Annotated in this window: 30 protein-coding genes (1 of these 30 cut by a window edge); 24 read left to right on the forward strand and 6 right to left on the reverse strand. The window is 48.5% G+C overall.

The genetic code is table 11. The features are described from left to right. The 8 genes from BUA34_RS05440 to BUA34_RS05470 form a co-directional block, all read left to right on the forward strand. Window positions 1–404, forward strand: the 3' end of a protein-coding gene (locus tag BUA34_RS05440; protein WP_072827725.1) for a carbohydrate-binding protein. Its footprint begins 1,825 nt before the window's first position; only the last 404 of its 2,229 coding nucleotides appear in the window; the start codon falls outside the window, past its left edge; it ends in the stop codon at window positions 402–404. A 187-nt stretch (window positions 405–591) separates the two neighbouring features. Beyond that, the gene (locus BUA34_RS05445; protein WP_072827726.1) at window positions 592–2,814 is read left to right on the forward strand and encodes a carbohydrate-binding protein; all 2,223 of its coding nucleotides are present in this window, start codon (window positions 592–594) and stop codon (window positions 2,812–2,814) included. Between the two features lie 398 nt (window positions 2,815–3,212). Continuing rightward, window positions 3,213–5,405 (forward strand): carbohydrate-binding protein, encoded by a 2,193-nt coding sequence (locus tag BUA34_RS05450; RefSeq protein ID WP_072827727.1) that lies wholly within the window; start codon window positions 3,213–3,215, stop codon window positions 5,403–5,405. 437 nt (window positions 5,406–5,842) lie between these two features. Then, on the forward strand, window positions 5,843–7,654 hold the full coding sequence (locus BUA34_RS05455; RefSeq protein ID WP_072827728.1) for a hypothetical protein: 1,812 nt from the start codon (window positions 5,843–5,845) through the stop codon (window positions 7,652–7,654). Window positions 7,655–7,681: 27 nt separating this feature from the next. Next, window positions 7,682–7,813 carry a hypothetical protein gene (locus tag BUA34_RS16165; RefSeq protein WP_256375015.1) on the forward strand — a complete coding sequence of 44 codons (132 nt, stop codon included), beginning with the start codon at window positions 7,682–7,684 and terminating at the stop codon, window positions 7,811–7,813. A gap of 198 nt (window positions 7,814–8,011) precedes the next feature. Beyond that, window positions 8,012–10,087 (forward strand): carbohydrate-binding protein, encoded by a 2,076-nt coding sequence (locus BUA34_RS05460; RefSeq protein ID WP_072827729.1) that lies wholly within the window; start codon window positions 8,012–8,014, stop codon window positions 10,085–10,087. An 88-nt stretch (window positions 10,088–10,175) separates the two neighbouring features. Then, window positions 10,176–11,783 carry a sialate O-acetylesterase gene (locus BUA34_RS05465; protein WP_254794340.1) on the forward strand — a complete coding sequence of 536 codons (1,608 nt, stop codon included), beginning with the start codon at window positions 10,176–10,178 and terminating at the stop codon, window positions 11,781–11,783. A 264-nt stretch (window positions 11,784–12,047) separates the two neighbouring features. Beyond that, window positions 12,048–13,706, forward strand: a complete 1,659-nt coding sequence (locus BUA34_RS05470; protein WP_072827731.1) for a sialate O-acetylesterase — start codon at window positions 12,048–12,050, stop codon at window positions 13,704–13,706. Between the two features lie 204 nt (window positions 13,707–13,910). On the opposite strand, the gene BUA34_RS05475 is transcribed toward BUA34_RS05470, so the two are convergent. From BUA34_RS05475 to BUA34_RS05485, 3 genes are all read right to left on the reverse strand, one after another. Continuing rightward, window positions 13,911–14,129: a hypothetical protein gene (locus BUA34_RS05475; protein ID WP_072827732.1), complete on the reverse strand. Its 219-nt coding sequence runs from the start codon at window positions 14,127–14,129 to the stop codon at window positions 13,911–13,913. Then, a complete protein-coding gene (locus BUA34_RS05480; protein ID WP_217650180.1) occupies window positions 14,130–14,330 on the reverse strand; it encodes a DUF3791 domain-containing protein in 201 nt (66 codons plus the stop codon). A 125-nt stretch (window positions 14,331–14,455) separates the two neighbouring features. Next, entirely contained in the window at window positions 14,456–15,955 is a 1,500-nt protein-coding gene (locus BUA34_RS05485) for a prolyl oligopeptidase family serine peptidase (protein WP_072827734.1), read from the reverse strand. 330 nt (window positions 15,956–16,285) lie between these two features. Between BUA34_RS05485 and BUA34_RS05490 the strand changes: the two genes are divergently transcribed. The 13 genes from BUA34_RS05490 (at window position 16,286) to BUA34_RS05555 (ending at window position 47,811) form a co-directional block, all read left to right on the forward strand. Then, on the forward strand, window positions 16,286–18,613 hold the full coding sequence (locus BUA34_RS05490) for a beta-xylosidase family glycoside hydrolase (protein WP_072827735.1): 2,328 nt from the start codon (window positions 16,286–16,288) through the stop codon (window positions 18,611–18,613). 247 nt (window positions 18,614–18,860) lie between these two features. Then, on the forward strand, window positions 18,861–20,357 hold the full coding sequence (locus BUA34_RS05495; RefSeq protein ID WP_072827736.1) for a carbohydrate binding domain-containing protein: 1,497 nt from the start codon (window positions 18,861–18,863) through the stop codon (window positions 20,355–20,357). A 703-nt stretch (window positions 20,358–21,060) separates the two neighbouring features. Continuing rightward, window positions 21,061–22,953, forward strand: a complete 1,893-nt coding sequence (locus BUA34_RS05505; RefSeq protein ID WP_072827738.1) for a carbohydrate-binding protein — start codon at window positions 21,061–21,063, stop codon at window positions 22,951–22,953. A 439-nt stretch (window positions 22,954–23,392) separates the two neighbouring features. Next, a complete protein-coding gene (locus tag BUA34_RS05510) occupies window positions 23,393–25,993 on the forward strand; it encodes a carbohydrate-binding protein (protein WP_072827739.1) in 2,601 nt (866 codons plus the stop codon). Window positions 25,994–26,015: 22 nt separating this feature from the next. Then, on the forward strand, window positions 26,016–28,079 hold the full coding sequence (locus BUA34_RS05515; protein ID WP_254794341.1) for a family 43 glycosylhydrolase: 2,064 nt from the start codon (window positions 26,016–26,018) through the stop codon (window positions 28,077–28,079). A gap of 270 nt (window positions 28,080–28,349) precedes the next feature. Beyond that, entirely contained in the window at window positions 28,350–31,817 is a 3,468-nt protein-coding gene (locus BUA34_RS05520; protein ID WP_072827741.1) for a beta-galactosidase, LacZ type, read from the forward strand. A gap of 237 nt (window positions 31,818–32,054) precedes the next feature. Next, complete coding sequence (locus BUA34_RS05525) at window positions 32,055–35,057, forward strand: glycosyl hydrolase family 95 catalytic domain-containing protein (RefSeq protein ID WP_072827742.1); 3,003 nt, start codon at window positions 32,055–32,057, stop codon at window positions 35,055–35,057. 346 nt (window positions 35,058–35,403) lie between these two features. Then, complete coding sequence (locus BUA34_RS05530; RefSeq protein ID WP_072827743.1) at window positions 35,404–35,934, forward strand: hypothetical protein; 531 nt, start codon at window positions 35,404–35,406, stop codon at window positions 35,932–35,934. Window positions 35,935–36,096: 162 nt separating this feature from the next. Then, the gene (locus BUA34_RS05535) at window positions 36,097–37,755 is read left to right on the forward strand and encodes a carbohydrate-binding protein (protein WP_072827744.1); all 1,659 of its coding nucleotides are present in this window, start codon (window positions 36,097–36,099) and stop codon (window positions 37,753–37,755) included. A 338-nt stretch (window positions 37,756–38,093) separates the two neighbouring features. Beyond that, the gene (locus BUA34_RS05540; protein WP_072827745.1) at window positions 38,094–39,923 is read left to right on the forward strand and encodes an endo-1,4-beta-xylanase; all 1,830 of its coding nucleotides are present in this window, start codon (window positions 38,094–38,096) and stop codon (window positions 39,921–39,923) included. A 196-nt stretch (window positions 39,924–40,119) separates the two neighbouring features. Then, window positions 40,120–41,967, forward strand: a complete 1,848-nt coding sequence (locus BUA34_RS05545; RefSeq protein WP_072827746.1) for an endo-1,4-beta-xylanase — start codon at window positions 40,120–40,122, stop codon at window positions 41,965–41,967. Between the two features lie 306 nt (window positions 41,968–42,273). Then, window positions 42,274–44,037, forward strand: coding sequence for an endo-1,4-beta-xylanase (locus BUA34_RS05550; protein WP_072828000.1), 1,764 nt, complete (start codon window positions 42,274–42,276; stop codon window positions 44,035–44,037). 138 nt (window positions 44,038–44,175) lie between these two features. Then, window positions 44,176–47,811 (forward strand): response regulator, encoded by a 3,636-nt coding sequence (locus BUA34_RS05555; protein WP_072827747.1) that lies wholly within the window; start codon window positions 44,176–44,178, stop codon window positions 47,809–47,811. Between the two features lie 56 nt (window positions 47,812–47,867). Here the strand turns inward: BUA34_RS05555 and BUA34_RS05560 are convergent, their stop codons facing one another. Beyond that, window positions 47,868–49,388: an HD-GYP domain-containing protein gene (locus tag BUA34_RS05560; RefSeq protein WP_072827748.1), complete on the reverse strand. Its 1,521-nt coding sequence runs from the start codon at window positions 49,386–49,388 to the stop codon at window positions 47,868–47,870. A 145-nt stretch (window positions 49,389–49,533) separates the two neighbouring features. On the opposite strand from BUA34_RS05560, the gene BUA34_RS05565 reads away from it, so the two are divergent. Further along, the gene (locus BUA34_RS05565) at window positions 49,534–50,682 is read left to right on the forward strand and encodes an acyltransferase family protein (protein ID WP_072827749.1); all 1,149 of its coding nucleotides are present in this window, start codon (window positions 49,534–49,536) and stop codon (window positions 50,680–50,682) included. Window positions 50,683–50,871: 189 nt separating this feature from the next. Next, on the forward strand, window positions 50,872–53,256 hold the full coding sequence (locus BUA34_RS05570) for an ATP-binding response regulator (protein WP_072827750.1): 2,385 nt from the start codon (window positions 50,872–50,874) through the stop codon (window positions 53,254–53,256). A gap of 3 nt (window positions 53,257–53,259) precedes the next feature. Here the strand turns inward: BUA34_RS05570 and BUA34_RS05575 are convergent, their stop codons facing one another. Both BUA34_RS05575 and BUA34_RS05580 read right to left on the reverse strand, forming a co-directional pair. After that, complete coding sequence (locus BUA34_RS05575) at window positions 53,260–53,613, reverse strand: Hpt domain-containing protein (protein WP_072828001.1); 354 nt, start codon at window positions 53,611–53,613, stop codon at window positions 53,260–53,262. Window positions 53,614–53,628: 15 nt separating this feature from the next. Continuing rightward, complete coding sequence (locus BUA34_RS05580; RefSeq protein WP_072827751.1) at window positions 53,629–55,170, reverse strand: HD-GYP domain-containing protein; 1,542 nt, start codon at window positions 55,168–55,170, stop codon at window positions 53,629–53,631. Window positions 55,171–55,377: 207 nt separating this feature from the next. Between BUA34_RS05580 and BUA34_RS05585 the strand changes: the two genes are divergently transcribed. Beyond that, window positions 55,378–57,645: a response regulator gene (locus tag BUA34_RS05585; RefSeq protein WP_072827752.1), complete on the forward strand. Its 2,268-nt coding sequence runs from the start codon at window positions 55,378–55,380 to the stop codon at window positions 57,643–57,645. The last annotated feature ends 26 nt before the right edge of the window (window positions 57,646–57,671 follow it).

Below are 57,671 nucleotides of genomic sequence, written 5' to 3' on the forward strand. Positions count from 1 at the left end.
CGGAATCGATTACGGTTCCGAAGAACGATGGCGAAGAAAACTATGACGACTACAGCAAGGTGAAGGCTAACGTGAAGCTCCCGGCTGGTAAGCACATTCTCCGCTTTACGGTGACTGGCGACTGGATGGACATTGACTATATCCAGTTTGCAAAGGGCAAGGACGCCAAGGATCCGGATGAAGGTGAAGAAGTGGCTATCCGCCAGAAGATTCGCATGAATGCGATGACTACCGCAACCTTCGACGTGTTCGATTTGACCGGCAAGAAGGTGGCCTCCTTTGTGGCTCACAACTTGGCCGATGCTAAGAAGATTTGGCGCGAAGGCGCCCATGGTGTGCAGGGCTTCAGCCTCATTCGCAACCGTAGCACTGGTGCTACTGCCAAGGTTCGCACCACTCGCTAATTTCTTAATACATACATCCATCCAATAAAGGCTTCTCGCAAGAGGAGCCTTTTTTGCATCCAAATCTTTACGGTCTCGTTGACGTTTTGTCCATGATGCTTGCGGACCGCCGCGTTCTTTTTTGTGATTTTGGACATACTTTTAGATTGGATGGATTGACGGTGTATGGTCGATCCTAAGGAGTGTTATGAAACTACTTAAGAAAGCAACGATGTTTGGATTGATGGCGGGCTTTGGAGTAAGCGCTCTCGCTGACAACCCGATTTCTACTTACCATTACTTGGCTGACCCGGGTGCAGCCGCTGACGATGATTACTTCTATATCATCACGGACTCCGATGACCCGGCGCCTGCCAATTCCAATGGTTACAAGATTTACGCCCTTTATGCATTCCGCAGTAGGGATATGCAAAACTGGACTGACTACGGTATTATTTACGATGCCCGCAAGGTAAGTGGCATTAACGACATTTGGGCTTCTGGCATTGCTGTTCATAACGGTACGTTCTATATCGTGTTCCCGGATGGCGGTGGCGGCGGCATTGGCTACATCAAGGCGCCTGCTATTGAAGGTCCTTGGACAAATGCTGTGGGCCAGGGCAAGGATAAGCTTGTTGGTGGCCGTGGCATTATCGGTTGCGATGGCGTTTCCTGGTGCTTTGACCCGGGTATCTTTATCGATGACGACGGAACCACCTACGTGACATGGGGCGGCGGCGAAAGCACTAGCCGTCCAAACACTGATAACTTCGACATTGTCAAGTTGAACGATGCCAAGAACGCCCCGGTGGGCAACGGTTCCCATGTGAAGGTGAACAACTTGCCGACCCGCAAAATGCTCGAAGCTTCTTACATCCACAAGCACAAGGGTACTTACTACTTCTCTTACAGTACCGGTTGGCAGCAGGGCGCTCCGACGATTGACTATGGCACATCTAACAACGTAATGGGTCCTTACACCTGGAAGGGTACGATTCTCGGTGATCCGAGCATGAACGGTCGTAGCATCAACGGCAACAATAACCACCATGGTATTGCCGAATTCAAGGGCCACTCTTATGTTGTCTATCATGACCGCCGTATTGCCAAGGGCCATAACGGCCTGGAAATTATTCCGGCCGATGACGGTCAGCCGAAACCGAACGAAGGCTATCACCGTAGCGTTTCCGTAGACGAAATGTTCTACAATGCTGACGGCACCATTCAGACGGTGAAGGTGACGGATGAAGGTCCGGCACAGATTGAAAACTTTGACCCGTACGATTGGTATCCGGCACTCACGAGCTCCAAGCAGAAGGGCATCCGCAGCCGCTCTAACTTTGTGCAGGGCAAGGCTGCCGAACACGTGTTGCTCCCGCTTTCCTCTAAGGAATCCTGGCTCCGCGTTTCGGGTGTTGATTTTGGTACGGCTGCAACGGGCTTCACAGTCGAAGCTGCAAGCGCTGCCGATAACAACAAGATTGAAATCCGCACTGGTTCTGCAACGGGTACGCTCGCTGGTACTTGCACGCTCAAGAATACTGGCAACAAGAATACCTATGCCGAAAACAAGTGCGAAGTTGAAGGCCTCAAGGGCATTGTAAAGCAGTTGTTCCTCGTGTTCAAGGGCGACAGGGACTCTACCATGGCTATCAAGGCCTGGGGCTTCGAAGGCAGTGGCACGACTCCTCCGGAACCGCAGAAGCCGTTTAGCGGCAAGGCTTGGGATATTCCGGGCAAGATTGAAATGGAAGACTTTGACATTCCGGGCTCTGGCCGCGGTAGCGAAATCAAGTCCTACAGCGAAAATGATTCCGAAGACCATGGCGTTGAAAACGGTGGCAAGAGCTACCGCGAAGACACTGGCGTGGACATCTACAAGAAGGCTACGGGTTATGTCGTGGGTTACAACCAGGCGGGCGAATGGCTCGAATACACCGTGAACGTGAAGGAGGCTGGCGACTACACGATGTTTGCTTCTGTGGCAACGGACAATTCCACGGCTAGCTTTACGCTTTCCATTGACGACAAGTCCATCGCTGAAGTCCCGGTTTCCGGCGACAGCTGGGATGACTTTGTGAAGGTCAAGGCCAACGTGACGCTCCCGGCCGGCGAACATATCCTCCGCTTTGCCGTTACGGGCGACTGGTTCGATATCGACTACATGACGTTCGCTAAGGGCAAGGATGCCAAGGACCCGGACGACGAAACGATTGGTATCAAGGGCTTCAGGGTGCTTGGTGCTGATGCTGTCGCTAACTTCGACGTGTTCGATTTGACCGGCAAGAAGGTTTCTAGCTTCACGGCCCGCAATATCCACGAAGCTAAGAAACTCTGGCGCGACAATCCGCAGTCCAGGAACGTGCAGGGCGTTTGCATCATCCGTAACCGTCAAAATGGCGCGGTCGCAAAAGTCCGCGGAAACCGCTAATTTTCCATAAATCACACACCTCTAGAAAGGACTCCTCGCTCAGGAGTCCTTTTTTTGCTTTTTAAGCAGCGCCTATTATTGACTTTTTGTAAAAAATGCCTATAAGCGAGAAATCTATTTGTTTAAAGAGATGTTTATTTTACGTTCTGAAAAATAAAGCGTCGGCCAAGGATGGGGAGGGTGCAGGGAGGGGCCCGTGCGGCCTTCGCAACTCCGAGCTGGGGCCCCGCCCGCATGAAGTACTTCTTGAATTGAAAAAAACGGTTTTTAGGCTGCGCCTTTTATTGACTTTTTGTCCATAATAGATATGGCGAAAGTGGCTCTTTGGGGCGTTTTTTGAGATAGTTTTATAAAAAAAGATGGATTGACGGTGTGTGATCGATCCTAAGGAGTGAACAATGAGACTACTTAAGAGCGTAACAGTATTTGGGATGCTTGCGGGCTTTGGTGTGAGCGCGCTTGCCGATAACCCGATTTCGGCTTACCATTACTTGGCCGACCCGGGTGCCGCTGCCGATGATACTTATTTCTATGTCATAACCGACTCGGATGACCCTGCTGCATCGAATGCCAATGGCTATAATATCAAGGCCCTTTACGGTTTCCGCACGAAGGATATGAAAAACTGGACCGACTTCGGTATCATTTACGATGCCCGCAAGGTCGACGGTATTGGCGATATTTGGGCTTCCGGTATTGCGGTGAACCCGAACGATGGTAGACTCTACATTGTATTCCCGGATGGCGGTGGTGGCGGCGTTGGCCTCATCGGTGCCGACAGCATTGCTGGCCCGTGGACGAACCCGGTTTCGGGCAACAAGAAGCTCATCAACAACTGGGGTGGCGGTCTTGCGGACTGCGACGGTATTGGTTGGTGCTTCGACCCGGCAATTTTCTTCGATGACGATGGCCAAGGCTACTTCACGTTTGGCGGTGGCGAAAGCAATAGCCGCCCGGCAGCCAATAACAACAATAATATCTTCAATATTTACAAGTTCAACAAGGATATGAAGGGCTTCGATGTGAGCTCCAAGACCCAGCTGAAAATCGGCGGTCCGAAGGCGATGGAAGCATCTTACATCCATAAGTACAAAGACAACTATTACCTCTCTTACAGTACGGCGGATTTGCGCATTGCCTATGGTATGTCCAAGAACCCGATGGGTCCTTACGAATATAAGGGTATCTTCATGGGGAACCCGAACATTGGCGGCCAGAACATCAATGCGAACAACAACAACCATCATGGCATTGCCGAATTCAAGGGGCACTGGTATGTGGCTTATCATGACCGTCGCATTGCAAACGGCTATGACGGTTTGGAAAAGATTCCTGCTGACGACGGCCGCCCGAATCCGGTGCCGGCATTCCACCGCAGCGTGAGCGTCGATGAATTTACTTACAATGCCGACGGGACGATGAAGGAACTGACCTTCACGAAGGAAGGCCCGAAGCAGATTGAAAACTTTGATCCGTATGACTGGTACCCGGCTTTGACGAGTTCTAAGCAGAAGGGCATCCGTAGCCGTTCGAACTGGGCTCCGGGCAAGGTCGCAGAACACCTCTTGCTCCCGCTTTCTACCAAGGAATCCTGGATTCGCGTTTCGGGTGTTGACTTTGGCACGGCTGCAACGAGCTTGACCGTTCAGGCCGCAAGCACGGATGATGGCAACAAGATTGAAATCCGCATGGGCTCTGCAACGGGTACGCTCGCTGGCACTTGCACGCTCAAGAATACCGGCAGCAAGAACTCTTTTGCCGATAACTCCTGCGAAGTCGAAGGCCTCAAGGGTATTGTCGAACAGTTGTTCTTCGTGTTCAAGGGTTCCAAGGACTCCACGATGGCTATCAAGGCTTGGGGCTTCGAAGGTAGTGGCACGACTCCTCCGGAACCGCAGAAACCGTATGGCGAAAAGGCTGTGACGCTCCCGGCAAAGATTGAAGCTGAACATTATGACATCCCGGGCGTTGGCCGCGGTGGCGATGTAGATTCCTACAGCGATAACGATTCCGAAAACCAGGGCGATGCCAAGTTCCGCGAAGATTTGGGCGTTGACATTGTCGAAGGCGGCTCGGGCAAGGCTATTGGCTACACGGCTTCTGGCGAATGGCTCGAATACACGGTCGAAGTTCCGGAAGATGGCGATTATGCCATCAAGGCATCGGCTTCTACAGGCATGGAAAGCGCAAGCTTCTGTTTCTTGGCCGACGGCAAGGCAATTGGCGATACCATTACGGTTCCGCAGACTGGCGAGGACTGGAGCGTTTATAAGGAATTCGAAGGTGGTAAGGCCAAGCTTACTAAGGGCACTCATGTAATCCGTCTCGTGATTACGGGCGACAACGTGAACGTGGACTGGTTCTCTCTTGGCGATGTGGAAAAGGTGGGTATCGGGAACGCTGTGCGGTTCCAGACGAACGGCTCCCGCGAATTCCGCGTGTATAGCGTGAGCGGAAAGCTCATGGGCACGGTGGATCTCAGGGGTAAAAAAGCTGAAGTCGCGCTCTCCGAGGCGGGCTTTACCAAGGGCGTTTACATGCTCAAGAGCATCGACGGCCGCAAGACCTTCATGACGTCTGTTGCTAGATAAAATTCATACAATTCCGAAACCAAATAACGAAAAACACCCCGAAGGCAAAAGCTCTGGGGTGTTTTTTATCGCTGCCCCATTACCAAAATGTCAATGATAAAAAATGGCAGAAATAGGGAATTTGGCAAAAGAAAATCTAAATTTCAAAGTGGAAAAATCTTGCAATCATGCAAGGGAAGTTATGGGATGATGATTATGAGTTTAAAGCAGAATGCTTTAGCAACTGTTTTTGGCTATGGAGCCGTTGCCCTAGCCGTATTCATCTAAAAGATCCTCCTAAACCACACACCCTAATGATGCCGCAAGGCATTGTTACGCCTCGGAGCGAGTGCTCCGAGGTGTTTTTGTATTATAAACAAACTTGACGAAGTCGTGTTAAAAATGTATGATTTATGTAGTTTTTGAGGGATGCTTGAAACATAACAAAGGAATTTTATATGAAAAATATATATCGTGTGGTTTCTGCACTATTAATTGTTGCTTCAACATCGTTTGCAGGAAAGGCATACAATATCTCAGTAGTCCCTGAAGTTGGTGAAGAACTTTTGCTAAAGGATGGCGATGTCATATCTGGTACCATTGATGGGACTAAAAGGAAGGTCAGAATTTTAGTCGCCAACAATGCTAAAATCACGCTTTCAAACGCTGAAGTTCTTGGTGTGAATGAAGGTCAGTTTGAGTCGGCTGGTATTAGGTGTCTGGGGAACTGTACCCTCGATCTTAGTGGGAAAAATATCATGAAGGGGTATTATGGTAATTTCCCGGGCGTCCAGGTGCCAGATGATATAGATGGCCAAAAATATACGATGACAATTGAGGGTGATGGTTCCCTTGAAGCAAGTAGCAATGGTTATGGAGCTGGTATCGGCTGTAACCGTTATACAAATTGTGGCCATATAGTTATCAAAAGTGGTGTAATTAAAGCAACGGGTGGTTTCACTGCGGCCGGCATTGGCTCTAGCAAGGATGCTTATGGAGGCAATATCTCTATCGAAGGTGGTGAAATTACCGCCGCTGGTGGTCTATATGCAGCTGGCATTGGCGGTGGCGGTTATGAAGAATCGGGGTGTGGCGATATAACTATCAGTGGCGGTAAAATTATAGCAATGGGAGGTGATGAGATGCCGGGAATGGGAGGTAAAGGTGCTGCCGGCATTGGCTGTGGAAACAGTGGGTCCTGTGGAAAAGTTACAATTACAAAAGATGTTGCTAAAGTTATAGCAATAAAGGGAAAGAAAGCTCCTTATAGCATTGGAGGATCTGATGGACTTGTCGGTACTGTTACCGTCGATGATGTAGAAGGAAGTATTGAAGAAAATCCTTTCATGCGCCCAGCAAAAGCTGTCGAAATTGTAACTCCTGGTAGCAAGACTATTGGTATTATTGACGGCGATTATAGCGGCAATGAAGCTGTGAACTTTGCGAAGGATACGGTTGTTGACACGATTATTTTTAAACGTACGTTCCCTGTTGTCGTAGGGGGAAATAATTATTCCACTATTATGTTCCCGTTCGAAATCAAGGCTGAAGAAATCGAGAATTTAGATCTGGTCTTCAAGTTCCTCGGCATAGGCGTTGATAAAAGTAATAATAAGTATGTGGCTGTGGAACTTGTTTGGCGCAGTATTTGGTTAAGTGTATCATATACGATGGAAGCGTACAAGCCGTATTTAATCAAGCTCAAATCCCAAGCAACGAACATTGTAATCAATAAAACGACTGACCTTGTTCTTAAGGCGACTCCGACAGAGGATGGTGATTTTGATGTAATGCAGTCTGATGATTACAATAAGTATGGTAATTATGTATTCCGTGGCGTTGTCCAAGGCAAAACCTGGGATGCCAACAGTCCAGAAGTGTTGGGTACGAACAAGGCTGCAGCCTATGGCTTTGCGGGTACCGCCACGTCTGACATCTCGGTTGGCCAGTTTGTCAAGGTGGGCGAAGGCGCCTTCATCAAGCCACTCCGCGCCTATATCTACAAGAGTCCGGTACCGCAATCGGTTAACTCGAACGGTGCCTATGTCTTGCGCCAGACTGCTTCTATCGACAACGACATTCCGGAAACGATGAACGTTGTTGTGGTTGACCGCAAAAAGGATGGCGAGGAACAGACGACCGTCATCGGCCAGTTCAATAGCCGCACCGGAGAAATCCGCTTGAACCGCACGGAACGTACTTACGACCTGAAGGGCCGTTCTGTCCGCGATGCAAGCCACATGGCCAAGGGCGTTTATTTGAAAAAGTAAAACATTCAATAATACGAATGGGTAAATATGAAAAACGAAACCGAACAGAAAAAAGAATACTCAACCCCTACAGTGAAAGTGGTTGAACTCAAGCATCAGGGCCATCTGTTGGAAGCTTCGCCGTCGGATCCTCCATCATTTGGCGATGTCTTGGGATAGACTCTAGTCTAATAAAAATGGCCTCCAAACCTAACGGTTTGGGGGCTTTTTTTTGTTTACTCTTTTATAGAGTTTTTCATTCATTACCAAAGTGTCAATGGAAAATTTTCTCGATTCTGCGAGAATTTCGCGGGGGTGGTATAGATTTAGATTGCAATCTTTTGTGTATGGGTTAAATCTTTAATTGGGAGATAAACAATGAAGAGTTTGGGTAATGTTTTGAATGTTGCCGCTTTTGGTTTAGCTTTGGCTATTCCGGCGCTTGCTTCTACTGTGAACGTTGACGTGACCGAAGAACACCAGGTGATTCGCGGTTTTGGTGGCATGGTGCACAACCAGTGGCAGGGCGGTGGCGGCCTTTCCGAAGCCGATGCCAAGCTTGCTTTTGGTACAGGCGATGGACAGATTGGCCTCAATACGCTCCGTATTCCGGTGTATGCAAGTTCTAACGACTTCAATAAGGAAGTTCAGGCTGCAAAGTATGCCAAAAAGTATGCCGGCGATGACTTTATCTTGTATGCAACTCCGTGGACGTCTCCGTATGCGGGCGCTAACCAGCACATGTCTTCTTCGAACTACCAGAAGTATGTGGACCACCTGAATAGCTTTAACGATTACATGAAGAATCAGGGCGTTCCCCTGTACGCTATCTCCATCAGTAACGAACCGGACTGGTGCGGTGAATGGGCCTGCTGGAGTGCCGACGAAATCTACAACTTCACCAAGGGCTATGCCGACAAGATGCGCAAAAACGGCGTGAAGGTGATTTCGACGGAATCTTTCCGTTATGACAAGAACCTCTACAACAAGGTCTTGAATGATGCCAATGCCCTCAAGAACTGGGACATTCTCGGCGCGCATTTTTACGCGAGTGACCGAAGGACTGGGGACAACTTCTTCCAGTACAGCCTTGCCGATCAGAAAAAAGTCGAACGCTGGATGACGGAACACTACACCGAAAGCCAGGGCAGCGGTAACTACTGGCGCACGATTACGAATACGGGTGACCAGGCGAATGCCAACAAGCGCGATACCGTGAACGCCATGGATGTGGCTTACGAAATCCACCGCGCCATGGTCGTGGGTAACTTCAATCAGTACACCTGGTGGTACATCCGCCGCTGCTACGGCCTCATCATGGAAAAGGATTTTGGCAACAAGCTCCAGATTCCGCAGAACGAAATCGGCAAGATCAGTAAGCGTGGTTACGTGATGAGCCAGTTTGCTCGATTTGTCCGCCCGGGTGCTGTCCGCGTGGGCGCTACGGCAAACCCCGAGAAGGAAGTTTTTGCATCTGCTTACAAGAGTGCCGATGGCGACTCTGTGATTGTGGTGCTCGTGAACCGCGATTATAAAAATTCCAAGAGTGTCACCGTGAAGGTGCAGGGCGCCGATGTTCAGTCGTTCCATGTGTACACCACCAGCGAAGCAAAGAACGCCAAGTATGAAGGCGAAGTCGAAGTCAAGAACGGCTCCGTGACGATTTCAATGGATGCAGGGAATTCGAGCAACAAGGATTGCATCGTGACGCTCGTTGGCGTTGGCACTCCGGCAGATCCTGTGCCACGTGAACCCTTTGGCGGCAAGGTCGCTGAAATCCCGGGCAAGATTGAAGTCGAAAACTTTGACATTCCGGGTACAGGCAAGGCTAACAAATCCTATTACGAAAATGATTCCGAGGACCGTGGCGAAACGAACTACCGCGAAGGTACGGGCGTTGACATTTACAAGAAGGCAACGGGCTACGTTGTGGGCTACAACGAAGAAGGCGAATGGCTCGAATACTCCGTGAATATAAAGGAAGCAGGCGATTATACCATGTTCGCTTCTGTCGCTACGAGTAATTCAACGTCTGGATTCTCGCTCTCCCTGGATGGCGAAACGCTTGTTGAAAATGTCGCTCTTTCGGGCACAAGTTTCGATGAATTTACCAAGGTCAAGGCCAACGTAAAACTCCCGGCTGGCGAACATATCCTCCGCATGACGGTGACGGGTTCCTGGTTCGATATCGACTACTTCAACTTTGCAAAGGGCAAGGATGCTGCCGATCCGGACGATAAGACGATTGGTTTGCGCGGTGCTAATTTCCGCATGCCGACCGAGGCTGAAAACTACAGCGTGTTTGATATGAACGGCGTGCTGGTGGGTAAGTTCGAAGCCACGACTAAGGCAGATGTCCAGCGCATGACCAAGAGCGTTGTGCACCAGAATGGCGTTTACTTTGTGAAGTCGCTCAAGGGCAGCAAGGCCTACCGCATTTCTGTGGCGAAATAAATTTCATATTCCTAAAGCGGGAGTCGAACAATTGGCTCCCGTTTTTTTTTGAGAGTTTGAAAAAAGGAGATAAAAAATGAGTGTGGAAATGAGATTCAAAAAGTTGATGGCTCTCGCGGGCGTAACGGCGGGGCTCTCGATGTTTGCGGTCACGGGTGCAAATGCGGCTCCGGATCCAAACTTCCATATTTACATTGCCTACGGACAGTCGAACATGGAAGGCAACGCGACGAACTTCGACAAGAATGTCGATGGCAAGGAACATCCTCGCGTAAAAATGTTTGCGACCACGTCTTGCTCGAATCTTGGCCGCCCGACGGTGGGCGAGATGTACCCGGCCGTGCCTCCGATGTTCAAGTGTAATGCTGGCCTTTCTCCGGCTGACTGGTTTGGTCGCCACATGGCAGATTCCTTGCCGAACGTGACGATTGGCATTATTCCGGTGGCTCAGGGCGGTACGAGTATCCGCTTGTTTGACCCGGACGATTACAAGAATTACCTCAATTCTGCGGAAAGCTGGCTGAAGAACGGAGCCAAGGCTTACGGCGATGACGGTAACGCTATGGGCCGTATCATCGAAGTTGCGAAGAAGGCTCAGGAAAAGGGTGTTATAAAGGGCATCATCTTCCACCAGGGCGAAACCGATGGCGGCATGAGCAACTGGGAACAGATTGTCAAGAAAACCTACGAATACATGCTCAAGCAGCTTGGCCTGAATGCCGAAGAGACTCCGTTTGTCGCCGGTGAAATGGTCGATGGAGGTTCTTGCGCGGGTTTCAACTCTCGCGTGCATAATCTTTCCAAGTACATCGTGAACTTTAGCTATGCAAGCTCCAAGGGCTACGGCAGCAAGGGCGACGGACTCCACTTTACCGTGGAAGGCTACCGTGGCATGGGACTCCGCTATGCGCAGCAGATGCTCAAGCTCATTAATGTGGCGCCTGTAGACCCTGTTCCGCAGGAACCGTTTAAAGGCAAGGCTATTGAAATTCCGGGTAAGGTCGAAGTCGAAGATTTTGACAAGCCGGGTGTTGGCAAGAACGAAGATGGCACGAGCAATGCTTCTTACAGCGACGAAGATTCCGAAAACCACGGTGATAGCGATTACCGCAAGGATACGGGTGTAGACCTGTACAAGACAGCCGATGGCGTCGCTCTTGGTTACACGCAGACTGGCGAATGGCTCGAATACACGGTAGACGTGAAGGCTGATGGCGAATACAATATCGATGCTAGCGTTGCTGCTGGTAATTCTACCTCTGCGTTCAAGCTCTACATCGACGAAAAGGCTATTACGGATGAAGTTTCCGTACCGCAGACCGCCGATAATTCCTGGGATACGTACAAGACGATTTCCGTGAAGGAAAAGGTCGCCTTGAAGGCCGGAAAGCATGTGCTCAAGCTCGAAATTACCGCCAATTACGTAAACATCGACTGGATTCAATTTAGCGTGCCGTCGGAAGATCCGCCGAACGCTATTGCAAAAGTCCGCCTTGACATGGCCGAAACCGAAAGTAGCTTTAGCGTGTACAGCATGCAGGGCAAAAAGCTCGGAACGTTCACGGCCAAGGGCATGGCTGATGCAATGAATCTCGTCAAGACTGATGCAAATCTCCGTAAGCAATCTCAGGGCGTGTTCTTCATCCGCAAGGATGGTGCAAGCCTCATGACCAAGAAGGTGGTTGTCTATGAATAGCAAAGATTTGGCTGTTGTAAAACAGATTGCGTTTTTCGTAGTCGTCGCAGTGGCTCTAGGCCTCGTGTACGGGTAAAAAATTGAGACTCCATGAAAGGGTCCTGGCGAAAGCTAGGACTCTTTTTTTTTACAAAATGCGCTTTTTGAACGATTTTCGCAATTCATTGACAAAACGTCCATATTATATGGAGCTTACAGGCGTGCTAAATCCGCTTTTAGAGGATAGTTTTAAAAAGGATAATTTTTGGATTAAGGGATATAAAAATGAGAGTGGAAAGAAACTTCAAAAAATTCATGGCCCTTGCTGGCGTTGCCGCTGGGCTTTCTGTGTTTGCGGTGGGGGCAAATGCCGCTCCGAACCCGAACTTCCATATTTACATTGCTTACGGGCAGTCCAACATGGCGGGCAACGGCGATATCGTACCGTCCGAGGACCAAGCAAATCCGCCCAAGAACTTTATCATGCTCGCTTCGCATAATGCAAATGCTAGCCAGCGTAGCGGCAAAACGAACCAGTCTTTCAAGACGGGTGAGTGGGTGGCGGCTATTCCGCCGATGTTCCACCCGTTCGAAAACCTCTCCCCGGCAGACTACTTTGGCCGCGCGATGGTGGATTCCTTGCCGGGCGTGACCGTGGGCATTATCCCGGTCGCCATCGGTGCTGTAAGCATCCGCGCTTTTGACAAGGACCAGTACGAAGCTTATTTCAGAGGTGATGGCAAGGATATCATGTCTTGGGGCTGGCCCAGAGATTACGACAACAACCCTCCGGGACGCATTTTGGAACTTGCCAAGAAGGCAAAGGAAGTGGGTGTCATCAAGGGTTTCATTTTCCATCAGGGCGAAAGTGACGGCACCGATGACAACTGGCGCAAGACCGTTTACAAGACCTACAAGGACGTGATTGATGCGCTTGGCTTGGACGAAAACGAAGTGCCGTTTGTGGCGGGCGAACTCCTCCAGGAAGGCCAGAACTGCTGCTCTAGCAAAAACGGCGGCATCGCTCAGCTCAAGAACAATTTCAAAAAGTTCGGGCTTGCTTCTTCCAAGGGTTTGCAGGGTAACGGTAAGGACCCGTACCACTTTGGCCGTGCCGGCGTGATTGAACTTGGCCGTCGTTACTGCTCTGAAATGCTCAAGCTTATCGACAAGACGATTGACCCCAATGCTCCGGCCGTGAACTTGGTTGATCCGAGCAAGTCTGTAGTGCCGGATGAACCGCCTGAGGAATATGGCCCGTACACCGAAGCTATTGCCATTCCGGGCAAGGTGCAGGCCGAAAACTACAACAAGGGTGGTGCCGAAGTCGCTTACCACGACGAAAGCAAGGGTAACGAAGGTGGCAAACTCCGCAAGGACGATGTCGATATTTACCAGCCGAACATGGGCATTACCGTGGGACATAACCAGAAGGGCGAATGGCTCAAGTACACCGTGAATGTTGAAGCTGATGGCGATTACGGTATTACGGCTAATGTTGCTGGCGAAAACGGAACCGGTAGCTTTGTCCTCTACATCGATGACAAGAAGGTCGGTACGGAAATCGCAAACGAAGGCAAGGGCTTTGATACATTTACCGAAGTGGATGGTGGCAAGGTTACGCTCACCAAGGGCGAACATGAACTCAAGCTCGAAATCGTGAGCGACTGGATTGATATCGACTACGTTGAATTCAAGGCCATCAGTTCCCAGCCGCCTATCGGAATCAAGAATGTACGCTTTAGCATGACCGAAGCCGAAAGCAACTTTAGTGTGTTCGACATGCAGGGCATTAAGCTCAGTTCATTTACCGCAAAGGGCATGGACGAAGCGATGAATCTAGTGAGGGAAAACGCAAAACTCCGTAAGCAGGCAAAGGGAGTGTTCTTTGTCCGCAAGAACGGGGATAAATCTCTAACGAAAAAGGTGGTGATACATGAATAAAAACGAGTTGGTAGTAGTAAAGCAAATCGCTTTCTTCTTTGTCGTCGCTGTCGCTTTGGGCTTCATATACGGGTAAAACGCGGCATAGTCAGTCGCAAGGCTTAAAGCGCAACGTAACACGATAAAATTTAAATGAGAGACTTCTTAGGGTCCTGGCGAAAGCCGGGGCCCTTTTGAGTAGACATGGTGTTTTGGTGATGTTTGCTAATAAAATAGCTTTGGCTCGTTTTCAATCAAATCTTCGGCAAGGTATTTTGCGTCAAGATTTTCGATGCCTTGTTCCCGATTTGCTATTTGTGTTGAAAGCTTGCTTTTGTAATAAATATCCATTGCCTTACGCAAATCCAAGTTCTTCAATGCGGCAATGTTTTTTATGATATCTTGCTCAAGATTTTCAATATAAACTGCTTCGATATCAGACATTTATTTCAGCACGCCCTTTTCTCGAGCTAGTTCGGAAAGGTCATCGACCATAGCCTCAGCCCCTAGAGTATGCAAAACATCATAGCACTTGATGACATAATTATCAAGAATGCCACTTGAATTCAATATACCATAAACCCTGCTTGGAGAAACTTTCCAAGCTGCCGACAACTTGTGGATAAGGAAAATGGTAAAATTCAATATTTTGGCATCCATATTATGAATATAACTTTTTTTTGAGAGCGTGAGCAAAAAGAATCGCTCCGGCAAAAGCCGGAGCGATTTGTAGTGTCTATAGGATGAATTATGAAATCAAACTTGATTCATTACTTCACGAATTCTGCCGGAAGCGTGAACTGCTTGAGGAACGGCCAGCCGATATTGCCATTGCCCTGTTCGTGGCCACCACCCTGCTTGGTGCAGAGCACGACCTTCACGCCGTCCTTGCAGTTAGAGTATTCCTGGCAACCATCTTTGTTCGTTGTCGGAGAGCCGGTGCAACCGTCTGCTTCTGCCCAGTACTTGAAGGTGCCTTCGGCGCCGAGGAAGTTCAAACCGTCGTTGAAGCCGCTATCGCCACCCTGGTAACGGCAGACGTTGTCAGCTGTACCGCGGAAGTTGATGACAGAAATCGGACGTGCCTTCGTGCATTTGGCGCTGTTGGTCTTGTTCAAGTCCATAGCTGCCGGAGCAACTGCGGCGAAGACATCGGACATCATGCAGGCCACGTGGTTACTCATACCGCCACCCATCGAGAAACCGGTTGCGTAGATGCGCTGCGGGTCGATACAGGCTTTTTCTTTGACATACTTGATCATTTCACGAGTAAACTCAAGGTCATCGTCGTTGGAGCAGCAAGGACCGACGTTCCAACCCGGGCCCATCGTCTTTGTGGTGCCTTGCGGGTACAAGGAAATAACGCCTTCGGGGTCGGTGAGTTTCTTGTAGGTCGTGCTACCCATCTGGCCTGAACCTGAACCGCCAATCGGGTGGTAGTCAATAACGAGCGGTACGGCCTTGTCGCCCTTGTAGGCACTCGGCACATGCATGATGAACTCGCGTTGGCCTGAACTGCCTTTGACGGTCAATTTTACAGTCTGGTCACCGGCTTTTGCAGTCTTGCCAGCACAGTCAACGATGATTTGCTCAATCTTCGCGCTGCTAGAAGATTCTGCCTTTTCGGAAGAACTTTCCGGCTTAGCGGAAGAGCTAGATTCAACTTTCTTGCTAGAGCTGGACTGGGCGCTAGCCTTGGTCATCCTTACGATGACGCCTGTTTCGATTTCGGCCTTGGCCTGGTAGGTGGCGTTCTGGTATCCATCTTTTGCGAACTGCAAGAACGGCAGCGGATCGCCTTCCTTCATGAGGGTGACCGTTTTGCCCATCTGGTAGGTAGCGCGATTTCCATCGGCGTTGATGCGGAGGAACTTGGCGCCCTTTGCCATGGTCTTGTTCAAGTCGACCTGCATAAAGCCGTCGATATTGTGTTCTGTCTTGGAGGCGCAAACCTTGCCGAGTGCGTCCATCACAGAAACGGTAACCGTTTGAGCCTTGATGCTCGAAATGCTGATTACATTGTGATTGAAGGTAATGGAGGCCTTCGGTGCGGCTACTCCGTGAATGCTGCTTCCTTCATTGCTAAGTGCGAAAGAACCATCCGCTCCGGATGTGGTTTCGAACCCTGCGAAGTTGAACGAGCTAATTTTTACGCCAGAGAGTGGCTGTCCGCTTTCTTTCTGAACAACACCACTGATGCTCCAGGCGAAGGAAAGTGAGCTCAACAGAGCTACTGTTCCTGTGAATGCCATGAATTTAGACATGGTCATAACGACTCCTTTTAAGTTAAAAGTTTCCAACCCTTTTAATACACCCGGCCTGGCCTTATCCACAGACTCTTGCCAGGCCTACCACAAATATAGATGGATGTTCCTTGGGTGTTGTGAATTGGTGTTGTGAAAATTTATAAAGCGTTGTGAAAATTGCGAAAAGGAATTTTTACAAAAGGGGCGCGGTTTTCGACACGTTTTCGGGGCTGTAATGGGGTGTTATTGATAAAAAATCCATAAAAAGGGTGGGTGATTGCGGGTAAAAAACATGTAAAAGGGGTAGATTATGGTTGTTAATCTTATCTAGCCTTGGTTGGAAAGGAGTTGTTTATGGGATTGTTTAGTAAAATGACAAAGTCGGCTGTGGTTTTGGCCGCTTTTGCTGTGGTAAATAGTGCAGCCGTTAAGGTCAATAACCCGATTATGTATGTCGATAGCCCGGACCCCTCGATTGTCCGTGTCGACGATGCCTATTACATGGTGACGACTACGATGCACTTTGCGCCGGGCGTGCCTGTTTTCAAGAGCACGGATTTGGCCCAGTGGCGCACGGTGGGGTATGCCTACCAGACTCTTTCGAACGGCAATAATATCAATTTGAATGGTGGCCAGGATGCTTACGGCAAGGGTTCGTGGGCATCGAGCATCCGCTACCACAAGGGATTCTTCTACGTATTGACTCCGTCCTACACGACGGGAAAAACGCATTTGTACAAAACCGCCGATGTCGAAAATGGCCCGTGGTCCGAAGTGCAGCTTCCGTTCTATCACGACCCGTCGCTCTTCTTCGATGACGATGGCACGGTTTGGGTGTTCTATGGTTCTGGCGACCAGATCAGCTACGTGCAGCTCAATGACGATGCCAGCGGCGTGAAGGCCGGTGGCAAGAGCGGTAAGGTTGGCGGCGTAAGCGTGAATCAGGTGACGGGCACCAACAGCTATTATGTGCAGCAGGAAGGCTCTCACATGGAAAAGGTGAACGGCGAATACTACCTGTTCACGATTTCTTGGCCGGCCGGCAAGAGCCGTAGCGAAATAGTTTACCGTTCCAAGAACTTGCTTTCTGGATTTAGCGGAAGGTACTTCCTCTCTGATAACGGTGTTGCTCAGGGTGGCATCTTCGATACGCCGGATGGCAAGTGGTATGCTCTCTTGTTCCGCGATTCTGGCCCTGTCGGCCGTATGTCGCACTTGGTTCCGATGGAATGGAAGGATGGCTGGCCGGTTCCGACGAGCGGTTCCAAGGCCCCTTCTACAATTGACTTGCCTGAATCTCCGCTTCCGGGCTATGGCATGGTGACTTCCGATGACTTTGATTCCGACGTGCTTCCGCTGGAATGGCAGTGGAACCATAATCCGGATAACAAGAATTGGTCTTTGACGGCAAATCCGGGATTCTTGCGCATTACCACAGGTCGTACTGATAACCGCATTGTCAACGCTAAGAACACGCTCACGCAGCGTTCCTTTGGCCCCAAGAGTTCTGGCCGTACGCTTGTGGATGGCAAGGGCATGAAGGATGGCGACATGGCGGGTCTTGTGGCATTGCAAGATGACAAGGGCTTTGTTGCACTTGCTAAGGAAAACGGCAACTACAAGGTTGTGATGTACACTGGAAACAAGGACGGCGAAAGACAAGCTGCAAGCCAAGCTCTTTCGGACTCCAAGGTTTATTTGCGAATTGATTTCGATTTGCCCATTGACCGCGGTACTGCATATTTCTACTACAGCACCGATGGCAACACTTGGACAAAGATTGGTAGCGATGTAAAACTCAATTACGACCTGCACATGTTCGTGGGCGTACGCTGGGGCCTTTTCAACTTTGCAACAAAGACTGCAGGCGGCTATGCTGACTTCGACTGGTTCAAGGTCGGTGTAGATGCAAATGATGAAATTTACCTCGACGGCACTGCTTCGGAACCTGTACCGCAGACCCCTTTCTGCGCTGCTGGCGAAAACTGCCCGGCCATTGCAATTCCGGGCAAGATCGAAGCCGAAGACTTCGATGTGCCGGGCAAGGGCAAGGATGGCTCCTCTTACTATGACGGCGATTCCGAAAACCACGGCGACTCTGACTACCGCAAGGGTACCGGCGTTGACCTTTACAAGAAGGGCGATGCTGTGGTTGTGGGTTATAACAGCGAAGGCGACTGGCTCGAATACACCGTGAACGTGAAGGAAGAAGGCGACTACACTGTGTTTGCATCTGTCGCAGCGGCGGGCTCTACTTCTAGCTTCAAGCTTTCTCTGGATGGCAAGGAAATTACCGAAGAAATTGCAGTGCCGGCGGCAAGTTCTGGCGAAGATAACTACGATGAATACAACTTGGTAAAGTCCAATGTGAAGCTCCCCGCAGGCGAACACGTGCTCCGCTTTACGGTTGTTGGCGCCTGGCTCGACATTGACAACTTTACGTTCGTGAAGGGTAAAGATGCTCCGGGACCGACAGGGATTGCAAATACTATTCGCTACGGTAAGCAGGGCGCGCAGGCATATCGCGTCTACAGCCTCAATGGTTCTTTTGTCGGTCGCATTGATGCATCGAACTCTTTCGACGTTCGCTCTAAGGTAAGCTCACTCGTGAAGGAAAGTGGCGTGTATATCGTCAAGTCCCTCACCACCGGCCTCACCCACCGCCTCTCCGTAACAAAGTAATCTCTATAGTTTATTCTAATTCCTCCAAACACCCCCGAGGCTTGGATGCACCCGCGGAAAGCTTGCTTTCCTGCGGGTATATCCAAGCCGTTTTTGGTTGTTCTACAAACACCCCATTACACATTTCCTCCTCTCAACCCATTGTCAAAACCGCAATGGAAAATGTTTACCGCTAAGTGATAATCGCCAATCCAAAAGGTATTTTCTTCATAGGTAAAATGGGAAATAAACCTCAAGGAGTAGAGGAATGTTTGGTAAAATCTTCAAGAAGGCGCACTGCGCCTTGACGGTTGCCGCCTTGGCTGGCTTCGCGACCTTTTCTTTTGCAGACAACATTAATGTGAACGGCACGAACCGTACCATGAACGTGTATGCCCCGAAGAATATCGAAAAGGGTCGCCCGCTCATTATCCAGATGCACGGCATGAATCAGGATGCCCCGTATCAGCAGAACGCTGCCAAGTGGGAACCGATTGCCGATACCGCTCGATTTGTGGTCGTGTTCCCGAACGGTCAAAATAAGGCTTGGGACATTGGAGGTGACAAGGACATCAATTTCCTCAAGGCGATTATCAACGAAATGTACAACAAGTATGGCATTGACAAAAATCGCGTGTATGTTTCGGGATTTTCGATGGGCGGCATGATGAGCTACCATGCAGCAAATAAGATGGGCGACATGATTGCGGCCATAGCCCCTGTTTCCGGTGGCGGTGGGGTAAACTCGCCCAAGCGCGCCATGCCGATTATGCATACCCACGGCACGAGCGATGACGTGGTGAATTACAACAGCACCGTGAATACCCTCAAGGGTTGGGTTTCTGCACAAAAATGCTCTTCAAGTTCCAAAGTCACAAAACCGTATCCATCAAGCAAGCCGGGCTCTGCCGCCTCTCTTGAAGTCTGGAGCGGCTGCAAGGACAATGTCGAAGTTCGTTTGCTCACCATTGCAGGCAAGGGCCACTGGTATTCCATGGACGAGGCAGTCAGTGTCAACACGAGCGTTGAAATCTGGAACTTTGTCAAGAATTATTCGCTAGACGGTTCCTCGCTCCCGCCGCCAATTCAGGTGCCGACCGACCGCGACAGTATTTTCAATGGCGGCTTCGATTCGACCGATGTTGCCTGGACTTTGCAGACTCACGGCAGTGCCGCTGCTACAGGTGACGTGAAAAATGGCAAGTATCAGCTCGACATTTCTGCAGTCGGCACGGAAAATTACCAGGTGCAGCTCATCCAGCATGACTTGCATCTCGAAAAAGGCCAGTGGTACGAAGTGAGCTTTGATGCTAGTGCCGGCGCCTCCCGCACGCTCGAAGTAAACGTGGAACAGCACACGGATCCGTGGGCAAGCTACCTCACCGAAAAGGCAAATTTTGATCTCGGCACGGAATCTAAAAAGTATTCTTTCCAGTTCCAGATGACCGCGGCGACCGACAAGGATTCTCGCTTGAGCTTCAATGCGGGCGCCTCGACAGGCACGCTTACGCTTGATAATGTCACGCTCAAGAAAATTGCGGAACCGGACCCGGGAACAATTGCATTAGCGCCATCTCTCCGCCTCAAAACGGCAAGCGGCAAGTTCGGTGTCTATAACCTCGCGGGCAAACGCCTTGGATTTGTCGAAATCATCGAAAATGACGTGCCGAACATGCAAAAAGCGATGAAAAATGCAGGCTATGGCAAGGGCGTTTACATCTTGCGTGATAAAGCCCGTTCGTTCATGATGCCCGTGGACCGATAAAAATTTGTCTCTCTCTCTCGAATCAAGAGCAGTCCCCAAAAAAGGGGCCGCTCTTTTTTATTCATAAAGAATTGACTACGGATTTCACATCGTCGATAAAATATTGTAGCGAAGAAAATTTGAATATGGGTAACTTGATAAAATCAATGCCGGGTAATCCTTTTTTCTCGTCTGAGATTCTGCCAGATGTTTTGAATGTGAATGCGAATGGATGTTTGATATTTGTTCGGAATGGAATAGCGAATATCGTTCCGTTGCATTCGATTATGAAAGACAGGTAGGGTCTGCCTGCTTTGTTGGCGAGAATTTCCTTGTGGTCTTTATGTCGGTCAAAGAATGATTGCTTAAGAAAGACGGTTTGTGCCAGTTTCATTTTTCCCTCAAAATAAAAAGGCCGTATTTCATATATAACGAAATACGGCTCATCTTAGACCTTTCTTTTTTATCTTAGGTGGGCTGGTCTGCCACCCTGTCATTGGTTGACCTTTCTTTTTTATCTTAGGTGGATTGGTCTGCCACCCTGTCATCTACAAATAATATACAAAAAATCTGCGGGAAAGTCAATATGCTGGCTTTGCTATCCATCTTCTTATCCATCGTGGATAAAATGTCAAAAGAACATGTGTAATTCCTTTAATTTTTTTGTTTTTTAGGGGGTATTTTTAGTTTGGGGATGATTAATACTTAGGATACAGGAGTGCTTATGTTTGGTTTGAAGAAAAAGAACGGTTGCAAGCTTGGAGTGTTGGCAACTTTGGCTTTAACGGGTTTGGTGGGTTCGGCTTTTGCCCATCCCGATAGTTTGGTGCTTACGCCACCGCTGGGGTGGAATAGCTGGAACGTGTTCCACGAAAATATCAACGAAAAGCAGATTCAGGAAATTGCCGACGCCATGGTCAGTTCCGGTTTGAAGGACGCTGGCTACATTTACTTGAATCTGGACGACAACTGGATGGATACCAAGCGCGATGCTCAGGGCAACCTCCAGAACAACCCGAAAACTTTCCCCAGTGGCATGAAGGCCATTGCCGATTATGTGCATAAGAAAGGCCTGAAATTCGGTCTTTACGGCGACCGCGGCAAACGCACCTGCCACCATTACAATAGCAACTGGCAAAGCGAAAGTGGCTCCAATGGCCGCGAAGAACAGGACGCCAAGAAGCTCGCTGAATGGGGCGTGGATTACTGGAAATACGACAACTGCGATTCCGATCCGAGAACTCAGGGAAAAGATTACACCGCTATGTCCAATGCGCTTCGCAATTCCGGACGCGACATCGTGTTCAGCATTTGTATGTGGGAATACAAGGACTGGATGCCTAAAATCGCGAACCTCTGGCGTACCACTTTCGATATCGGTCCCGAATGGATTTCCACTTCTTGGTATCGCGGCGTCTACGAAATTATTGATGCCAACAACAAGTACTGGCAGATTGCAAAGCCCGGCCACTGGAACGACCCGGACATGCTCGAAGTGGGCAACAGGGGCCTCTCTTACGAAGAACAGCGCTCCCAGATGACGATGTGGTCTATTATGGCGGCACCCATCATGATCAGTTCCGATGTGCGTAACATGAGTAACGAGACCAAGGAACTCTACCTGAACAAGGACATGATTGCCATTAACCAGGATTCCTTGGGCGTTCAGGGCCACCGCATTTCTGACAAGCAAGGCAAGCAAGTTTGGACTAAGCCTTTGAAAAATGGCGACATTGCCGTGGCGCTCCTCAACAACAATGGCTCTACCCAGACTGTTGAATGCAACTTTGCTGACATTGGCGTAGAAGGCGAAGTGGAAGTTCGCGATGCTTGGAAAAAGAAGGACTTGGGACCTGTTTCTCACGTTTCAATTGAACTCCCGGCTCATGGCTCTGCACTGCTCCGTTTGATTCTCAAGCCTGTTCCTCGCGAACCCTTCAAGGGCAAGGCTCTTGCCATTCCGGGTAAGATTGAAGTGGAAGATTTTGACATCAACGGCGTGGGTGAGGGCAACACCACTTACAACGAAAGTGATACTGAAAACCATGGTGACTCTGACTACCGCAAGGGTACTGGTGTTGACTTGTACAAGAAGGCTACTGGCGTGATTGTCGGTTACAACCAGGCTGGCGAATGGCTGGAATACACTGTGAATGTTGCCGCGTCTGGAAAATACACCATGAAGGCTTCTGTGGCTTCGGCCAACAGCACTTCGAGCTTCAAGCTCTCCATGGATGGCAAGGACATTACTGATGAAATTCCGGTTCCTGCAGCAACTGCTGGCGAAGACAATTATGACGAATACAACGAGGTCAAGGCCGACGTGAACTTGACCGAGGGTGAACACATTCTCCGCTTTACGGTAACCGGCGACTGGATGGATATTGACTACATCGAGTTCGTTGATGAAAAGGTGGGGCTTGCTAAAGCTCGTTTGACATCGTTCGAATCTGAAAATTCGTACAACGTATTCAGCGCAACGGGTAAGCATCTTGGCCGTGTAGAATTGAACGGCGCGAGCAAGGCTCAAGCCCTTGAAAATGCTGGCTACGCACGTGGTACGTACATGATGCGCTCTGTCAAGGGTAACCAAATCCAGCGTGTGAATGTTCGCTAATTAAAACTTGGGGGAGGCGTAGCCTTCTCAAAAGATTTCTCCTCACAAACACATTCAAAATGCCTCGCGCTCCCGCGAGGCATTTTGTGCTTTTTGTCACAGTCTATTTCTAATTCCGCGTCTGTCATGCCCGCCGCCGAGCTCTTTGATCACTTGGTGCTTTGACGCTTTGCGTCAGCATCTTCGGCTCAATCATGACAGTCTGCAAGCAGCCTGTCGCGACACTCGCCTTGAATGCAATTAGCACTTATGTGAGCATGATCCGCGAATGGGGAGGGCATCACCCTATTGCTTAATTCCAAATTCCGAATTGAAGTAGCTATGGATAAACAGTCCACAATATCTCGCCTAAAAACATGAAAAAAACACATTTCCGAGAATAATTTTAGAGTGTTGTTAGGGCAAACTATGTTTGGTTTTTAACGTGAGGTTAGGTATTATGAGCTTCAAAACATTAAGTCAAATGGCCGCAATTTCAGCTCTCTTCCTTGGAGCTACTGTTGTAACTGCAGCGGATCAGGCTACGTTCTATGTCGCTCCGAATGGTAGCGATTCCAACAAGGGTACCGAAGAGGCTCCCTTCAAGACGATTACGCAGGCCCAGAAGGCTGTGCGCGCTATCAATGGCACTATGACGGGTGATATTTCCGTTGTTCTCCGTGGCGGTACCTACCAGCTTTCGTCTACGGTCAATTTTACTGAGGCTGATGGCGGTAAGGATGGTTTCTACGTCCGCTATAAAGCCTATCCGAACGAAACTCCGCTTATTACGGGCGGTATCCCGATGTCTGGCTGGACGATTCACGATGAAAAGAACAACATCTGGAAGGTCGAAGGTGTCGATGCCCGTTTCCGCCAGATGTACGTGAACGGCAAAAAGGCAATTCGCGCGCGTATGCCGAACTTGCTCGATAACGGCGACCATAACTTCTTCCGCTTGAACAAAGTGGACTCTGCCGGCAGCGCCTTCCTCCTCAACAGCAGCGATGTCAAGTCTACGGACTGGAAGAATCCGAAGAAGGTCGAAATCCATTTGATGATTGCATGGGCCGAAAGCATCTTGCGTCTCGACAAGATTTCCCAGCAGGGCAATACCTTCAAGTTTGAACCGCAGGATCCTGAAAGAAGCAAGCTTTTCCGCCGCAAATACCCGATGCTTGGCACCGCTTTCATGAGCAATCCGCCGAAGCAGCAGGTTTACTACCTTGAAAATGCTTACGAATTTATCGACCAGCCGGGCGAATGGTACTTGGACGAATCGACCGGTACGCTTTATTACAAGGCCCGCGCAGGCGAAAACATGGCGACCGCAAATGTTGTCGTTCCGCGCGTCAATACGCTCTTCAGCATTCTCGGTAAGGATACTAAGAACAAAGTTGGTTACATGTCTTTTGAAGGCATAACCTTTGCAAACTCCAATTTCTTGCGTCCGAGCGAAGAAGGCTTCCTGGATTTGCAGGCAAGTATGTTCAACATCGAAGTCATGGCTGAAAATGGCCGTCTTGGCTCTAACAAGTTCCTCCTCTGGCGTCCGGATGCTGGTTTCCGCGTCGAAAATGCGCACCATTTCAAAATCAAGAATTGCACGTTCACGCAGATGGCTGCAACTGGTCTTGACTTTGTCTCTGGTACAAATGATGACGTGATTGAAGGCAACGTATTCTATGAAATCGGCGGCTGCGGCATTATGCTCGGCAAGTTCTCTCAAGACTCCACGACCGAAATTCACATCCCGTACAATCCGAAGGACAAGGACGAAATCAGTACCCGCGATACAATCCGTTACAACCTCGTGACAAACGTGACGAATGAACATCAGGGCGCTGTGGGCATTGCCGCCGGGTATCCGCGTTATGTCGTCATCGAAAATAACGAAGTGTCCTATACAAACTATTCCGGTATCTCTGTGGGTTATGGCTGGACCAAGAGCGAAACAGCCATGACGAACAACAAAATTAATAAGAACGACATCCACCACATTGCCCGTTTGCTTTGCGACTCCGGTCCGATTTATACATTGAGCAACCAGGGCACGGGTAGCGAAATCAAGGAAAACTACATCCATGATATGTCCCAGTCCAAGTGGTCGGATTACTGGATTTTGCCGATTTATCTTGACGAAGGCTCTAGTGGCTTTGCTGTCGAAAACAACTCTTACAAGAACGCTCCGAGCGGCGTTGGCCGTAACGCTCCGGGTCAGTTTACCGAAAAGAACAACGGTGGCTACATCGCTTCTGTTGCCGAAGCTGCTGGCCTTCAGGGCGAATTCAAGAACATCGGTGACCGCATCAACACCATTCCGCTTCCGGACTTCTCCAACGTGGTTCCGCAGGCTCCGTTTGTTGAAAACATGACCATTCCGGGCACCATCGAAATGGAAAACTACGATGAAGGTGGCCAGAGCGTTTCCTTCAACGACAAGGACTTTGTGAACGAAGGCGGCGTCTACCGCGAAGATGGCGTGGACATCACTCAAATTGATTCTACTGACAAGTCTAAGGGCTACGCTGTGGGTTACACACAGGCTGGCGAATGGATGGAATACACCTTGAAGGTCTCCACCGCTGGTGAATACGTGTTCCTCGCTAACGTGGCTACCGGTCTCGAAGGCTCTAGCTTCCAGCTCTTCATGGATGGCAAGGCAATCAGCGATACGATTGTAGCCCCGCAGGGCGAAGACTGGAATACTTATGGTACGGTCGAAGGCAAGACAACCGCTCTTGAAGCTGGCGAACATGTGCTTCGCGTGGCAATCACGGGTGCTTACTTGAACATTGACTGGATCAAGTTCGGTAAGACTAAGGAAGAAATCCTTGCGATTAAGCCGAGCGTCCGTTACGGATTGAATATGGATATCTCTCGCAGCTCTACGCTGAATGTGTTCGATGTCCGCGGCCATCACATGGGCGTCATTCGCGTGATGGGCATGCCGACGACAAGTTCTGTAATGCAGGCTATGCATGCAAAGAACTTCAAGTCTGGTGTCTACTTTGTCCAGAGCGTGAACAAGGTCTTTGGCAAAATGATTCAGGTGAAGTAGTTTAGGAGAAATGGGGTGCAATATGAAAATGACAAGTAAAATACTTCTCGCGTTTGGACTTGGTTTTGCGTCCAATGCGCTTGCTGAGAACCCGATTATTCAGACGTACTATTCGCCGGACCCGGCTCCGGTTGTGTTTGGCGACACCGTCTGCGTGTACACGGGTAACGATGAAGGCGGTTCTTTCTTTACCATGCACGGTTGGCGCGTCTCTTGCACCACCGATATGGTGAACTGGACCGATATGGGTGAGCTCATCCTTTCGAACAAGGACTTTGGCGGCAACGCGAAAGATAACGGCGACTGGGCTGCTCAAGTTGTCCGTCGTAACGGCAAGTATTACTATTACGTGACTGTGGAATCGACCCGTGGTGGCCGCGCTATCAACGTTGCTGTGGCCGATAAGCCCGAAGGCCCGTTCAAGGATGCCCGCAACGGCCAGCATCTCGCTGGTCCGAACTGGGATTACATTGACCCGACTGTTTGGATTGACGATGATGGCCAGGCTTGGCTCTACTGGGGCAACCCGAAGCTTTATTACGCTAAGCTTAAAGAGAATATGATTGAATTTGACGGACAAATTCAGGTGACGGACATGAGTCGTGGATTTTCCCCGAATGGAAACTCTGTCTATACCGAAGGTCCGTGGATTCACAAGCGCGACAAGAAGTATTACATGATTTATGCTTCCCATGGCGTGCCTGAAAAAATCTCGTATTCTACCAGTGATTCTCCGACGGGTCCGTGGAAGTGGGGAGGCATCATCATGGACCAGGGCAATGGAACTGCATTCACGAACCACTCCGGTCTCATTGACTTTAAGGGACGTAGCTTCTTCTTCTATCACAACCAGAAGAACGTGAGCGGCGGTGGCTATAGCCGTTCTACCGCAGTTGAAGAATTTACCTGGAATGCTGACGGTACGATTCCGACCATCAAGTCTACGAATGATGGCGTCAAGAAGCCCATCAAGAATCTTGACCCGTTCGAACGCGTTGAAGCCGAAACCAAGTCTTGGGTGGGTGGCATCAATGTGGACAAGAGCGGTGGATACACCATCATCAAGCATGTGGCAAAGCAGGGCGATAACGTCTACCTCACCAACATGGGCAACAACTTCTATACGAAAGTTCGCTCTGTGGACATGGGAGATGGTGCCGAAAATATCATCATCTGCACCAAGGGTAATGGCGGTAAGCTTGAAGTTCATACCGGTTCTACGACAGGCCCGACGCTTGCAACGATTGATGTGCCGAAGAGCTCCAGCTGGCAAGAAAATACATTTGCTTTGACAGATGCTGCCGGTGTCGAAGATCTCTACTTTGTTGTAAAACAGGGCGGTTTTGATTTCGACTATTGGTACATGGAAAGTGCTGCAACCAAGATTCCGCAGGAACCGTTCAAGGGCACAGCTTCCGCAATTCCGGGCAAAATCCAGGCCGAAGATTATGACAAGGGCGGCCACAATAAGGCCTTCTACGATAACGATCGCGCTAATCAGGGCGGCGCCTATCGCGAAGACGAAGTGGATATTGTCCAGCTCGATTCTACCGACAAGTCTAAGGGTTACGCTATCGGTTACACCGAAGACGGCGAATGGGTCGAATACACGGTCGATAACCAGATTGCATCTGAATACACAATCGTCGTGAACATGGCAACAGCTTCTGACGATGTGGGTGTCAAGTTCTACATCGACGACAAGGCTATTACCGATGTCATCAAGGCTGAAAAGGGCGAAGACTGGTCTAATTATACCGAAGTCAAGGCAACGACCAAGGAAATCCCGAAGGGCGAACATGTACTCAAAATGGAAATCAATGGCAACTTCGTGAATGTAGATTGGTTCAAGTTCTGCATGGGCTTCGATTGCGATGACAAAGTTGGAATCAAGAAGGCTCGCGTGGAACTCCCGATTGCCGAAAAGTCTTACGCAGTGTTCACCATGACTGGCAAGTACCTCGGACACATTGACGCTAAGGGCCAGAGCCTTGCAAAGTCCATCCGCTCTGCAGGTTATGTTCCGGGCGTGTACATGGTTCGTGGTCTCGGTCACTCCAAGACCTTCCGCGTTCTCGTGAAATGACACGAATAGTGTCATCCTGAGCGAAGTCGAAGGATCTATAATTTTTTATCTAACCTCACTGGGCCCGCCTCTGGCGGGCTTTTTCTATTGCTGAATTAATTGTCAAAAAAATGTGACGCTACAGATTAAAACATTCCAAATTGCAGTAATGACGGGCGTTTAAACGAACGTGACCTTTGATAAAATGTCCACAGAACTTTGATTTTAAAATGAAAAATGTCTCGTAAATTGGGGTATTTTTTTATGCAGGAATATGAACGGGAGGACTCTATGAAGTTCGGAATTAATTTGTCTTTAGCAATGTCAGCCGGTTTGGTTTTGGCGACGTCTTTGTTTGCTCAACCCAACGATGAATGGAATGGCAAACCGAGAATTTTTGGCGTGAATAGGTTGAATCCGCACGTGACCTCGATGCCGTACTCTACGGTTGAAGAGGCTGTGAAGGGCGACCGTCACGCTTCGGAATGGTATCAGACGCTTTCGGGTGAGTGGAGATTCTTCCATGTCGATAAGCCTAGCCAACGTAACAATGATTTCTACAAGGATAATTACGATGTTTCCAAGTGGGATAAAATCAAGGTTCCGAGTTCTTGGCAGCTTTTAGGCTACGACCATCCGATTTACACGAACGTTATTTATCCGTGGTCCCAGAACAACCGCGTTTCTGCGCCTTACGCTCCGACGGACTTTAACCCGGTCGGTCATTATCGCCGCAACTTTACGGTTCCCGAAAGCTGGAACGGCAAGCGCATCCGTTTGCACTTCGAAGGCGTTGAATCCGCTTACTATGTATGGGTGAACGGCAATTACGTTGGCTATAGTGAAGATACTTTCACGGGCCATGAATTCGATATTAACAAATACCTCCGCAAGGGCGAAAATAACATCTCTGTGCAGGTGTTCCGCTGGTGCGACGGCTCTTGGCTCGAAGACCAGGACTTTATCCGTCTTTCCGGTATTATGCGTGATGTGTACATTTACGCTGTGCCCGAGGTCCACATTCAGGACTTCCAGATTGATGCGACTCTCACGAATAACTATAAAGATGGTCTCTTGAAAACGACCGCCTGGATTTACAATTCGACCGATAAGGAATCGGGGACATACTCCGTAGAACTTTCTTTGTACGATGCCTCCGGTGCCGAAGTCATCAAACCGGAATCGCAGAAAGTTTCTGGCATTGGTTCTAAGGGCGGTGAAAAATCTGTGCACTTCGAAATTCCGTACGCTTCTCCGAAGCGCTGGTCTGCAGAAACTCCGGACCTCTATACCGCAGTGCTCACCTTCAAGGATGCTGATGGAAAGATTCTCCAGGTCGAAAGTAACAAGATTGGTTTCCGTAAGATTGAAATCAAGAAACAGAATGGTGCACCGCGTTTGTTGGTAAATGGCATGCCGGTGAAGTTCCATGGCGTAGACCGTCACGAACTCGATCCGGATGATGGTCGTGCAGTCTCTTACGAACGCATGGAAAAAGACGTCATTCTCATGAAGCAATTCAACATCAACGCGCTTCGTATGTCGCACTACCCGAATAATCCGGTGATGTACGATCTCTGCGACAAGTACGGTATTTACGTGATTGACGAAGCCAACGTCGAAAGCCACGGTGCCAACAACGATCTTCCGAAGAATAGCGATGATTGGCGCGCTCCGGCTGTGGACCGCATGAATTCCATGGTGCAGCGTGACAAAAACCATCCGTCCATTATTCTTTGGTCTCTCGGTAACGAAGCCGGAAACGGTAACGTGTTCGCCTCGGAACGTCAGCGTGCTCATGAAATCGACTCTACGCGCTTTGTGCATTACGAAGGCGACTGGAATAACGCCGATGTGAACAGCTGGATGTACTTTGGTCCTGAAGCTATTGCTAGTTACAATGATGCTAACAAGCCGATTATGTTGTGCGAGTACGAACACGCCATGGGTAACTCCGTCGGTGATTTGCAAGAATACATGGATGCCTTCTATAGCAACCCGCGTGCTTTCGGTGGTTTCATTTGGGACTTTATCGACCAGGGTCTCCGTCACAAGGGTACTCCGTACTTTGAATTCGGTGGCATGTGGGGCGACTGGCAGAACGACGACAACTTCTGCGCTAACGGCCTCGTGTTCCCGGATCGTGCGCTCCAGCCGGAAATGTGGGAAGTCAAATACCAGTACAGCCAAGTCCGCGTCCACAACGTAGATGCCGCTAAGGGTAAGATTGAAATTGAAAGCCGTTACCTGTTCAAGAATCTCGGTGATTTCCTCGATGCCTACTGGCAAATTAAGGAAAATGGCAAAGTTATCGAAGAAGGTAAGATTGATGGTTCTCAGTTGAACATCGGTCCGAATGAAAAGAAGACTGTGACTATCAAAATGCCCGAAATCAAGCCAACGGTTGGTGCGGAATACTTCCTCGATATCGATTTCCGCTTGAAGAAGGATGAACTTTGGGCATTTGCAGGCCACAGCGTTGGTCATGAACAATTCGGCATCGACTTGGGACAGCTCTGGTCTACCGAAATTGATATAAGCTCGATGAATGCGACCAAGGTAAATAAGAGCAATGGCCTTACAATCGAAGGATCCGATTTCAAGATTACATTCGATGAAAGAAATGGAACACTTGCAAGCTATGTCCTTGGTGGCGATACCATCATCAAGAACGGTGGAATCCCGAACTTCTGGCGTGCTCCGACTGATAACGATAAGGGCTTCAACATGGAACGCGGCCATGGTGAATGGCGTAGCGCAAGTAAAAAGCGCAACGTGACCTCCGAAGTGAAGGAAGTTTCTGCTCAAGAAACTCAGGTGACATTCAACTTTGGCTTCCCGGATGTGGGCGGCTCCAAGATGAGACTTACCTACTATGTCTACGGCAGTGGTGATATCGTTGTGGATTACACGTTCAATCCGGATCGCACCAAGAGCTATATCCCGAATGTCGGTACGCTCTTCACGGTTCCGGGCGGTTACGAAAAGGTCCGTTACTTTGGACGTGGACCGGATGAAAACTACATGGGCCGTAACCGCGGTAGCTTCATGGGTCTCTATTCTACCTATGCAGATTCTATGACTGTTAAGTACATGGAAATTGGCGAAACTGGTCAGCGCACCGATGTGAAGTGGGCTACGCTTACAAACGAAAAGACGGGCAAGGGCCTCATGATTGTGGGTAACCCGCGCATGGAATTCAGCGCCCAGCACTACACTCCGGAACAGCTTACCAATGTGAAGCTCCCATGGGAACTCAAGCGCGACAAGGACATCACTCTCCGAGTGGACCTTCACCAGATGGGCCTCGGTGGTATCAACTCTTGGGGTGCAGAACCGATGCCTGCCTACCGCTTGAATGCCAACCGCGAATACTCTCACACGTTCCGCATTGCTCCGATTCGTCAGCAGTTGAATGACCCGACGGAATACTCTCTTCTCGGTTTCAGAAACTTCGGTTGGAACAAGGAAATTTCGCCGGCTAAGTACGGTCCGGATGAAATGGAAAAGATTTATAAGAACGATGAAGGCAAGGAGGATATTACGGCTCTTCCGGGTAAGATTAAATCTCCGATTTTGAAGACTGCAGGCAAGGACTACAATGTCTTTGACGCTCAGGGCAAGAAGGTCGGAGCATTCACGACTCGCGGTGTCGAAGATCTCCATGCGATTACATCTGGACTTGTGAAGAACTCCGGCGTGTATATCGTGAAGTCTCAAAACGGCGGCCAAGCCTTCCGCATCACCGTTAAGAAGTAATAAATAAAAACGATTGAAGCACAGTCATCGCGAGGCTCGCAACACGCCCCGCGATGACTTTTTTCATTATGTCACCCCGCACTTGTTGCGGGGCCGCCATTTATAAACCTTTTCCTATTGATAAAAAATCAATGAGAAGAGAAATTTAACTCTATGAAAACCCCTCTCCGAGGGGTATTTTTTATAAGCAGGATCCAGTGATTTTTATGGTGTTGTTTTGGGTTAATGGAGGACACTATGTTTAAAACAAAGAAATCTTTTGCAAGTCGTATCCTTGGCTCTGCGGCATTAGTTTGTGCCGTAGCCTTTTCGAATGTCGCCGCGACGACGGACAATCCGCTTACGCTTTGGTACAACAGCGATGCCGGTTCCGAATTCACGAATGCACTCCCGATTGGTAACGGCTACATGGGTGGCCTTATTTACGGTGGTGTCGAAAAGGATTACATCGGCCTCAACGAAAGTACGGTTTGGTCGGGCGGCCCTGGCGATAACAACAAGCAGGGGGCGGCAAGCCATTTGAAAGATGCCCGTGATGCCTTGTGGCGTGGCGACTATCGCACGGCAGAATCCATCGTGAGTCAGTATATGATTGGACCGGGGCCTGCAAGTTTCCAGCCGGTGGGCGATCTTGTGATTTCTACTTCGCACAAGGGTTCTTCCAATTACCGCCGTGAACTTGATCTCAAGACTGCAATCGCAAAGACAACCTACACGGTGGGCGGCGTCAAGCATACCCGTGAATATTTCGCTAGCTACCCGGACCATGTGATTGTCGTTCACTTGTCTGCGGACAAGGATGGCTCGGTGAGTTTTGGTGCAACCATGACCACGCCGCATCGCAATAATAAAATGTCGAACAGCGGCAACACGCTCATTTACGATGTGACCGTCAACTCCATCAAGTTTCAGAACCGCTTGAACGTTTTCACCGATGGTGGCACGGTTTCTGTATCCAACGGCAATATCAACGTGCAGGGCGCAAATAGCGCAACGCTAGTGCTCACGACTGCGACGAACTTCAAGTCCTATAACGATGTGAGCGGTGATCCGGGTGCCATCGCTTCCGACATCATGTCGAAAGTTGCCAAGAAGTCCTATGAAGATTTGCTTGCTGCACATCTCAAGGATTACCAGACGATTTTCAACCGCGTTAAGCTCGACCTTGGCACGGCTGACAAGAGCGCAGGCGATATCACCTCTACCCGCGTCAAGAATTTCAATTCCACGAACGACCCGTCTCTCGTAGAACTTCATTACCAGTATGGCCGTTACTTGCTCATCGCAAGCTCCCGTAAGGGGGGCCAGCCGGCCAACTTGCAGGGTATCTGGAACAAGGACACGAACCCGATTTGGGGTAGTAAGTACACCACCAACATCAACCTCGAAATGAACTACTGGCCGGCAGAATCCGGCAACCTCGAAGAATGCGTTTGGCCGCTCATTGACAAAATCAAGTCCATGGTGCCGCAGGGCGAAAAGACCGCCAAGGTGCACTGGGGCGTAAATGAAGGCTGGGTAGAACACCACAATACCGACCTTTGGAACCGCTCTGCTCCGATTGACGGTGCGTGGGGACTTTGGCCGACAGGTGCTGGCTGGCTCACGACCCACCTTTGGGAACACTTCCTCTACAATCCGACCGACAAGGAATACCTCAAGGATGTTTATTCAACAATGAAGGGTGCTGCACTCTTCTTCGTGAACAGCCTCGTCGAAGAACCGACTACGGGCAACAAGTATTTAGTCACCGCTCCGAGCGATTCCCCGGAAAATGACCATGGTGGCTATAACGTTTGCTTTGGTCCGACGATGGACAACCAGATTATCCGCGATGTGCTGAACTACACGATTGAAGCCTCCAAGATTCTCGGCGTCGATGAAGAACTGCGTGGCAAAATGGAAGCGACCGTCAAGCGCTTGCCGCCGACAAAAACCGGTAAGTACGGACAAATTACAGAATGGCTCCAGGATTGGGACGATCCGAATAACAAGAACCGTCACATTTCCCACTTGTACGGACTTTTCCCGAGTGCTCAGATTACCCCGGAAGAAACTCCGGACTTAATCAAGGGCGCAGGCGTTACGCTCCAACAGCGCGGCGATGATGCTACCGGTTGGTCTCTCGCTTGGAAAATCAACTTCTGGGCGCGCATGCACGATGGTGACCACGCTTACAAGATGATTCGCATGCTGCTTACACCGAGCAAGACTTACAATAACTTGTTCGATGCGCATCCGCCGTTCCAGATTGATGGTAACTTCGGTGCAGTCTCTGGCGTGAACGAAATGCTTATGCAGAGCCACAACAACAGAATCAATCTTCTTCCGGCACTCCCGTCGCAGTGGGCAAACGGAACTGTCAAGGGCATTCGCGCTCGCGGTGGTTTCGAAATTGATTCCATGGCATGGAAGGGCGGCAAGCTCACGTATGTCGCTATCAAGTCTCTCGTAGGTAGCACGCTGAATGTTGTTTCGGGTACAAACAAGTACTCTACCGCGACTGTTGCTGGTAAGGTCTATGAATTCGATGGCAATCTCAAGGTGACGAACGCTCCGTTCGAACCGCTTGAAATTACGGACAAAATTCAGGCAGAAAACTATGTGGCTATGGACGGCGTGCAAATTGAAGAAGATTCTCTTGGCACTCCGAACATTGGCTGGATTAACGATGGCGATTGGACTCAGTACTACATAAATGTCCCGGCTGCAGGTAGCTATGTCCTGACAGGTCGCGTTGCCACAGGTTCCGAAAAAGAAAGTGTCATCACGGTCACGGATTCTACGGGTAAGATTCTCGGAACGCTCTCTGTGGACCCCGCAAAGTCTAAGGGCTGGAACGATTGGTATGAATCTTCTACGAAGATTACGCTCCCGGCGGGCAAGCAAAAGCTCACGTTCACGTACACTGGCGAAGATACGTACCTCTGCAATGTGGACTGGTATAATTTGAAGGCTGATCCGACGGCACTCCCGCAGGCCAAAATGCATAATGCTTCGCTTTCCGTAAGTCGCGTGCCGTACTCTCACGCATCCATTGCGCTGATGGTTACAGCTCCGGCCTCCAGTGACTTTGTTGTCCATCTTGTTGGTGTGAACGGCAAGTTCATTGGCTCGCAGCGCGGCCACGGTGAAGGTCTTGCAGAATTTGGCAAGAACGCTTCTCTTGCACCCGGCATGTACTTTGCCATCGTCAAGAGCGGCTCCATGCAAAAGACCATGAAACTCTCCGTCCGCTAGCTTGTCACCCCGGATTTATTTTCTTTGATCACTTAGTGCTTTGACGCTTTGCGTCAGCATCTTCGGCTCAATCATGACAGTCTGCAAGCAGCCTGTCGCGACACTCGCCTTGAATGCAACTAGCACTTATGTGAGCATGATCCGCGTATGGGGACGGGGTCGCCATACACAATTGTCATCCTGAGCGAAGCGTAGCGAAGTCGAAGGATCCAGGGCGGTTCAAATAACATTTTCCTCCTCACTCACAAGGCCCTGAACCACAACGGTTCGGGGCTTTTTGCTCATTTTATTTTAAAAAAGTTATAAAAAGTTATATTGATATCGCCAAGTAACTTTTTGAGAATTCATGAACATGAAAACCCTTCTGCTCGCTTTATCCGCTATAGCCGTTAGTTTCGGGCTGTTAACCGCTTGCTCCGAAGACTCTAACGCTGACAATTCATTAGTCAGTGTTCCGTCGAATACATCGGCTGTAAAAGGTAAAACAACCGATTACAAAGAATCGAAGTCATGCAGTGAACTTGGCAGTAACCTGCTTGCAAAATCATCGGCAGAAGAAAATAAGTCCATTGATTTTCTCATGAACGAAGATGGCTCTGCGACAGTCGTTTTTGAAATGAATCACAATTGCATAATTAACACGATTCTCTACGAAACTCGTAACGATACATTGTTTGTTTCAAGCGATTACATTCTTCGTATTCCGGTTGTTGACTCTGTAACGCACGACACTACTTGGATAGAAGATAATAGTCTTGAGGCTATGTGCTTTTGCCGTTCGGAATTTGAGTTGACACTCCCATCAAATTTCATCGGCACGCAATACGTCTCTTTTGAACGTGAAAATTATACAATCAATTACAGAAAACGTGAATAATCGCTAACAGAACTTGCAATTGTATGTAGGCTCCCGTCCTTAGGGAGTCTTTTTCCTATTGATAAATTGACAAAACAATTTGCATCTCCTCATGCGCCATCCCGCTCCCCATAGAATACTTTTATAAGTGGGTTAGTAGAACGATTAAAAAAGGATGCTATTATGAAAACGTTAGGAGTTCTTGGTTTATCTTTTCTTCTTTGCGCAAACTCATTCGCTGTCACAAGCCAGTTCCGCGGCGTCAATTGGGCGGATAAGCGCGACAACTTCGTCTCGGACGTTCTCGTGCTTTCGGGCTTAAGCCTTTCCGACAATCATGAATCGGCTTATGCCATTGCCGACCGTATTGTCGGGCAGTTCCAGGAAGTGCTTGGTACAAACAGCGTGCGCATGCCGGTGAACGAACCGACCATTCTTAAAGCTTTTGACATGTATTCGGGTGCTTTGGATGCTGCTCTTGAACATGGTCGAGTGGCTATGGGCTACTGGGGCCCCGCGCAGCCTGCGGGACCCAAGAACATGGACGATTGGTGGAAAATGTGGGCGAAACTCGTCGAAACATACGGCGACCATCCGAACGCCTACTTTGAAATTTTCAACGAACCGCACATGTATAACAAGACGGACCTTCGCAATCTCTATGCGGACTGGCTCAAGAAATTCCCGAACGTCCCGCGCGACCACATTTTGCTCGATGGCTCCGGCCTCGCTTGGAACGTTCCGGACATCGCTGACGACCCGCGCTTTGAAGGCTGCCTCTTTGCCGTTCACGAATACACGTTCTGGAACATGAGCATCACTACCGAACAGGGTTGGAAAAACAGCTTCAAGGGCAAGGTTGGCAAGTACATTGACCGCACCGTTTGCACGGAATGGGGCGGCGCCATGAGTCCTGGCGACAAGGCGGGCGTGCATTACGATTATCAGGATTACAACAAGGCTCCCACCAACTACTTCACGGCTTACATCCGCGGCATGTCCGATCAGCTCCGCGAATGGGAAATGGGCAGTTTCTACTGGCCGGGCCTCCGTGATGGTGACTGGTACAGCATGACCAAGCGCAGCGGGGAAGGCGTAAACACCAAGCTCCAGATTGTGAACCAGTCTGGCGTGGACCGCATGCAAATGGCTTGGGCCGATACCGTTGAAACAACGCCTCCTCAACAGGATCCGTTTGGCGGTTTTGATGCGGATGGAAAAGCAATCGCAGGCAAGCCTGCCGCAATCCCTGGTAAAATCGAAGCCGAAAACTATGACCTCGGTGGCAGCCGCGTCTCGTTCTACGACAAGTCTTCCGACAACGAAGGCGGTTTCTACCGCAAGGATGCTGTGGATATCGTCGCTTTAGATTCCGCCGATAAATCGAAAGGCTATGCCATCGGTCATACGAATGATGGCGAATGGCTCGAGTACACGGTCAATGTCGCAAAGACTGCAACCTACTCAGTCGAAGTGCAAATGGCGACCGCTTCCGAAAAGGCTGGCGTGCAATTGTTCATTGACAATAAGGCTGTGTCCGACTCCATTTACGCAAAACAAGGTGAAGACTGGTCAAATTACTCCGCTATTCAATCCAAGTTGGGCGAAATCGCAGCCGGCGAACACGTCCTCAAAATGCAAATTGTTGGCAATTACGTGAATATCGACAATATTCGCTTCTGCGAAGGTGAAAAATGCGAAGAAACGGTCGGAATCCGCGCAATTCCCTCCACGCGCACTCTCGAAAATGCGTCCATCCCACGCCTTCGCGTCCAAAATAACAAACTCTACATCGAGAAAAATGGCAAACGCTTCGACCTCACCGGCCACCGCATCAAATAAAACAATCCAAAATGCAATACTTATGAAAAGCATTGTATAAAGCTGTAGTGAGATATTTGGTAAATGTGAAAAATGATTAAGTCATTGTGAGAATAAAGCGTCGGCCAAGGATGGGGAGGGTGCAGGGAGGGGCCCGTGCGGCCTTCGCAACTCCGAGCTGGGGCCCCGCCCGCATGACGTACTTTTTGCATTCAAAAAAACGGTTTTCAACCGAAAATATTCCATCATGGACTTTTTATCAATGATAAGTATTTGCGTTTTTTGAGCATTTTTCAAAAACGAGAATATGTTTAAAAAAGTCATACGGGTATTCAACTTTTGGGTATAGGATTAGGATTATGAAAAAAATCTCTCTTTCTCTTGCTGTTGTAGCCATCGCCGGATTTGTTTCTCTTGCAAATGCCGCTTTAGCCGATGGCGGTGCTAAATTTTTAGGTAATATCACTACGGGTGGCCAAATCCGTAGCGACTTTGCTCAGTATTGGAACCAGATTACTCCCGAAAACGGCTGTAAGTGGGGCTCTATCCATTCCCTTTCTAACGGCAACAGCGGTACAAGCAAGTTCGCCTGGGACAACTTCGACAAGTGCGAAAGCGCCTACAAGTGGGCCAAGGAAAAACCGGGCGAACGCCACTTCAAGTTCCACGCCCTCGTTTGGGGTTCCCAGTACCCGAACTTCCTCTGCAAAAAGAAAAATCCGGGCATTACCGTAGAACTCACCAAAAAGTACATCACGGAATGGTTTGATGCCGTTGCCGCCAAGTTCCCGGACCTCGAATACATCGACGTGGTGAACGAAGCCATTTGGGCGGGTAACAACTACCACTCCGGTTACGGCAAGCCTGCTGCAGGTGCCGAAGGCCACAGCACCGACGATACCGAATGCGGCGGCTCCTACATTATCGAAGCCCTCGGCGGTGACCGCGTTGTAAATGGCAAGCACCAGTACGACTTTATCACCACCGCTTTCAAGATGGCTCGCGAACGCTGGCCGAAGGCTGTGCTTATCTATAACGACTACAACACGCTTTCCTGGCAGATCAACGAAGGCATCGAACTCATCCAGACCATCGTCAAGAATGGCGCTCCGGTCGATGCCTACGGTCAGCAGGCTCACGACTGTAAGGGCATGAGCAAGTCCGATTTCGAAAGCAAGATGACCCGTATCCATAACGAGACGGGCCTCCCGCTCCTCGTTTCGGAATACGATATCGGCGAAGCGGACGATACCAAGCAGAAAAACGATTACGCAAACCAGATCCCGTTCATGTGGGAAACTCCGTGGGTTGCAGGCATTACCATTTGGGGCTATATCAACGGCTCTACCTGGGTTGCAAACACCGGCCTTATTGAAAAAGATGGCCGCAAGCGCGCTTCCATGAACTGGCTCGAAGAATATTTTGCAAACAACTTAAGCAAGGGTAAGAACGATGTGACTTTCACTCCGGTGGAACCTGAACCGCAAACTCCGTTCAAGGGCAAGGTGCGCGAAATTCCGGGTAAGATCGAAGCCGAAGACTTTGACGTTCCAGGCAAGGGTGTCAACGAAGATGGTACAACCAATGCTTCTTACAGCGACGATTCCGAAAATCATGGCGATTCCGACTACCGCAAGGATGACGCTTCGGCTGTCGACCTTTATGCTAAGGCTACAGGCGTTATCGTAGGTTACAACCAAACGGGCGATTGGCTGGAATACACCGTCAACATCGCAGAAGCTGGCGATTACACCATGACCGCCTCTGTGGCAACAGAAAGCGAAAACGCTTCCTTCAAGCTCTCCATTGATGGCAAGTCCATTGCCGAAATTCCGGTTTCGGGCACGAGCTGGGATGATTACAAGGATGTCTCTGCTGATGTGACGCTTCCGGCAGGTAAGCATGTCTTGCGCATGGATGTTACGGCAGAATACTTCGACGTGGACTACTTCAACTTTGTAAGCAAAAAGGAAAATGCCATTCGCACGAATGTTCGTATGGCAACTCCTGAACTCGCCGATTACGATGTCTTCGACATGAACGGTGTCCGCCTTGGCCGCATGAGCGCCTACTCCGTAGACGAAGCCGTGTCGATGCTCAAGAATTCGAAGTCCATCAAGATTCAGGGCATTTACATGCTCCGCTCTGTCAAGAATGGCTCTGTAAAAACGGTTCGCATTACGCGTTAAAAAGTTCCTAATCCAAAACTCCCGAAAGGGAGCTACTTATTCAAAGACCTTCGAGTTCACCCTCGAAGGTCCTTTCTGTAAAAATTCCATTATGGACATTTTGTCAATGATAAATTTTTGCCTTTTTGCGGTTATCCCCTAAAACAAGGATATGTTTATAATGGTTGTATGGGTATTTAACTATGAGGATGTGGAAATGAAATCAAAATTCATTAAAAGTATCGTAACTGCAGCACTTTTGGGTGGAACTGTAAGTGCTTTTGCTGGACCGGGCTTAGCTGATGGTGCAGCTAAGTTCGTTGGTAACATTACTACTCGTGGCCAGGTTCGTAGCGATTTTACGAAGTTGTGGAACCAGATTACGGCTGAAAATGAATGTAAGTGGGCTTCTATCGAAGGCTCTCGCGGTCGTTACAACTGGTCTGGTTGCGATGCCGCCTATAACTGGGCGAAGAACAACGGCGGTCACTTCAAGTTCCATGCTTTGGTGTGGGGTTCCCAGTATCCGAACTGGCTCAACGGCCTTAGCACTGACGAAACCAAGAAGGCGATTACCGCTTGGTTCGACGCTGTCAAGCAGCATTACCCCGATCTCGAAATGATCGACGTGGTGAACGAAGCTATCCGTACTGGCAACAACCAGTATCACTCTGGCTACGGCAACAATAACAACATTATTCCGGCTCTCGGTGGCGATAACGGTCAGTACACCTTCGTGACGACCGCATTTAAGATGGCTCGTGAACGTTGGCCGAAGGCAATCTTGATTTATAACGACTACAATACCGTTCAGTGGAACAAGGATCAGGGTATTGATCTTATCAACACCATCAAGAAGAACGGCGCTCCGGTGGACGCCTACGGTCTTCAGGCTCATGACATGATGAGCCAAGGCGGTGGCGCGGGTGGTACCGGTGGCGGCGGTTCCTGCTTGAACATCAACACTCTCAAGAGTGTCATTAGCGAAATTTGGAACAAGACCCAGATGCCGATGTTCATCTCTGAATACGATATCGGTACCGATAACGACAATATCCAAAAGCAGTGCTACCAGGAACAGATTTCCTACTTCATGGAAAACGAACATGTTGCCGGTATCACCTTGTGGGGCTATGTTTATGGTGCAACCTGGATCAACAATGGTAACTCCGGTATCATCAAGGATAATGGCGGCGACCGTCCTGCAATGACTTGGCTTAAGGATTACCTCTCCAAGAACAAGGGCGCGAACACCACTGGCCTTAACACTGGCGTTGTCACTCCGGTTGAACCTGTTCCGCAGGAACCGTTCAAGGGCGAAGCTCTCGCTGTTCCGGGCAAGATTGAAGTCGAAGATTTCGATAAGCCGGGCCAGGGCAAGAATGAAGACGGTACGAGCAATGAATCCTATGGCGACGATTTCGAAAACCATGGCGACTCTGACTACCGCAAGGATACCGGTGCCGACCTTTACAAGAAGGCAACTGGAGTTGCTCTCGGCTATAACACGACTGGCGACTGGTACGAATACACCATCAACGTTGCTGAAGCTGGCGATTACACCGCTGTTGCTTCTGTCGCTACCGAAGGCACGGGCGCATTCACGCTCTCCCTCGATGGCAAGTCTCTCGCAGAATTCGAAGTCACTGGCACAAGCTACGATGACTTCTCCGACGTAAAGAAAAAAGTGACGCTCCCGGCCGGTAAGCATGTGCTCCGCCTCGATGTGACTCAGCAGTACTTCGATATCGACTACATCAACTTTGTGAAGGGTGAAGTTGCCGACAATCCGGGTGGCAATGGCGGTGACAATCCGGGTGGTAACGGTGGTGACGAACCGGGTCCGGAAATTGGCATCAATACGAAGGCCCATTATCAGGCTCCGAGAATCAGCAGCTACGACGTGTTCGATGCAAATGGTGTCCGTCTTGGCCGCATGAACGCTTACTCCATGAGCGAAGCCGTCCAGATTCTCAAGAGCTCCAGCCAGATCAAGAACCAGGGCGTCTACATGCTCCGCTCCGTCCAGAATGGCGCTGTGAAGTCTGTTCGCGTCTCTCGCTAAAGAGTTCCTAATCCATAACTCCCGAAAGGGAGCCTTAAATACCCAAAGGCCTTCGAGGTACCCCCTCGAAGGTTCTTTGCTTTTTGCCTTGTCACCCCGGCCTCCGTGCCGGGGTCACCATCTCGTTTTAGCACTTATGTGAGCATAATCCGCGTATGGGGACGGGGTCGCCATCCCGTACAATGTAAACTTCCGTTTATCGACATTTTGGCAATGATAAATTTTCCCCTCTTAGAATAAACTGAGAAAAATGAGAATAAGTTTATAATGGTGTTAAAGGAGTTTTAACCTAAGAGGATGTGGAAAATGAAATCAAAATTCATTAAGGGTTTTATATCTGCTGCCCTATTGGGTGGTGCAGTGAGTGCATTCGCAGGTCCTGGCATGGCTGATGGTGGTGCCAAGTTCCTCGGAAACATTACAACACGCGGTCAAGTCCAAAGTGACTTTGGCACTTACTGGAATCAGATTACTGCTGAAAACGAATGTAAGTGGGCCTCTATCGAAGGCACCCGTGGCCGTTATAACTGGTCGGGTTGCGACGCCTGCTACAACTGGGCCAAAAAGAACGGTGGCAAGTTCAAGTTCCATGCTCTCGTTTGGGGCTCCCAGTACCCGAACTGGCTCAACGGCTTGAGCACCGCTGATACCAAGGCCGCAATTACCAAATGGTTTGATGCTGTTGCCGAACATTATCCCGACCTCGAAATGATTGACGTGGTGAACGAAGCCATTAAATCGGGTGGTAGCTACCATTCCGGTTACGGCAAGAACAACAACATCATTCCTGCTCTCGGTGGCGATAACGGCAACTACGAATTCGTGGTAACGGCATTCAAGATGGCTCGTGAACGCTGGCCGAAGGCTATCCTTATCTATAACGACTACAATACTTTCAGATGGCAGATTAACGAAGGTATTGACCTTGTGAACAAGCTCGTGAAGCAGGGCGCTCCGGTTGATGCTTATGGCCAGCAGGCCCATGATTTGACCGACATGAACGCCAGCGATTTCAAGAACGCCTTGAACAAAATCCAGAATAGCGTGAAGAATGGCAAGGGCGAACCGATGCCGCTCTTCATTACCGAATACGATATCGGTACGGATAACGATAGCCAGCAAAAGCAGCGTTATTCTGAACAGATTCCGGCATTTTGGGAATCTCCGCAGGTTGCAGGCATTACCCTTTGGGGCTATGTCTATGGCGCTACTTGGACCACGAATGGTAACTCCGGCCTTATCAAGAACGGTAATGACCGTCCGGCAATGACCTGGCTCAAGGACTATTTCAAGCAGCACCTCAAGGATGGCAAGGACAACACGGGCCTCTTTGCTCCGTATGTACCGCCTGAGCCAGTGCCGCGCAAACCGTTCAAGGGTGCTGCATTGCCAATCCCGGGCAAGATTGAAGTCGAAGACTTTGATATTACCGGTGTCGGTGAAACCGATGGCGTAAGCAACGTGTCTTACAGCGATGGCGATCCTGAAAACCATGGTGATTCCGACTACCGCAAGAGCGATGCCGCCGATGTCGATATCTACGGTAAGGCAACCGGAAAGATTGTTGGTTATAACACGACTGGTGACTGGCTGGAATATTCTGTCGACATCGCAGAAGCTGGCGACTATACGGCTACGGCTTCTGTCGCTGCGGATGGAACTGGCTCTTTCAAGCTCTCCATTGATGGAAAGTCTGTCGGTGAGTTTGATGTTACGGGGTCAAGCTGGGACGACTTCATTGATGTGAAGAAAAAGGTGACGCTCCCGGCCGGTAAGCATATTCTCCGTATGGATGTGACGGCACAATACTTTGATATTGACTACATCAACTTCACGAAGGGTGATGAACCGCCTATCTCCATCCAGACTCAGGTTCGCTATGAAACTCCGGAAGTCAGCGACTACTATGTCTTTGACGTGAACGGTGTCCGTATCGGCCGTATGAGTGCCTACAGTATGGATGAAGCCGTAGAAACGCTCAAAAATACGAGTGCAATCAAGGTTCAGGGCATCTATTTGCTCCGATCCGTCAAGAATGGTGCCGTGAAGTCGGTCCGTGTCGCTCGCTAAGTTTCTCTAATCCACAGAACTCCCCCAAAAAGGGTGTTTATACCCAAAGGCCTTCGAGATAAGCCCTCGAAGGTTCTTTTTTTTGTTCCTCTTGGAAAAAATGATGTATTTTATTTAAATGCAGAGCGGGAGCAAAAAATGAGTGATAGTAACAATCAAGCTGCATATGCCGAATTATTTGCTGATATTTTCTATGAGCAATTTATTTCTGCATATTATGTAAACTTGTTGGACTACACGTATGTTGTTTACTATCGCAGAAAAGGGCTCGAAAAAAAGTATGGAAATGGCGAAAATGCCGTAAAAGCCATAAAAAAGTTTATTTCCGAAGATGTCCATCCCGATGACCGTGAGCAACTGAAAAATATATCATCGGCGGAATATATCCGCGAACGCCTTAAAAAAGAAAGCAGTTTTTCGTACGTGGTGCGCGAAGTCGTAACCGGTAAAGAACGGTATTGCAAAATTCAGGTCACTCGGGGCCGCGACGAAGACCACATTGCCTTCTGTTTTTTGAATGTGGATGATGAAATCCGCAAACGCATGAAAATTGATGAAAGTAACCGCATCATTCAGGCGCTCGCTGCAGAATATAGTGTGCTTTATCGCATCGAACTTGATACCGAGAAGATGCTTTCTTACATCAAGTCCAAGACTGAAAGTGGATTTGAAAAGAAAATCCGCAGAGATACAAAGTATTCCGATGCTCTAGAACGATACTGCAAAGAAATTGTGTGCGAAGAAGATGCCAAACGCCTGTTATCCATGGCGTCAATCGAGAATATTCGAAAAATGCTCTCGATAGTTCGCCATTTTGAAATTAACTACCGCCAAAAAAATGGCCGTTATTTCGAAATGAAGTTCGTTCGGATATCCGATGAAAATACATCTACGGTAGTGCTTGGTGTCGCCGACTGCGACGAGGAAATGCGTACGGGGGTGATAAACCGCGAGTTTTCCGAAATCGCGAATGCGTTGAGTGTTGAATACGAAATCATTTATTACGTGAACCTGAAAGACGAATCGTACGACGTATTCAATCAGGAAGACAGCTATATCAAGCTAAAGCTTTTGCTGTCCGGTCAGAATTTTTTCGATGAATGTGCAAGGGACATCAAAAAGATTATCTATCCGCAAGATGTCGAAAGGCTGTCTTCTGTTATGAGAAAGGACTATTTGCTATCCCAGTTGGCTAGGGATAAGTCCTTTTCTGTAGAGTACAGGCTTATTGTCGATGGCGAACCGCAGTATTATCGTCTCAAGGTTCTTTGGTCTAAGGCTGCAGACGACCATATCATAATTGCTGTTGCAAATGTCAATAAGGAAGTCGTTGCAAGAGAAGAACACAAACGCGATATGGAGCGCAATTTCGATATCATTAAAGTGCTTGCGACGGAATACTCGTCAGTCTATTACATTGACCTTGAAACGGATAGCCTCACGCCGTACACGATGAATGCAAATACGGAATCGAAGTTCGGAACGATTTTTTCGAGCGGCATCCACTATTCCGATGCATTCAAGATGTATGTTGATAGTATTGTCTATGAACTCGACAAGAAAATGGTTCTTGAAGCGGGATCTATCGAAAGAATCAAGGCCCAGCTGGCATTGCAAAAGTCGTTCATTACGCAGTACCGCAGTTATGAAAGTGGAGTTGCGCGTTTTTGCGAAATGAAGTTCGTGAAAGTCGGGCCCGAAAATGGAAAACCGCGTGCCGTTGTGCTAGGATTTGCCGACAAGGATGCCGAAATACTGAACCGCTATGTCGATAGTAGGCTCTATGAAGATTACTTTGGTGTTTATTTTGTAAATCTTGAAGATGATACCATCCGTGGCGTCCGCGAGTCGACCATTTATGAAAAAGGAAGTACCTATGGCGGTTATAGAAAATACAGCAGTGCAGTTCTCGAATTTAGCAAGGCTGTTTTGCCGGAGTTCCGCGAAACTTGGGTGAACATGGCGAATGTCGAATTTATGCGTTCGTACTTGGCAAATGATGATAAACGCGAATACAACTATAGGGCCCTAAAAGGGGAATGGCGCCGTGCAACTACTTTTGTGATTGAACGTAAAAATGGCATTCCGACAAGCTTTATTTTGGCGTTCATGTTCATTGACAATGTGACGGCGCAAAAGATGGAACTCGATGCCAAAATTGCAGAACAGAAAATTGCGCTCGAGCAACAGCAAGTGCTTTTAGAAAAGGCGCTAGTTCAAGCCGAGTCTGCAAACAAGGCAAAAACCATGTTCCTTTCGAACATGTCTCATGATATTCGCACTCCGATGAATGCCATTATCGGTTTTACCAATTTGGCTTTGAATAATTTAGACGATCCTTCGACAGTCAAGAATTATTTGGACAAAACGGTTGTTTCTAGCACGCATTTGCTTTCGCTAATCAACGATATTCTCGACATGAGCCGTATCGAATCGGGCAAGATTCGCCTTGAAGAAGTTAATTGCAGCTTGTCCGAAATTATGCATGACCTGAATACGATTGTTCTAGGGCAGGCCAGGGTAAAACAGCAGAACCTTTATACGGATAGCTTTGATATCGAAAATGAATATGTTATTTGCGATAAACTCCGTTTGCACCAAATGCTGATTAACCTGCTCTCGAACGCTGTCAAGTTTACGCCCGCAGGTGGAAATATCCATGTGTTTGTGCGCCAGATCGGCAAAGACGAAAAAACGGCATCGTATGAATTCCATGTCAAGGACGATGGTATCGGCATGAGCCCTGAATTCTTGAAGGTCTTGTACGAACCGTTCGAACGTGAACGCACGTCAACGCTTTCTAAGACGCAAGGCACCGGGCTTGGCATGTCTATTACAAAGAAAATTGTCGACATGATGGGCGGAACGATTGATGTCGTGAGTGCCCCTGGAAAGGGAACGGAATATACTGTCCGTCTCAAGTTGAAAATTCAAGATTCAACGGTCGACTTTTCGATGCTTGAATCTTTGCAGAATGCACGTGCTCTTGTCGTTGATCGCGATTACAATGCATGTTCCAGCGCGACAAACTTGTTGCGCCGTTTGGGCTTACGTTCGGAATGGACGATGTATGGCAAAGAGGCTGTATTACGAGTAAAAGAATCTGTAGAACGCCATGAACACTTTGCGGTTATCTTTATCGACGATTCCATGATGGATTTGGAAAGTGTCGAAATGGTGCGCCAAATACGTTCTATCTCGAATAGCGAAAATCCGATTATCATCATGACATCTTACGATTGGACGAATATAGAAAACGCCGCTCGTGATGCCGGCGTGACAGACTTTATGAGTAAACCGTTGTTCTTTACCGAAATGCATAATGTCTTGGCACGTGCAATTGGTGTTATGAAAGACGACCCCCAAAAGGTTGATGAAAAGGGCGTTGATTTTTCGGGAAAGAAAATTCTTCTCGTCGAAGATAACGAACTGAATCGTGAAATTGCAGAAAGCGTCTTGGAGGAGATGGGCTTTGCTGTAGATTATGCCGAAGACGGTAGTGTTGCTCTAGAAATGCTCTGTGCCGAAAAGCCAAATGTCTATGACCTAATTTTGATGGATGTGCAAATGCCGGTTATGGACGGCCTCGAAACCGCTCGCCGCATCAGGGCTTTGCATCATGAATACTTCAAAAATGTCCCGATAGTTGCAATGACTGCCAATGCATTTGAAGAAGACCGCAAGGCGGCCCTAGATGCCGGCATGAACGAGCATATCGCAAAACCTATCAATGTCGATAAACTCAAGGAAGTCTTAAGAAAATTCTTAAACTAAAATGCGCGACAACTTGTCGTTTTCGCGCATCTCGTCATTCCCGCGAAGGCGGGAATCTACTTAATAAATTCCACGCACCCGTAAATAGAAATAAGTTCCGGATTCTCCGGGTCGCGCCTATTCCAGTTCTGTTGAACCTTGATTTTGCACGGTTTCTTTTGTCCCTTGATTCTCATATCGCTGTTGAAAATAAAGGAATCGTTGTTGAGCTGCGGATCGTGCAATAGTCTTGCAAACTCATCCCAATTTTCTCGCCCAAAGATGTTCCAAAAATCAGGATTGTTTTCCGGTTCGACCATCGTCTTCGGAAAGCTTAAGTCCTTAGCCCTTTTGGTTTCGAGCTTTAAGAGCGAAGGCTCGTAGGTGTATTCGAACGTAACCCCTCTTTGCAGGGAAGCAAAGAAAAGGCTTTTTTTGTGTTCGTTTATGTATTGTTCGGCAATGATATTGTTTGTATCGTCTTCGGTGCTTTCGAAAATGGACCTTGCGATTTTCGAAAATTCCGCTTCGCTCAAGTTGTTCGTGCGCTGGTCGTTGATTTCTTGCGGTAAACGATCAGCGACATCGCCCAGACATTCCAAAAGCAACGGATTGAACACGCCACATTCGTTGTTGCGGATCATCTCGAGTGCTTTTTCGTGGGTGAACGCCTTTTTATAGCAGCGTTCGCTTGTCAGTGCATCGTAAACATCGGCAATGGAAACCACCTGGGCGCTAATGGGAATGTCGTTCCCTTTGAGACCGTCGGGGTAGCCGCGGCCGTCCCAGCGTTCGTGGTGCCAACGGCAGATATCGTAAGCGAACTTCATCAGAGGTTCTTTCTTGAAGAACTGGATGGCGTCGAGCATCTTGGCGCCATTCATGGAGTGTTGCTTCATGATATCGAACTCTTCTTTCGTGAGTTTGCCGGGCTTGTTTAAAATTTCGTCGGGAATCGTAATTTTACCGATATCGTGCATCGAAGATGCTGTGGCGATAGAGTCGATTTCATCTTCGGTAAAATTGTATTCACTGGTGCGTGCGAGCAATGCGCGTAAAAGAATTTCGGTAATCTTTTTGATGTGCAGAACATGCTGGCCGCTTTCGCCGTTGCGGAATTCAACGATATGGCTCAAGATGGAAATCAGCATGTCGCTATTTCGCGTTCTTTCGTAAATATTGTCCGTGACAAGTTCCGAAAGCTGCATCTGCTTCACGTACAGCCCGATGGTATTGCGTACACGATTTTGCACGACCATTTGGTCGAACGGTCGGTAAATAAAATCGGTAACGCCAAGTGCAAAAGCTTTTTCCACATGAGGGCTTGAGGTCTCGGCCGAAATCATCACGACAGGAGTCCCTTTGATCCAGTCTTTTTCGTTCATAACTTGGAGGACTTCGAGCCCGTCGCGTCCTGGCATAACCATATCCAACAAGACGAGCGTGATTTCCTTAGCCATCTTTTCGAGAATCTCGATGGCTTCGTCGCCGTCCTTTGCTTCGATGATATCATATTCGTCCGAGAGCAGGTCTGAAAGAACGACTCTGTTCATCGCGTCATCATCGACGATTAATATTTTTGCCCTCTCGTTACTCATTGGCTTATATCGTGTTGCGCGTCTGGAAAGTCAAAACGCAGTGTAGTATTAATTTAAGAAAAAACGACTTAAAGTGGTATTTTTATTGTCGCGTTTTTTGCCTAAACCCTGTTTTTTGCACGTTTTTCTATTTTTTATCCCTGAAATGTCGAAATCCGCAAATTACTTTCCCGCTATCGATGGCTTGCGCCTGCTTGCAAGCCTTAACATTGTCATGCTTCATTTGGGCAGTTCCAACGCCCTCATGTACATGTCCGATTGCAAATGGGTAATGCCCATTATTTCGGCACCGGCTTTTGCAGCGGGAATTTTTTATGTGTTGGCGGGTTTTCTTTTTGCAAGCAAGTATAGCGACCCCGATCGCAGAATCCCTGTAATCCCCTTCATGTTTAGCCGCATTGCAAAGCTTTATCGTTTGCATTTCTTCATGACGCTCCTCATGTTTGTGCTGGTGATGTTCAAGATGAGCGGCTACACGCATTTGCCTGCACTCTCTGAAATTGGCGATTGTGCATCGGCGGGGCTTTCGAAGATGTTCCACCCGTGGCGCAGCCTCTTCATGCATCTCACGCTGACGTGGTCGATTGTCCCCGATCTCGGCATGAAATTGAATGAGCCTTCATGGTCGCTTACAAGTTTTTTCCTGTGCTATGCGATTACGCCGTGGTTCAGCCGTTGGCTGATCAAGCAGAACCGCCGTACGCTTTGGGTGCTGTTTGGGGCGGTTTTCATTCCGGGAATTCTTTGGGCTATCGTGTATGGCAATTCGGGCAATCTCTGGTTTGATGGATTTGATGCAAAGTACCGCTTCTTCCACATGTTTGCGCCGGTCCGCGTTTTTGAATATTTGTTTGGCATGGTGCTTTATCGCCTGTATAACGAGGGCGTGTTTGATTTTCTCAAAAAGAATTTTGTGAGCGGTATTGCACAGGCAATATTGTTGTTAGCTCTTTATGGAAGTCTCTTTTTGATGCGGCCCGATGCCAATCCCGGATATAATTACTTTATTCATCATAGCCTCCCGATTTTTATCTACGGCATGTTTGTGGTGAGCCTCCTTTCGGGCAAGGGCTTCTTGGCGAGATTTTTCTGCATTCCGCTTGTGCGCCATATCGGCCGCGCGTCGTTCTACCCGTATTTGATCCATTTGCCTATCATTACGTTTGCGTGGGGTATCTGTAACTTGAACCGTCCGAAGAATACCATTCTTTTGCTCATCTTCATTTACACGGTCAGCACGCTGTACATGGAATTTAAAGTCTGGCGCCGCAAGAAAGCTAAGTCTAGAACTTAGATGGCTGCATCCACGTCATTGCGTGCGAAGCGGCGGCAATCTATCTAAGTTCTGCCCACTAAATAGCTAAAATCCAAGACTTTATTTGTCTTTCCTCAAACAAGTCCTAAAAATAAGTGTATTTTATACTATAGGGCAACCGCTAATGGTTGTTTGGAAGGGATATTTTTGTCGGAGGATCTGCAAATCATGGACTGTATTGAATCGTCAGACTTGACGCATGCAATTCTTTCTAGTGCAGGCCTCGGCTTGTGGACGATTGAGCTTGATGACGGCAAACCTCCCAGAATGTATGCCGATAAAGCCTTCCTCCAAATTCTTGGACTTCCCGACGAAACGCTCCCTGAAGATCTTTACAATTTATGGTGCAATAACATCGACCTCTCGTATTACGAAGAATTTGCTGAGTCTATCGACATGATGACTCGTGGCGAAATGTCGGAACTCGAGTACGCCTGGAACCACCAGTCTCGCGGAATTATATTCTTGCGGAGCCATGGTGGTCGAAATAATGAATACACTCGCGGAGTCCGGCTTGAAGGGTGCTGCACCGATGTTACTGAACAGATTGAATTCAAGATGCATTTGCGTGAACTGGACCAGTATTCCGACATTGCAAATACGCTTGGTGATGGCTTCGATAACATTTATTACGTAAATATAAACGATAATTCTTTTATTGAATTTAACGCGCAAGGCGTGGCTAAAACTCTTGATTTCCAAAACATTACTGATTTTTTTGAGGGCTTTGAACAAACGCTAGAGAAAGTTGTTTGCAAGGAAGACTGGGATACCGTCAAGGATTTTATCAATAAAGAAAAACTTTTGAATGGTCTCGAAAATGACCGTGCAGTGTCTGTTGCGTTCCGTTTCTTTATTGATGGTCGGATGGTTTATTATCGTTTGAAGGCTGCGAAAACCCCTGATTCCGACAACCACATTGTGGTGACTCTCGAAAACGTAGACGAAGAAGAAACCGCGAAGGCCGAACGTAAGGCAATCTCGATTCGAGACATGGCTGTGATTTCTGGTTTGTCCGATGACTTTGGTTGCGTGGTGTACGTTGATTACGAAACGCTTTCCGAGGCTCATTATCGCTTTGATCCGGTGTTCGATGAATTTATACCGGGATGGTCTAAAATTGATAATTTTGGCAAGCGCTTGGAACTCCTGGTCAATACCGTTGTGCATCCTAGCGACCGCGAAGCTTTTTGTGCGGCGACAGAACCGGCGAAGGTGCTCGAAATGGTCGAGCGCGAACACATGTACTTCGTCAATTTCAGATTGCAAATCGATGGCGAAGATATTTACTACCAAATTAAGTTCGTGAAGGATGAAAATTCCAAGAATCACGTGATTGCGGGTTTCCATAGTGTCGATGCCGAAACAAAAAGAGAAATGGCGAGCCTTGAAAAAGCAGAACTTGCAAACAAGGCCAAGAGTGCGTTCCTCTTCAACATGTCGCACGATATCCGCACACCGCTCAATGCGATGATCGGCTTTACCGATATGGCTGTAAAAAACATCGATGACAAAACAAAGGCGCTTGACTACCTGAACAAGTCTAAACTTTCGAGCGAACACCTTTTGTCTTTGATTAACGATGTGCTGGACATGTCTCGTATTGAAAGCGGTAAGGTGGAATTGGACTTGAATCCGGTCAATTTGGATGAAAACGGCGATGACGTTGTCCCGATGCTCAAGTCGCTCGCCGAAAAGAAAAATGTCAAGTTTGAATTTGTTCGTCACGATGTCGAGAACCGCTATGTCTACGTTGATTTCTTGCGCATGAACCAAGTGCTCATCAACGTTGTTTCTAACGCGGTAAAGTACACCCCGTCGGGTGGCTCTGTAAATGTCGATATTAGTGAGGTTCCTTCGGACCGCGAAGGATACGGAATGTATCAATTCGTCATCAAGGATACGGGTATCGGCATGAGTTCGGAATACCTGAAACATCTCTTTGATGAATTTTCTCGTGAAAGAACATCTACGGTCAGTAAGCAACAGGGAACAGGCCTTGGGCTTGCCATCACAAAGCGCATTGTCGATATGATGGAAGGCAGTATAGATGTTGAAAGTAAGGTTGGGGAAGGTTCCAAGTTTACGATTCGTATTCCCATGCGCATCCAGGAAAATCCGGAAGTCGTTGAACAGGTTCGTTTTGTGCACTCCGAACGTGAATCTGTTTCTTTCGAAGGATTCAAGGTTCTCGTGGTTGAAGATAACGAACTGAATCTTGAAATTTCAAGGGATGTTCTTGAAAGCGCGGGCGTGATTGTTGAAGCCGCCGCCGATGGCTCTATAGCTGTGGAATGTTTGAAAGTAAAGGGCCCTGATTATTACGATTGCATTTTGATGGATATCCAGATGCCGGTGATGGATGGCTTTGAAGCTACCCGTGCCATCCGTAAAATGTTCCCCGACAAACGAATTCCGATTATCGCACTTTCTGCAAATGCATTTGATGAAGACCGCCGCAAGTCCTTTGAGGCGGGTATGGACGGTCATTTGGCAAAGCCGATTGTCATCGCTCAACTCGATGACGCCCTAAAGAAATTCCTCAAGAAATAGAACTTAGGCAGTAAGCTGCTTAATGCCGCCGACAGCGACGGTATAGTCCAGTTCTACCTTTTCCAAAAGTGCTTGAGAATTTGCAGTAAATTCTCCCGGTCGCAAATCTTCGGTAAGCTCGCTGCTAGAAGAGGCGAGCTTGTTCAGGCCGAGGTTTGCTGCAACACCTTTAAGCGTATGGGCTGCACGGAACGCCGTCTTTGCGTCGTTCCCGTCAAAGGCGGTCTTGAGTTCGGTAAAGCTGGGGTCACTGAGGAACAGTCCCAAGTATTTCACAATACGGGACTCCATGCGGAGACGTTCAAGTACTTCATCCAGAGATTCACCGAGAGAGCTGTAAAATTCAGAGAGAGTCATAACAAACATCCTTTTTTAATGAATTATATCAATGTGTCCATATACAGAAGTGAGTGCTGGGGCTTCGTTCGTTCCTTTGGTCCATATCTGTAGCACCTTGACGTTGCAAGGTGTGCTTTTGCCGTCTATGTTGAAAGCTTGTTTGATGATAGTCGGCTTTTCTTTGGGGGTTGTCTGGCGCCGTAAAATTTTTTGGATAATTTTCAGGTTTTCTGTTGCGGCGCTGTTTTGTTCGTTATCGCTAGGGGTAAAATCATCAACGATAGTTCTTGGAAGTCCAAGAATCTTCGATGCCTTTGAAGACAACTTCATTACGCCAGGTGTATAGGAGTATTCAAAGAGCATACCGTCGAGCATAGATTCAAAGAAATGCGATTTCTTGCGCTCATCGATGAACTGCCTAAACATCTGGTTGTATATGGGATGCTGGCTGCTATTCATCATGGCGTCGGCGATATAGAAGAAATCCTTGTCGGCTTGCTTGCTCCAGTCGAACGTCTGTAGCGAAATCACAAGCTTGTCGGCTATGGCGTCGAGGCATTGTATCAAAAGCGGGTTGAACACGCCACATTCGTTGTTGTGGATCATTTCGAGCGCTTTTTCGTGCGTGAATGCATGTTTATAGCAACGTTCGCTTGTGAGGGCATCGTACACGTCAGCGATAGATACGATTTGTGCCGCTATAGGAATTTCATCGCCCTTGAGACCATCGGGGTAGCCGCGGCCGTCCCAGCGTTCGTGGTGCCAGCGGCAAATTTCGTAGGCGTATTTCATCAAGGGTTCATCTTTTCCGATGGGGACTGCGTTCAGCATTTGGGCGCAGTTTACGGTATGCCCTTTCATGATGTTGAATTCTTCGGGCGTGAGTTTGCCGGGCTTGTTCAAAATTTCATCGGGAATCGTGATTTTCCCGATGTCGTGCATGGATGACGCCGTGCAAATGATTCCGATATCGTTCTTGTTGATATTGTACTTTGTGATGTTGTTCCGTTTGCACTGGCGTAGCAGTTCGCGCAAGAGCATTTCGGTGATGGTGTTGATGTGGAGTACATGCATTCCGCTTTCGCCGTTGCGGAATTCTACGATGTGGCTCAACATGGTGACCATCATGCTGTTGTTGCGGGTCTTTTCGTAAATCTGATTTAAAACGAGGTCCGAAAGATTCTTTTGCTTCCGGTAAAGACGGATAGTGTTGTTTACTCGATTCTTGAGCACCATTTCGTCGAAAGGACGCCCGATAAAGTCCGTAACGCCAAGCATGTAGGCGCCTTCAATAAGCGAATGGGCTGTTTCCCCAGAAATCATGATGACCGGAATTTCGTTAATCCAGCCGTTCTTGTTCATGATGGCGAGGACTTCCATGCCGTCTTTTTCGGGCATTACGATGTCGAGGAGTACGAGTGAAATTTCGGATGTCCGTTCTCTGAGCAAGAGCAGAGCTTCGTTTCCGTTTTGCGCCTCGATGATATTGTATTTGTCACTGAGTATGTCGGACAACAGGGCTCTGTTCATGGCCACATCGTCAACAATCAGTATAAGAGGGCGCTTTTCATCCATATACGCATTCCTTTAAAACCCAAATACAATACATATTAAATGTATATAATTTCGCACATTTAGTGTAAGAAAAATGTAACCTCGTTGAAATAATTGTACGCTCGAATGGCGGTAATATTGTGCTTAAATGTTCAATATTGCCGTTTTTATAAAAATTGTATATATTCTGTAATATAAATGTAAGATTGTTGGACAGGATGTTTGCTTATGCGTGCAAAAATCTTCATTTTGCCGATTTTATTGTTGCTGGGGGGAATAGCCTTTGCTGCACCACAAAAAATTAATGTGGGGTTTTATGCTAGTTCCGGCTACTATGAAATTTCGGAAAATGGAGAAAAAAATGGCTATGGCTATGAACTTTTCCGCCGCATGTCCCGCTATGCAAATTTGAATTTTGATTTTACCTATGGCCGCAAGTCTCGTGACGAAATGCTGAAAAGGCTCGAAAGCGGTGCTGTCGATATTGTCCTACCGGTAAACAAGTCTAAGGAATTGGAATCCCTATTCGCGTTCTCGTTGCCTATTGGCCCCAGCTCCGATTGCATTGCCGTTCGCAAATCAGATTCGACGTTGCTGAATGAAATCAATTATGCAATTCAGCAAATGAATTTGATAGAACCGAACTGGAAAAGCCAGATGAATAGCAAGTACTTTGGCGATGAAACTTTGGATTTGTCAGTACTTTCGGAACGGGAACGCGCTTTTTTGCAGGAGTTTCGCGGTAACGACCGCATGCTTAAAGTGACAGTCCGCAATGCGGTGTTCCCGTATGCGTTTATCGATGACGGCATGCCGAAAGGTATTTTGCTCGACATATTTGCCGAAATTGCACTTCACAATGGCTTGAAGTATGAATTTGTCATGACCTACGATACAAAGAAACCTTTGGTTGTGCTTGATGGCCGCTATGGTATAACTGGTGACGATGATGCGTGGGTGTTTACTCCAGAGTACTTGCACGATCAAGTGCTTGCCGGCTATGATAGTTTGTTGCAAGGAATGAGCATTGCTGTGCCGAGGAGCGCTCCGCGTGAACTCGCTTCTATCTTGACGAAGGGGGTTCTGTCGTTATCCCCTAAAATTGTCCGTGCAAAGGTGACAAAGTATGCCGGGTTTAGAATGCCTGATTATTCGGGGGAATTGCTGCATGCCCATTCTCGCATTGTGGCTGTTTTCGGCTTAGTCTTTGGAATTTTGGGATTGGCTTTGATTGCATCGCTCGTATGGCTTGGTTTTAGGCGCAAGTTGAAATATCGCCAAAATGAATTGGATTATAAATTGCGCGAGGCGAATGCTTTTGCCGCCGAGGCCAAAGAGGCCAAATCGAAGTTCCTTCTCAACATGAGCCACGATATCCGAACGCCGATGAATGCAATTATAGGCTATGCCGATCGTGCAGAACGCCATATCACAAATACTGAAGATGTTCAGGATGCGCTCAAGAAAATCCGCATATCGGGCGGTTACTTGCTCCAATTGATCGAAGAAGTGCTAGACATGGCGAAAATCGAGTCCGGGCAGCTGATGCTGAAAGAACGGATGATGAATTTGCCGTCGTGCATGACGGAACTCTGCGAAAGCTTTGTTCCCATGATGAGTCAAAAGAATCTTTCGTTTATTTGGGACTTTTCGGAAGTCAAGAATAAGTTCGTCATGGCTAATGTGAACTGCCTTCGCCAGATTCTGTATAATATTATATCGAACGCCGAAAAATTTACGACTTATGGGGGCCGCGTTGTCTTTACGGTAGAGGAATTGCCTTGCCAAGTGGATGGCTATACTGTATTTGACTTTGAAATTAGCGACAATGGGCTTGGCATGTCCAAGGAGTTTTTGGAACACATTTTCGAAGAATTCGCTCGCGAGCAAAATTCAACGCAAAGCCGCTTGCAGGGAACTGGGCTTGGAATGTCCATTGTAAAGCGCCTTGCCGATATGATCGGTGCAGAAATTGATATCCAAAGCGAAATCGGGCTTGGGACGACTGTTCATGTGCGTATCCAGTTCAAGATAGCGACAGAAAGCGACGTTGCTTTGGACCATGGCGAAATGAATACGCTCGACGAAGGTAAATTTTTGAAAGGCAAGCATGTTTTGCTTGTTGAAGATAACGAATTCAATAGGGAAGTGGCGCAGGACTTTTTGCTAGATGCCGAAATGAGTGTGGATATCGCCGAAAATGGCCTCGAGGCCGTGACACGTGTCCGTGAACATTCTCCGGATTTTTACGATTGCATTCTGATGGACGTCCAGATGCCAGTCATGGATGGCTACGAGGCGACGAAGGCCATCCGAAAGATTTACCCGCAAGCAAAAATTCCAATTATTGCACTTTCGGCAAATGCGTTTGATGAAGACCGCCAAAAGTCTCTCGATGCCGGAATGGATGATCATTTGCCAAAACCGTTCGTGGTGGCGAAAGTCCTAGAGACGATGAACAGAGTAATGCAAAGAAAAGTTAACGTAACTTGCTGAACAGGAACGTTTTAAGAACACTTTTC

Source organism: Fibrobacter sp. UWB12, assembly GCF_900142485.1.
Classification (GTDB): Bacteria; Fibrobacterota; Fibrobacteria; order Fibrobacterales; family Fibrobacteraceae; genus Fibrobacter.

Bases quoted from the DNA above. Each gene is read 5' to 3' on its own strand.
- BUA34_RS05445 (WP_072827726.1), top strand. From the start codon at position 592: ATGAAACTACTTAAGAAAGCAACGATGTTTGGATTGATGGCGGGCTTT.
- BUA34_RS05450 (WP_072827727.1), top strand. From the start codon at position 3,213: ATGAGACTACTTAAGAGCGTAACAGTATTTGGGATGCTTGCGGGCTTT.
- BUA34_RS05455 (WP_072827728.1), top strand. From the start codon at position 5,843: ATGAAAAATATATATCGTGTGGTTTCTGCACTATTAATTGTTGCTTCA.
- BUA34_RS16165 (WP_256375015.1), top strand. From the start codon at position 7,682: ATGAAAAACGAAACCGAACAGAAAAAAGAATACTCAACCCCTACAGTG.
- BUA34_RS05460 (WP_072827729.1), top strand. From the start codon at position 8,012: ATGAAGAGTTTGGGTAATGTTTTGAATGTTGCCGCTTTTGGTTTAGCT.
- BUA34_RS05465 (WP_254794340.1), top strand. From the start codon at position 10,176: ATGAGATTCAAAAAGTTGATGGCTCTCGCGGGCGTAACGGCGGGGCTC.
- BUA34_RS05470 (WP_072827731.1), top strand. From the start codon at position 12,048: ATGAGAGTGGAAAGAAACTTCAAAAAATTCATGGCCCTTGCTGGCGTT.
- BUA34_RS05475 (WP_072827732.1), bottom strand. From the start codon at position 14,129: ATGTCTGATATCGAAGCAGTTTATATTGAAAATCTTGAGCAAGATATC.
- BUA34_RS05485 (WP_072827734.1), bottom strand. From the start codon at position 15,955: ATGACCATGTCTAAATTCATGGCATTCACAGGAACAGTAGCTCTGTTG.
- BUA34_RS05490 (WP_072827735.1), top strand. From the start codon at position 16,286: ATGGGATTGTTTAGTAAAATGACAAAGTCGGCTGTGGTTTTGGCCGCT.
- BUA34_RS05495 (WP_072827736.1), top strand. From the start codon at position 18,861: ATGTTTGGTAAAATCTTCAAGAAGGCGCACTGCGCCTTGACGGTTGCC.
- BUA34_RS05505 (WP_072827738.1), top strand. From the start codon at position 21,061: ATGTTTGGTTTGAAGAAAAAGAACGGTTGCAAGCTTGGAGTGTTGGCA.
- BUA34_RS05510 (WP_072827739.1), top strand. From the start codon at position 23,393: ATGAGCTTCAAAACATTAAGTCAAATGGCCGCAATTTCAGCTCTCTTC.
- BUA34_RS05515 (WP_254794341.1), top strand. From the start codon at position 26,016: ATGAAAATGACAAGTAAAATACTTCTCGCGTTTGGACTTGGTTTTGCG.
- BUA34_RS05520 (WP_072827741.1), top strand. From the start codon at position 28,350: ATGAAGTTCGGAATTAATTTGTCTTTAGCAATGTCAGCCGGTTTGGTT.
- BUA34_RS05525 (WP_072827742.1), top strand. From the start codon at position 32,055: ATGTTTAAAACAAAGAAATCTTTTGCAAGTCGTATCCTTGGCTCTGCG.
- BUA34_RS05530 (WP_072827743.1), top strand. From the start codon at position 35,404: ATGAACATGAAAACCCTTCTGCTCGCTTTATCCGCTATAGCCGTTAGT.
- BUA34_RS05535 (WP_072827744.1), top strand. From the start codon at position 36,097: ATGAAAACGTTAGGAGTTCTTGGTTTATCTTTTCTTCTTTGCGCAAAC.
- BUA34_RS05540 (WP_072827745.1), top strand. From the start codon at position 38,094: ATGAAAAAAATCTCTCTTTCTCTTGCTGTTGTAGCCATCGCCGGATTT.
- BUA34_RS05545 (WP_072827746.1), top strand. From the start codon at position 40,120: ATGAAATCAAAATTCATTAAAAGTATCGTAACTGCAGCACTTTTGGGT.
- BUA34_RS05550 (WP_072828000.1), top strand. From the start codon at position 42,274: ATGAAATCAAAATTCATTAAGGGTTTTATATCTGCTGCCCTATTGGGT.
- BUA34_RS05555 (WP_072827747.1), top strand. From the start codon at position 44,176: ATGAGTGATAGTAACAATCAAGCTGCATATGCCGAATTATTTGCTGAT.
- BUA34_RS05560 (WP_072827748.1), bottom strand. From the start codon at position 49,388: ATGAGTAACGAGAGGGCAAAAATATTAATCGTCGATGATGACGCGATG.
- BUA34_RS05565 (WP_072827749.1), top strand. From the start codon at position 49,534: ATGTCGAAATCCGCAAATTACTTTCCCGCTATCGATGGCTTGCGCCTG.
- BUA34_RS05570 (WP_072827750.1), top strand. From the start codon at position 50,872: ATGGACTGTATTGAATCGTCAGACTTGACGCATGCAATTCTTTCTAGT.
- BUA34_RS05575 (WP_072828001.1), bottom strand. From the start codon at position 53,613: ATGACTCTCTCTGAATTTTACAGCTCTCTCGGTGAATCTCTGGATGAA.
- BUA34_RS05580 (WP_072827751.1), bottom strand. From the start codon at position 55,170: ATGGATGAAAAGCGCCCTCTTATACTGATTGTTGACGATGTGGCCATG.
- BUA34_RS05585 (WP_072827752.1), top strand. From the start codon at position 55,378: ATGCGTGCAAAAATCTTCATTTTGCCGATTTTATTGTTGCTGGGGGGA.